This window comes from Thermococcus sp. (assembly GCF_015523185.1).
Taxonomy (GTDB): Archaea; Methanobacteriota_B; Thermococci; order Thermococcales; family Thermococcaceae; genus Thermococcus.
The window spans coordinates 1-41,078 of record NZ_WAKV01000062.1; the positions used below are offsets into that span (position 1 = coordinate 1).

Sequence of the window (41,078 nt, forward strand, 5' to 3'; positions counted from 1 at the left end):
CCCTACGACGGCAAGCTCTTCAGAGAGACACTAAAGCACTTCTACTCCGTTAAAAAGGCCTATGAGAATGGAAAACCTCCTGAGGGCTGGAAAAGTTACGCCTGTAAGTTCTGCCCTTATAGGTACCTCTGCTATCCGGGTGAGGAGTAGCCAGCTCCGATTAATCCTCTGGCCTTTCATCCATAAATCGAAGGATACGACCTGTCGGGCCATTAATGGGCAGAATCGTCAAGCATTACTTAATACCATAATCCAACTGAGGAATTAGAAAGAACCCAGCAAAGGGTGTGAAATCGAGAATTGGAATGGAAGAAAGAGAATCAGACGTGTCTGGCGTAGAGGGTCTTCCTGCCCTCGGCCTTGGCCCTCTTAACTGCCTTCTCGACGAGGGCCTTGATTTCCTCCTCAAGGGCGTCGTAGAACTCAGGGCTAACCCTCATCTCGGGGTCAATACTCTTGACGAGCTCCTTAACCTTGGACTTAACTATCAGCTCGGCCATTTTACACACCTCCTTGTTGGCCTTTGAGGCCGTTCTTAGTTTGCCGTTCCCCTTTATAACCTTTCTCCTCGGAGAGTGTTCCATAGCGGGGAAAAGATTAAATTAACTCGAGGTTACCTACCATGAGGTGAGGGGATGAAAAGGCTCGCCCTAATCGACGGCGAGCACTATCCGCCGGTTACACGCTGGGCCATAAAGAAGCTCGGCAACGTATGCTGTGCAGTCTTTCTCGGGGGTAGTGAAAAGATAGGCTCGCTCGGACGACTTGAGCGAGAGTTAGGGGTTAGGCTCTACCTCGACCGGGATCCGTTGAAGGCCCTTGAACTGGCTCTTCGGGAGAATGATGTTGATGAAGTCGTTGATTTGAGTGACGAGCCCGTTGCTGACTATAAACTGAGGTTTAGGATAGCGTCCCTATGCATAAGATACGGCGTGGTTTACAGGGGAGCGGACTTCGAGTTCAGGCCCGGGGGACTGATAAAGCCATCAAAGCCCACTATAAGCGTTCTCGGCCTCGGAAAGCGCGTCGGAAAGACCACCATAGGGAGCTTTGTTGCGAGGGTTCTAAAGGAGAGATACCGCCCCGTCGTGGTTACGATGGGCAGGGGCGGTCCTGAAAAGCCCGAGCTGGTAGACGGTGAAAGCGAAGAGCTGACACCGGAAAACCTCCTCAGGCTGGCGGAGATGGGCAAGCACGCCGCCTCCGACCACTACGAGGATGCCCTCGTTGCTGGGGTCACGACCATTGGTTGCCGTCGCTGTGGCGGGGGTATGGCCGGCTTTCCCTTCTTCCACGTCTTTCACAGTGGGATAAAACTCGCCGAGAAACTTCCCCACAATATCATAATCGCCGAGGGAAGCGGGGCAACGATTCCACCGGTTTTGGCGGACGGCTACATCACAGTTCTGAGCGCACTCCAGGGGGAGGAAAGCGTTGGGGGCTTTTTCGGGCCCTTCCGGATTGGGTTAGCCGACATAGTGGTAGTCACGATGGCCGACTTAAACCCCGAACAGGCAGAAGTTTTCAGGGACTTAGCTGAAAGAATCAACCCGAAGGCTGACGTGCACCTTGTTGCCTTTAAACCCCGTCCCCTTGGGGAAGTTTCGGGGAAGAGGGTTGCCCTCTTTATGACTTCCAACCGGGCGCTTGACGGTGCTAGGGAGAAAGTTGAGGGTCTGGGAGCAGAGGTGGTATTTACCAGCGGAAACCTCGCCAATAGGATGGTTCTTTCAAAGGAACTCGCGGAGCTCGATGGGGTTTCATTGGATGCAGTCCTCGTTGAGCTCAAGGCGGCGGCCGTTGATACCGTGACGCGGTGGGCCCTCGAAAGGGGGTTGGAGGTAATATACCTCGCCAACGAGCCCGTAAACGTTGATGGAAAGAGCCTGAGGGATGCCGTTTTGAGCCTAGCGGAAAGGGTGATGGGCAAATGATAATAGTCACCGACCCCGAGCGGAGGATTCAGTTGCCCTTCTCAAGGGGAATACTCACGCGCTCGATTACACTGGCCGGAGTTGACGTTGGCATAGCCTACATAATAGCTAGCGAGGTCCAGAGGGAGCTCGTTGAGAGGAGGAAACGCGTTGTAAGCACGGAAGAGATAAGGGAGCTCACATACCGGAAGCTCCTAGAGCACGGGCTCAAAAAGGAGGCAGAGCGCTACCTCTTCTGGCGCGAGTTCAGGAGGAAGAAAATACCCCTAGTCGTGCTCCTTGGAGGAGTTACCGGCGTTGGGAAGTCCACGATAGCGACGGAACTGGCCTTCAGGCTCTCCATAAGAACTATAATCGGAACTGACACTGTCAGGGAGGTGATGAGGAAGATAATAGCGAGAGAGCTCCTCCCGGATTTGCACGCGTCGTCCTTTCTAGCGTGGCGCGAGCTGAAGGCCAACAGTCTCATCGAGGGTTTTGAGAGCCAGGTAAGACACGTCTCGGTGGGTGTCAAGGCCGTTCTCGACAGGGTTCAGCGCGAGGGCATGAACGCGATAATCGAGGGAATCCACCTCGTCCCGGGCTTCGTTGAGACGGGCCAGAACGCATTCATGTATATCCTGACCGTAAGCGACAGAAAAGCCCTCGAGGCCCACTTCTACGAGCGCTCTCGCTACAGTAAGAGGCCGGCCGATTACTACATAGAGCACATCGACGAAATCCTCTGGCTTCAGGATTATATAATCAGAAAAGCCAAAGAACAAGGGGTCAAAGTAATAGAGAACATCGAGCTCGAAAGGACTGTAAACGAGATAATGGAGGACCTCATGAAGCGCCTGCGCGAGGGCCTTTGAACTTCCAGACGCCGAGAAGTCTTCTGCTCCCCCACGTTGCCTGAACCTCGAAAGCTATGACCATGCAGGGGTAGATGTCTATCACGTTGAAGCTGTTGCCGAAGGAGTTCCTGTGGAGCTCCCAGCTGACGGAACCGGCGTTTATAATAACGGTGTTCTCGACCTTAACGGCAAAGGCGTTACCCCCATGACCCGTTAAGACGAGCTCGGTTCCCCTCTCGGTCAGGAGCTTGAGCACGTCTCCAGCGTCCTCAAGAAAACCACGCTCCCTGCTCCTTGGAATCGGGACGACGTTGTGGTGCATGAAGACCACCCTGAACTTCTCGGACTCGTCGAGCTGTTTCGCGAGCTTCCTCTGGCCGAACCTTCCAACCACGCCTATCTCGGTTTCGTACTGTGGCGTCGAGACCGGAATGAATGTGAAGCCGTCGAGGGACATCTCTTCCGGCTCGCCGAAGTACTCCGGGAAGAGCTCGTAGCCAAGGTAGGTCATGTCGCTGTGGCCCGGAACCACGAGCTTGGGAACCTCAATCCTCTCCCAGAAGGTCAAGGCGCGCTCGAAGTTCCTCTCAATTCCCATGTCAACGACGTCTCCGTTGTGGATTACAATATCTGGTCTCAGCTTCTCTTTTATCAGGTTTACCACGTTTTCAAGGACTTTTTTCCTGAAGTAAACCCTATCCGAGACCTTGCTCTCGCTGAGCTGGACTATCCTAAGAAGCCTCTTTCCTCTCGGAACGAAGAGCTTCGGCCTAACCGCTCTGTGCTCCGCTCTAACTTCCTCACCTGTAACGCGCCTTATCGTTACCTCAACCCGTCCGTCGTCATGGATTGTGACGATGTTGTAGCTGTTAACATCACCGCGCCTCGTCTTCCGGCAGGATGCACAGCCCGCGTTGTCAACGACCAAATCTTCAACGCGGTAGACATTGGGAACGTGCTTGTGACCGCAGAGGTACAGCGTCACGTCGTTCCTGAGGAGCAAATCGAGGACGTCTCCAGCGTTAAACAGAACGTTTCTCTCCCTGCCAGTGTTGGGGAGCGGAACGAGGTGGTGATGGGCTGAGACTATCTTTACCTTCCTGTCGGAATACTCCTCAAGCTTTCTCTTCAGCCAGCGGAACTTGTGTTTTCCAATCCTGCCGTCGCTTAAATCCGGAATCGTGGAGTCTACCCAGATGAGAACACCGTCCTTGAACTCGTAAACGCCGTTGAGGGACCCTATGAAGGTCTCGAAGAGGTCGTAACCAACGTTTCTTACGTCGTGGTTGCCGGGAACAACGATGAGGGGCTTCTGAATCTTTCTGAGCTCGTATTCAGCCCTCTCGTACTCCTCCCTGAGGCCGTTGTTGGTCACATCACCTGTGTGCACGACGAAGTCGAAGTTGAGCCTGTTGATTTCGTTCGCTATTAAATCGTAGGCGTAGCCCTTGTAGGCGCTCTCGCCGGTTATGTGGGTGTCGCTTATGTGGGCAATCCTTATCATGGCCATCACTCCGCCGCTATGGCCGTTTCGAGCTTCCTCCTGCTTGCTGTTAATAGGTCACTGAGACTGAATATCCCGACTATCCTCCTATTCTCGCTGACGAGCATGTGCTTTATCCCCTTCTTGGCCATTATGTTGAGGACCTCGCGGAGAGGGGTGTTGGCATCAACTGTCACGAGCTCCCGAGTCATTATCTCCCTGACCGGGGTCGTGTTGGGCTTTCCGGGAATTACGACACGCCTTATGACATCCGTTTTTGTAAAGAAGCCAACGACCTCGTTTTCCTCCACCACGACGAGCGAACCTATGTCGAACTCCATCATTATCTCACAGGCCCTCTTAACGGTGTCCTCCGGTGAGACACCAATCAGCTTCCTCGTCATGTAAACCCTAATCGGGGCGTTCTCGTCCATGTCACCACCCCGGGGAGAGGCGTTCGACTTTATCCGCATCAATCAGGTACGTGCTTCCGTTTGAAATCGTCTTCCAGTCCGCCCTGTGGTAGAGCTCAAGCGTGGAACTCGCAACGGCGAAGACCTCGCCGTCAAGCTCAATAAGCCTCGCGTAGTCCCTGTGAAGGGGATTTTCCCAGTATTCTTCCGTCATGTAAGCCGTCACGAAGGCTTTCCAGCTTCCATCTGGAAGGAGAAAGAGGGTCGCGGTGTTGAAGGTTGTCCTTGTAAGCGATACTCCCCGGGAGTAGTGCCTCAAAAGTTCTTCCCTCTCGGGCCTTTCTAGGGCCCTGCAGAGATAAGCGGAAAAAACGTAGCTGTCCGAGACCTCTCTGAGGTCGTTCTCGTCGAAGCCCGCCAGTTCTATTACCTTTTCCTTGTCGAGGTCACCGTTGTGAAGGAACCAAAAGGAAAAGCCCCTCCTCGTTGAGAAGGCAAAAGGCTGGACGTTGAAGAGACCGAGCGAGCCCTGGGAAGACGCCCTCGCGTGGGCGAGAAGAACTGCTTCCTCACCCCCCTCCAGGAGGCCTAGAAGTTTTGAGAATCCTTCTCCGTCTTCAAAGACGGCCTTTGATGAGCGGTAGTGATAAACCACGCCGTTCCTCAGGAGGACGTAGCCCCAGCCGTCCGCGTGTTGTCTTTTACCGCTTCTTCTGGCCCTGTAGGGGTCGTTCTCGGCGGACTTCCTGAAGGCCTCGGTTAAAGACCCAATCTTCTCCCCTGGCCCCCTCGCAAAGAGTATTCTGCACACGGTTTCCACCTTATGTGTCTAAGCCATCAAACCCCAAAAGCTTTTAGGTGCCCCGACGAAAGAGAGGCGGTGGGTTGATGGAGCGCGCGGTTCTCAACGTCATGTCCCGCATCAGCCAGCACAGGAACCTCTACGAGAGGAACGAGGAGGCGGTAAAGCAACACCTCATAGGCGAGATTATGATTGCTCTCGGATGGGACTGGAGCAACCCTGAGGAGGTAAGGCCTGAAGAGAGGACAGAGGATGGAAGGGCCGACTACGCGCTCCTCCTTAACGGGGAGATTGTCGCTTTTCTTGAGGCAAAAAACCTCTCGGTGAACGTCATAAAGCGGGACGAACCCCTCAGACAGCTCGCCCGCTACTGTTTCAGCAGGGGGGTTAAGTACGGAATCCTCACCAACGGTGCCAAGTGGGTCGTCATCAAGGCCTTCGCTGAGGGAACTTCCCTCAGGGATAGAGTCCTCTTCACGGTAGATTTGGAGGAGGAACCCCTTGAGCGGGTTCTCGTCAAGCTCTCGCTCCTCTCAAAGGAGCGCATAAGGAAGCTGGAGCGACTCGCGACTCTTCTCAGTGCCCTTGAGATTGCCCACAAGAGCCTGCTCAACGAGGGTTTTGATGAAGAGTCCCTGCTGGACTACCTCCGGTCAAGGAGCGGGTCCTCGATAGTGCCCGTGGATAAACTGTCCGGCGTCGAGGTTCCAAGGGCCCTCTACGTTTATGAGAACGGCTGGAAGCCAATCCCCCTCGGCGATAAGAGTCTCAGAGGAGTTCTTATGGCTGTTCTCGACTACCTTGAGGGAAGGTCAAGTGGCGATAAGAGAGATGAAGTTAGAAAGGCCAGAAAACTGCTCTCAAGAATGAAACTGCCCCCCGAAAAGGTGGTTCTACTCCTCAGGGAGATAGAGAGGGGCGAGGGAATAAGGATTGGGGTGGAGATATAGCTCATCCAATGATTTCCTCCGCTATTCTCTCGGCGATTTCCTTCAGGGCTTTGCTTGCCAGACTTTTGGGGAAGGCCTCCACAACAGGCTTGAGCATGGACATGCTCTTTGGAATGGCCCTGTCGTAGGGGACCTCGCCTATTATCGGTATCCCCTCGCCCTCAGCCCACTCCCATAAAGCGGTAAAGCCGGGGTTAAGGTCTGCCTTGTTGATTATCAGGTAGGCCGGCTGTCTGAAGTGCTGGACGACCTTGTAGGCGCGCTGGACGTCGCTTAGGGAAGCGGGCGTCGGTTCTGCAATCAGTATGGTCAAGTCGGCCCCCCCTATGCTCGCTATCACCTGACAGCCGATTCCCGCGGCACTGTCAACAATCATGTGCTCCAGGTTGAGCTCCTCCATGATTTTCTTGGCCCACTCCTTTTCCTCAGTGACAAGCTTACCGCTCTCCGGCCTTCCAACGTCGAGCTGGGCCGAGATAATCGGGAAGCCATACTTGGTGGTTGCCTTTCTAATGACACCTGAGCGTGCCTGTTCAAGGGTTATCGTTCCCGGAACGGGGCAGACTAATCCACAGACGTTGCAACCCTCACAGGTGAGCTCGTTGACGACGTAGTTACCCTCATTGTCTATGTAAATGCTCTCGTACGGACAGCGCTCCATACAGATTCCACAGCGGACGCAGGTTTCGGTGTTTATCCTGGCAACCTTTGCACCTATGTGCTCTTTCTCTTCTTCCCACTCCTCAACACCAAGTAGCAGGCCGAGGTTAGGAGCCTCAGCATCGGCATCAACCGCGATAAGCCTGTATCTGTCCTTCAGGAAGTAGAGGAGGGAAGCCGTTATCGTGCTCTTTCCAACACCGCCCTTACCGCTCGCTATCGCTATCTGCATCACTCACCACCCCCGAGAAAGCCGGCAACCTTCTCGGCCATTTCGCTGAAGATTTTCGCCTCGGGAACGTCTTCAAGGACAACGGGCCTTCCGGAGACGTAGCTCCTGACGATGTTCTCGCTGTAGGGTATCTCAGCTATAACCTCGGCCCCGTATTTTTCCGCTAGCTCCCTGACCCTTCCCGTATCGCCCAAATCAGCCCTATTGATGACCACCCATGTCTTTAGGTTCATCAGTTTTCCGAGCTTGAGAATGAGCTCTGTATCGTGAATTCCGAGGGGGGTCGGTTCGGTAACCGCTATTAAAAGTCCCGAGCCCTCAATGGCCTTCGAGACGGTGTTACCTGTTCCAGCGGCTGTGTCAACCATGAGGAGCTCGTAGTCTAGACCTTTCGCACGTCTCTTTGTTTCAACGACTAGGGGCATCGAGCGTTCCTCTCCTTCCTTTAGCTTTCCGGTAACGAGTGTGAAGCCGTAAGGAGTTTCGGTCACGTATGTGTGGCCTATGACACGGAAAGCCTCTTGAATTGCCCCCGGAACCGGGCAGACTATCTCACAGGCCCGGCAGCCGGAACAGAGGTTAGGCATCAAAAACGGCGTTCCGTCTTTCAGCGTTATTATAGCGTGCTCCTCACAGACCTCGGCACACTTTCGGCACTTGATACACTTGGAGTAGTCGAACTTCGGCATGAACTGATTAACGGGTCTCTCGTTTGAGAGCTCAACGCCAAGGAGCAGGTGGTCGTTTGGAGCTTCAACATCTAAATCTGCTAAAACCATCTTGAAACGCTTTGCCAGCTCAACGGCGAGGTTAATCGCGACGGTTGATTTTCCCGTTCCTCCTTTTCCACCGCTCACTGCTATCTGCACGTTCTCACCCCCGGAAATTAGGGTAGCCGAATTCCTTTTAAACTTTGTGCATAATCACGAAAGTCGCGAAAAGTTTTTATTAACTCAAAGTTATTAAAGCTTGGTGATGAGCATGGAGCTGGCGAAAATCGAAAGAAAGAAAGCCGAACTCTACAGGGCGTTAATACCGCTCGTTCCGAGGGACTTTAAGGACGACCTCAAACTGCTCGCGAGTCACTCCGAGAGGAACGCAAGACTGCTCGAGAAGGTTAAGGTGCCCGAGGAAACGAGGGGATTAAAAGAAGTCGAGGTTGCCCTCGAGTTTCTGAAGAAGGCACTCACGAACCCCGAGTCAAGGGTCGAGGACTACTACAGATACGCCATAGATGCCGAGGAAGCAACCGCTAGGCTTTACTCGGAGCTCAGCATGAAAGCTAAATCGGAGAGAACCAGAAGGCTCTTCCGCTGGCTGGCCGAGATAAACAGGGAACATGCAGAAATACTGAGGAGACACCTTGAGATGTGGGAGTTCATGCAGGAGCAGGTCGAGGAGGAAGAAATCCCCGAGGACCTGCTCGAGCAGTGGTTCGAGGACATAGACCTGTAGTTAGGTTCCCCTAAATCTTTTTAAAATCCCCTTCAGAGGTTTTAACGGTGGTTGGTATGAGATGCCTGAAGGTTGCCTTTGGAATGGAGGACGATGAGCATCTCATAGATGCCCATTACGGTGACTCGGAGTTCTTTGCAATCTATGAGGTTTGTGAAAACGGGAGCGTTAAACTCCTGGAAAAGAGGCCGAACAAAGCCAAAGACTTTGAAGAGGAGCACGATGAAGGCCACGGTGACCCGAGGAAGTTCAAAGCCGTGGTGAGCCAGCTTTTGGATGTTGATGTTCTAGCAGCTTTCAGAATGGGGCCGAACTTTTTGAGAATCCGGGACAAGACCAACAAGGTGGCCTTCTTTACAAGGACAAGAGACCTAAAGCTCGCCCTCCAGCGCGTCCTTGAGAACTTCGATGAACTCTGGGAGCAGGTGCAGGAGAAGAAGAGGGCCATTGAAAAGCCTATCCTTGAGGAGTGAGCATGAAATTTTGGGGAATTGAACCGAAGGTCGGGCTTGTCTCGGGTTCATACGCCCTTCTAGCCTTTTATCTTAACGCGAGGTCTGGCAGGGGCTTATCTTTCCCCCTCTTCGGACTCTCCCTTCTTGTTCTCGGAGTGGTCCTCTGGTTTGTCTGCTACCTTCAGGTTTCAAGGGCTTACTCGCGAGGAGAGCTCTTGACTAAGGGCTGTTACTCGAGAGTTAGACACCCGATATACTCCATCTGGGGCTTTCTAATCATTCCGGGCTTTTCCCTTGTCGTCGGCGGTTTCATGCTCCTACTCCCTGCAATCTACTGGCTCTCGGTTTTAGCTTTTATAGGCGAGGAGGAAAAGGTTCTCGAAAGGAGGTTCGGTGATGAGTGGAGGAGATACGCGGATAGAACGCCCCGTTTCGTCCCAAGGCCTTGAACTCCTTCCGGTTCATCTCTACGTTTTGGCCCATCTCAGAAAGGCGGGCGTTGACTACGCTAAGATGATGGCGAAGATGAGCGAGCTTCCTCTTTCTCTCATCGAGGACACGATAAAGGACCTAATGGAAACTGGGTTGGTAGAGCGGGACTCTGGAAGCGCGATAAAGAGGAGTAAGGCGAGGTTTAAGAAGGCCTTTGAGGTTCACAAGCACCATACCTACTACCGTCTCTCGCGCGAGGGAGAGCTTTTCGTGCGCTCCATTGACGAGAAGTGGCTGGAAAGCTATTTCAACTCGCTTTTTCCAGATGGGTGGAAGGTGGTCTTGGCCCTAACTAAGGCCAAAGGCTTCAACCAGCTTCCGAAGGAGTTAAGAAACGATAGAATCAGGGAGGAACTCGTTCTTCACCGCTTCATAACACCAAACGGGCGAAAGACGACGTTTTTCAAACTGCTGGCTGAATTCTTAGGGATTACAACTCGATGATTGTTCCAGTTTTCACTTCCACAAACTTCCTTGGATAGTTTTTCCGCATGTAAACCTTCGCCTCATCGCCGGAACAGTGCGCTGGGGCTATGAATTCGGTCATTCTGGTGAGTTTATCAAGGGTTCTCCGTGAAGGATAATGGAAGCCGCCGATGACGAGATGGGCTTTCTCATAGCCCGAAACATCTAAGAGGGTCTCGGTGAGCCTGTCAACGCCCGGATGGGAACAGCCCACAATGATTACCAATCCGGAAGGAGTTTCAATCGCAATGGCGTGCTCAAAACCGTTCAGCGCTCCAGAAGTCCAGACCCCCTCGGCTATCTCCCCAGCATCAATGACTTCGAAAACGGTCAGCCCCTCTATCGTTCCACCCGGCGGTGCGTAGAGCCTCAGACCCGGATTAAGCTGGGCAATTAGGGGAAAGCCACCATAGTGGTCATAATGCCAGTGGCTTAAAACTGCAAAGTCTAGGTTTCTCAGTGAAGTCCCCAGAACCTTCGAGTTGTGGGCTAAAACTTCTCCCCTCGTGTCGGCATCGAAGAGGAAGCGGTAGTTTCCTTCGGCAAGGACGCTCCAGCCCCAGTCGTTGATGAGACCCTTTGCCCGGGTGTTGTCGTTGAGGACTGTCAGCCTCATCGAGGGTTCTTGTCCGCAGGGGATATAACCTTTCCGTTAAACGCTTTCGTTTGCTGAAAGGTTATTAAGGTGAGGAGATATTTTACCCCGGTGATAGCATGGGAGCGGAGGAACACAAGAGGAAAGCCCCCAAAAAGTTCAAATTCGCGGTCATAACGGTTAGCGATACCGCAAGCAGGGGAGAAAAGGAAGACAAAAGCGGGAAGTTCCTTGTTGAGGAGCTTGAAAAGGCCGGACACGAGAGGGTTCTTTACAAGATAGTGCCCGACGAGAAGATGGCCATAATTGGAGCAATCGTAGATGCCTTCAATAGGGGAGCTGAGGTTGTTGTTACCTCTGGAGGAACCGGAATAGCTAGCAGGGACGTTACGATAGAGAGCGTTAGGCCACTTTTCGATAAAGAACTGACGGGCTTCGGGGAGATTTTCAGACTAATGAGCTACGAAGAGATAGGGACCTCTGCCATCATGACGAGGGCAACCGCCGGGATAATCAGAAGCTCAGGCAGGGCAATGGCCGTCTTCTGCCTGCCAGGAAGCCTTGGAGCGGCTAAGACCGGGGTGGGGATTATCCTCAACGAGGCTGGCCACGTCCTAAAGCACGGGAGGGAGTGAAATGAAAGAGTTCAAGCGCCTCACGCCTTACAGGGAAGCCCTGAATTTGCTGTTAAAGGATTTGACCGAGATTAGCGAGTTTGAAGAAGTCCCCCTGGATGATGCCCTTGGACGGGTTCTTGCAGAGGACATAGTCTCGCCAATAGACAGCCCGCCCTTCAACAGGTCGGCCGTTGACGGCTACGCCCTTCGCGCGGAGGACACGTTTCCAGCCAGGGAATACAACCCGGTCGAGCTTAAGGTAATAGATGAGATTACTGCCGGTGAAGAGAGTGGCGCTAAGGTCGAGTCCGGAACGGCGGTAAAGCTCATGACGGGCTCGAAGATACCAGAGGGTGCCAACGCCGTTCTCATGCAGGAGATGGCCGAGCGTGAAGGAAACGTTATAAAGGTCCTTCGCCCCATTGCGCCAGGCCAGAATGTTGCCTTCGCCGGAGAAGACGTTAAGAAGGGGGAGGTAATCCTTAGAAGGGGACATGTTCTAAGGCCCCAGGATTTGGCCCTGCTCAAGAGTGTGGGCTTCAGAAGGGTGAAAGTTAAGAGAAAGCCCCGCGTTGGGATAATCATCACAGGAAGTGAGCTCATAGAAGAATTCAACGAAGAGGCGCTGAAGTCGGGCAAAATCCTTGAGAGCAACTCCATAATGCTTAAGGGTCTTGTGAAGCAATACTTCGGCGAACCCCTCCTTTACGGTGTCGTTCCGGACGATGAAGACCCGATACGGGAAGCAATCGAGAGGGCCAAGATGGAAAACGACCTCGTCCTCGTTACGGGCGGTTCCGCCTTCGGCGACAGGGACTTTGCCCACCGCTTTGTCAGGTTGCTCTTCCACGGGACTACCATAAAGCCCGGAAGGCCAATAGGCTACGGTGAGGGAGTCTTCATAATGAGCGGTTACCCCGTGGCCGTCTTCGCCCAGTTCCACCTCTATGTCAAGCACGCTTTGACCAAGCTCGTCGGTGCTAAAAACTATGGGGCTCGCGTTAGGGCGAAGCTAACCGACAGGGTACCGAGCCAGCTTGGGAGATATGAGTTCGTCAAGGTCTGGTACGAGAACGGTGCGGCGAGACCCATTAAGAAAAAGGGAAGCGGAATAATAAGTTCACTTGTGGAGAGCAACGGCTACATAGAAATTCCAGAGGACAGTGAAGGTTACCTTGAGGGAGAAGAGGTTTGGGTGACCCTATACTAAAAGTCTCCTACCAACGCCCCGCTGTCTGGAATCTTTATAATCTCTCTAACATCCTCTGGAAGTTCATCAATAATTTTCAATTCCTTTTGGACAATTTCTTGAATTATCTCCATTGTCTCACGCTTTCTCTGTTCTAACACATCATAGACTGGATTATCTTTAAGCCAAGGTATAATTTCTTTAACATCCTGCTTTGGAGAGTTAATAAGACCACTCTCTGTCATAGCATAGCATTACCCATTATATTCTTTGGGTTAATAATCTTTTCTATTCTCCCGTTGGCACAACCATGGAATGTAACTAAGTGGAACGTTAAGATGAAAATCGAAGAACAATGTCGCCCGCCCGTAACTCCCGCCATCATCTCAGCCAGACGGCAGAATCAGCGGGCTAACCCAGGCGGGCGAGAAGTGTGCCCGGTCTGGGTTTCCCGCGGTCATTGCGCTCCGTAACGCGGAAGGCCCTCCCGCGGGGACCTCGCTGAGACCGGGCTGTAGCCCCCGCATCGCCCCCCGGTTCATTCTCCCCGGGGTCCTCGCGCGGGGGCATTTTTAGTTTGAAACCGCGGTTTATAAAACCTCACTCTAAGAGTTTTCTAAGCTGGTTGAAGAGGCGTTCCTCAATGCTATTTTTGTCTATAACCAATATCAGAGTTCCGCCCTTCACCATGACGATGTCTCTGAGCTTGGATAGAAACTTCATGATAGAGTCCCATGAGTTGTACATGCTCAGGTATTCAAGGCAGTCAATTATTACCACACCTGGAATGCCCCTTCTTGAAGTTTCCTCAAGGTACTGAAAGGCTATCTCCGTCATCTTCGCTAGGTCCGTGGGGTTCAGAGTTCCTGATATGTTCTCCTTCCTGAAAGGAACGGCGGTTACAAAGTACGTTTTCCATCCCTTCCCAGCATACTTCAAATCCCTGAGAAACGCGAGAACAGGGGCATTTTCGAGTTTCTGCAACAGGGACTGGAATTCCTTTGGGCTGACTATAATCGTACCGTGGTGTATTTTGGGCGCTTTGATTTCCCCACTTCCTTCCAAGAACTCCCTTGTGGAAGTCAGTCTGTACATTGAGTAGGCCATTGAAATTGTAAGAATCGTTGAAAGGGTGAATCCTATTGGCAGGTACCATATATAGAGCCCAAAAATGGCTGCAGGTATTAGATGAAGACCAAAAAGGACAATACTCCAGTAGAGAATCCTCGCCGGCCGTTTGTATATTTCCTCAATCGGCCTAAGTAAAAGCCCGCTCGCGAAGACGAATGCCCCGCTCACGCCTAAAGAAACTCCAGCCGTCAGGGCCCAGTCAGGATTTTCTGTGAGTCTGTAAACCAAGTAAACGAAGCAGTAGAATGTTGGAGCTATAATTCCCATGTTCTTCAAGGTGGAATGGGGGATTGGAATTGACTCCTCCTCAAGAAGCTTTGTAGAGCCTACAAATATAAGGGCGGCGAAAACTGTGAGGGAGAGTTCGGCTACTCCGAGAAGGACCTGATTCTGGGAGGCTGATAGAACCACCATGACGAAGTCAGCAAGCCACGCCACTGAAAAGAACAGCGCGGATTTCCGCCTGTGTCTGAGGTAAATCCTCATTATCAGGGCGAAGGCCGTTAAGTCTGCCAGCATAACTAGGCTTCCGCTTACGAGGGGGATTATGTCATGTGGTTCCATGGACAAACCTCCTGGGGTTGGAAAACCCATCCCATCTGAAGAGTCCGCGGGGGGCTACCCTCGTTGCCGTTTCATTTTCAACCTTAATCACCAACACCTCTGGTCGGGCAACTACAACGGCGAGCTTTCCTCTCTCATTGTAGTCAACCACGCGGTAACCTTCCTCGGTCTTCTCAACCGGGAAGATGAGCGTAAAGGGCCAGTTGGGGTAGTAGGCTATCTCCTCACCCTTTGGAACCCCCACAAGGTCCCCAAAGAGATAATAGCCGTAGAGGGGAATCGTCCTGGCGTTTGGGAACTTCTCCTCGACGTTTCTAAGGAAGGCGACGTCTGTTCCCACTCCGCTCAGGATAACAGCCTCGATGTTATTAGATGCACTCTCAAAGAGGTTTACGAGAGGCGGTGCCGTTCTCGCGAGGTTTATGGTGTCTCTTTTCAAAACACGCTCCGTGTACTTGACGAGGGGATTAAGAATGTGGAGAACCTCTTCAACTCCCTTCTCCTTTAGAATCCTCTTCAAACCGTCTGTTTCCATGCCTATGAAGTAAAGGTAACCTTCGTAACTCCAGACGAGCTCGCTTATCTCATCCTGATACCATCCATAGGGTCCATGAGCCAGTGCGCGCATCTTTCCCGGGGGAAACAGCTCATCGAGACCGTATATTTCATCGAGGGAACGCCTGAGATAGGCAACGAGGTAGTCAACGTAATCCTTGTCCCAGTGGCCGATTGCCCTCTCGCGGGTCGTTCCAGACGATTGATAAAACCTTATTTTTCCCTGGTAGCCTTCGGGCAGGAACTCGACCCAGTTAGCACGGAGGTAGTCTTCATCAACGGAAAGTCCAGCGTTGAGGAGGTTTTCTACGGTCTCTGCAACAGTATCCCCAATAAGGTTATTGACATCGTTTGAAAACCTTCTCCAGTAGGGAGTACGCTTGAAGTGAAATCCAATTATCCTGTTGAGGTATTCAAGGACGTCGTCTTCCCCGACTTTAAGGGGTTCTTCAATTAAATCCTCTGGTACATTATCATACGTCATGGTCTGTAATTGTCCGTAAGGGAATATAAGCCTTTCTTAAACTACTTTTTATATCCTGGTTGCATACGAAACCCATAGAGTTAAATAAAATTGTCCCCAATTCCCGTTGGTGAGACCATGAGTGTGGTAATCTACAGGAAGCCCCTGATTAAGGGGTTCAAATACACAGTGGAAAAGGCCGTGGAAACGACACCCTTCTGGGCGGAAAAGTTCGGGGGTGTTGAAATCGAGGGTTTAACTCCCGAAGGGCTGGCAAAATTAACCAGAAAGGTCACAATAAAGCCTCATGACCTGTATAACAGGGAGAAGGTCTGGCCAAATTACATCATGGAGGGGAGGATTTTCCACGCGGTAATGAGAACCAGCGGAACGACGGGCAGGCCAAAGAGAATACCCTTCACAATGGATGACAAGAAACGAACCGCCCGCCAGATGAGGCCATGGATAGAGGAATACTTTGAGAAAGGGGAAAGGGTTGCATCCTTCTTCCCGCCATTGCCGTCATCCTCCGGAAACTTCGCCCTCAGCGGGCTTGAGCTCAACGGCGCGGGGGTTGCCTACTTCCAGGTCCCGATAACCTACCTCCAGAACCGCGAGCTACTCCTGAGGGAGCTCGAAGATATAAAGCCAACCTCAATATGGGCTTTAACCGCTACCGCTTACAACCTTGGGCTTACCCTTCCCGAGAAGCTCAGGGAGGACATAAAGACAATAGTCGTCGGCGGTGAAACCCTCACGCCGGAGCTGGCAAAGGTCACACTTGAGCTCTTCCCGAACGCGGTAATAATAGACAACTTTGGCTCAACTGAAGACGATGTAACTGGATTCCGCATCGTTACTGGAAAGGGTGCCAGCCCTTTCCGCTTTGAGGAGTCCATACTCGTGCTTGAGGAGACGGGTGATGATGACTACCCCGAGTACAAGAGGCTCTACATCACGAAGGTCATGCGCGAGGGAGAACTTACGGGTTTGCCCCTCTTCAACTACGACATAGGCGACCTTGCGAGGCTTGAAAATGGGGAAGTCGTCAGTATAATCCGTGTGAAGGACGTTGTTGTTCTCTCCGGTGCAAAGCTCCACATTGACCAAGTTATGGACATTGTTTACGGACACCCCTCACTTAAGGACTTTGTAATCCTATACTACCCTCTCAGCCCTGAGAATCCAAAGCCAAAGGCAATCATAAGGGTTGCCTACGAGGGAGAAAAACCATCGGGTATAGAGGACGAAGTCAGGGAGCTCATCTACGAGGCCAACAACCCCGTTCGTTACGAGGTGGAGGAGGCCAAAACATCGGAGCTGATAATAGAGGCTGTGCCCCTTGAAAAACTGCGGGAGGGCCTTCCCACAAAACCGGGCAAGACCAAGAGAATATACGTTGCTGGAAGGGACTTCTGATTTTTCCATTTTTAACTCCCTTGTCATAATGCCGAAAAGTTATTTAAGGCTTTTCTCAGATTTCCAGCCGGTGGTGGGTATGGGAAAGGCCAAGATTATCCACGACGGAATCCACGGAAGCATGAAAGTCACCGGCGTAATCCTCGACCTCGTTAAAACCCCTGAGTTCCAGAGGCTTAGGCACATTAGACAGCTCGGCTTGGCGTACCTCGTTTATCCCGGGGCCAACCATTCGCGCTTCGAGCACTCCCTCGGAACGTGGCACATAGCAAAGCGCCTTGCAGATGAAGTTGGCCTGAAAGAAGAGGAAAGCCTTCTCCTTCAGGTTGGTGCCCTTCTCCACGACATCGGCCACGGCCCACTGAGCCACACATTTGAGGGAATCTACCGACACTATGTCAAAGAGCGGGACCACATGCGTCTCGGTCAGGACATCATAATGGGCAGGATAAACATAACAGGTGAGGACGACGGGGGCAGGATTCCGGAGATACTTGAGAGTTACGGCATGGGGCCTGAGGAAGTGGCCAACCTAATCCTCGGAAAATCTGAGAAGCCCTACCTCGGCCAGATGCTCCACGGCGGTGTTGACGTTGACCAGCTTGACTACCTAATCAGGGACGCCCACTACACCGGCGTCGCCCACGGAATAATCGACCTCGAGAGGCTCCTTAAGGTTCTTGAGATACACAAAAACGAGCTCGTAGTTGATGAGAAGGGCGTTGAGGCCGTTGAGGGAATGATGGTGGCGCGCTCTCTGATGTATTCGCGCGTTTACTTCCATCACACTGTCAAGATAGCCGAGGGAATGCTAACGAGGGCCCTTGAGTTCGCACTGGAAGAGGGTCACCTGTGGGACTTCTGGAAGATGACGGACTGCAGGGTTCTAGTTGAGCTTGAGGATCTTGAGGGCCTTCCTGCCGAGCTGACGAGGAAAGTCCTCCACAGGAAGCTCTACAAGGCTGCTGTCCTGGCAAGTGCCGAGGAACTCACCCCCGAGGAAAAGCGGGAACTGCTGAGTGCCTACAAAAACGTAAAGAGAAGGCAGGAACTTGAGAGGGCTTTGGCTGAAAGCGTTGGCGCAAACGAAGGTGAAGTTATCCTAGAGTTCAGCATAGCGGATTTAATGCTTAGCGAGCCGAGGCTCAAGGAAACGGGGATAAAGGTTCTCCTCGAAAACGGCGAAGTTCAGCCTCTCTCAAAAGTGACTCCCCTTGCAAACGCATTGAAGAGGCGTCAGACCCCAAGATGGACCGTTTTAATAGCCTCTCCGGAGAAGTACGTCGAAAAGCTCCGTGAGGGCTGGAAGAAAGTCCTCTTCAGCTGAAAAGCTTTGCCTTTATCTCCTTTTTGAGTTCCTCAATCATCTCTATGAGCTCGTCTGCGTCTTTAACTTCCTTAAGGCTCTCCTTCGGAATGAGGGGCACCTCCTTAACGACCTCAGTCTTGGTCTTTTCGAGGATAAAAACGCCGTCGGAGTTAATTATCTTTCCAACCTCCGCAACCATCTCAACCCTCTTGAGGGTGGAGCGTGTCTTCTTCTCGTCTATGCCGGTGAGGATTCTAAATTCCTCCCCCTTCGAGACCGCGTTGAAGGGCGCTTTCTTAACCTTCACAAGGCCGAGGCCGAGGTGCTTCAACCTCTCAAAAACCTCCTTTTCCAGCGGGCTTTCCGGTTTAACGTCGAGTTTTGCCTCGACATTTGCGTTGAGTACGTCAATCGGCTCCGCGAGGGGTTCGTCAAAGAGCTCTTCAAGTCTAATAGCCACATCGAGGGAAACCGCCTGCTCGCCCCTCTCGTAGTTCAAGAGCGTTTTCCTGGAAACCCCGAGCAGTCCGGCCAGCTCGTTGATTGAATAGCCGTGCCTCTCCCTGAGCTCTTTCAAAAGTTGGCCGTTTATCCTGACGTAGAGTCCCCCGCGCTCCGCAAAGATTGCCGGGAGCTCATTTTTCATGAAAACATCGTAGAGGGTCTCCGGTCTAAGGGCATAGATTCCAAAGCGCTCATAGACAACACCCTCCTCAAGTTCGGCGTTTTTTGAGCGGAGACCAACAATGAGGGGCGAAGCGTTGAAGAACTTGGCGAGCCTCTTTAAATCTTCGGCCTGTTCCTCGGTGACCGTGTCTATGTTAGAGACGACCTTGATGAAGAGAAGGAGGACTAATCTGCTTGCGACTATGTCAAAGCATGAGCCCCTGAACTCAAGGCGGGCCGTTTTGTAACCGGCACTCCTCAGTATTGCCTCGACGGTTTTAATCAGTTTCTCCCTCACCATTGGGTTTAAATACTCATAACCGCTTAATAAAGTTAAGGTGCTTTTTCATGAGGCCCCTCATCCTGAAGGGTACCCTAGTTTCCCTTGCCGTTCCTATAAGGGAGGACCTTAAAAAGGCGTGGCTCTGGTACAACGACCGCCAGGTAAGGCTCTTTCTGACAAACCCGGATGGAATCTTGTTCCTTGAGGATGAAGCTGAGTGGTATGAAAGGCTTAGACGCGAAAAAGAACGCAACAGGGTCTTCGCAATCATTGAAAACGCAACATCATCGCTTGTCGGCTTTCTCGGCCTCCACAAAATAAACCACCTCGATGGAAACGCAGAGTTGGGCTATACTATAGCTAGAGAACATTGGGGAAGAGGTTACGCCACAGAGGCTGTCAGGCTGGCTTTAATCTATGCCTTCGAGTGGCTCAACCTCAGAAAGGTCTACGCAAGGGTTTATGAGCCAAACGTCGCCTCGATTAGGGTCCTCAAAAAGAACGGCTTCGAACCTGTTGGAAGGCTGAGAAAACACCACTACGTCCCGGGATATGGCTTCGTTGACGAGCTGATTTTTGAGAGGTTTAGAGAAGAATAGGGGAAAGAAGCTCACTCGAGCTTCTTGTAGCAGAACCACCAGTCGTAGCACTCGATTTCGCCCTTGGCCTTTGCTTCCTCGCGCTGCTTGACCTCCTCGATAGTGCTGGCCGGTGGGACGATGACTTTGTCACCGATGAGCTCGTTCTCGGGCCACTTGTGTGGCAGAGCGACACCCTTCTCATCACTTATCTTAAGGGCCTTGACGAGCCTGAGTATCTCGTCCCAGTCCCTGCCGACCTCGGCCGGGTAGTAGACGATGGCCCTTATGATACCCTTGTCGTCAACTATGAAGACAGCCCTAGCGGTAATGGTGGCGCCGCTCGGAATCATGCCGAGCTTGTCGGCGAGCTCACCGCGGTCGTCGGCTATAACTGGGAACTCAATCTCGACACCGAGGTTCTCCTTTATCCACTCCATCCACTTGATGTGGCTGAAGACCTGGTCAACGCTCAGTCCAATCGGCTCAACGCCGAGCTCCCTGAACTTGTCAAGCCTCTTCTGCATGGCATAGAACTCGGTTGTACAGACCGGGGTGAAGTCAGCCGGGTGGCTGAAGAGTATGAACCACTTGCCCTTCTCAGCGAAGTAGTCGGGGAGCTTTATCACTCCGTGGGTGGTCTTGACCTCAACCTCTGGGAACTTTTCTCCTATGACGACCATTTTTCATCACCTCTTCTTTTTTTGTGTCGTCTTCACTAAAATATGGTTAGGTTCGAATATATAAACCTTTCGGTTCGTTTTTCACAACAAAACTCGACGAATATGCAATCAAGCTATGGAGTCTTTGACGGGGAATATAAAACCGTGCACAACTGGTCGTCATTGTGGAAAAAGTCCCATTCCAGCTTTGTCAGAAAGTAGACAGAAGAACTATAATTTTGCCTCAAACTTTTTTCACATCAACCCATGTTGAATGATATGCGGAAGCGTTGCCATAGTTTTGGACGGTCTCGTCAGCCGTCAGAAAGTTGACATTCCAGCCGAGCAGGGACACCCAGAATGCCTTGTACAGCAGGACAACTCCTCTGGGCACATCTTCGCTTACTTTTGCTCTCGTCCTGACCTTTCCATGGTCGTTAAAGACTTCCACCTCGTCCCCCTCTTTAATCGCCCTTTCCTTGGCATCGGCCGGGCTGATGTAAAGGTGGGAGTCTATCATTCCATAGGTGTTGTGGTACTGGCTCGTAATCGTCATTCTGTAGGTGGGTGTGAGAAGCCTGAGGGGATATTTTCCGCTGAATCGCCTGTATCTCGGAAACAGACTTAGGCCCCTTTCAACGGCCCTCTGGGAGGAAAACTCGATTTTTCCGCTCGGAGTCTCCCACTTCCTCGGCCTTTTCGACACTTTGATGAAACCTTTCCTCCTTAACTCTTCCCAGCTTAGGCCGTTCAGCTCAAGGATTTTTCTTATAACCTCCTCATCGTTCTCATACAGGTAGGGATTTTTAATGCCCAACGCCCTCGCAAGCAGTCTCGTAACCTCGCTGTTGCTCTTCCCATGAAGCTTTGCGATGGGTTCGTTTAAAGCCACGTAGCGGTGGTAGTAGCTGTCGGCTATGTCCAGCCTCTCAAAGAAAGTGTTGGCAGGAAGAACAATGTCAGAGTATAGTGCCGTATCTGTCAGAAAGATGTCATGTGTGACGACGAAGACGTCGCTTTCAAGCAACGCTCTCCTCAGCCTTCTCTGGTTCGGTAGGCTCGCGAGGGGGTTTGAGTTGTATACATAAAGGAACTTAACCTCTCCCTTTTCGATGTATTCGGCAAGCTTCATCTGGGGGATTCTCTTCGCTGGCTTCGTCCTCAGGAATACCCCTTCCGCGTAGCTCTTGTCTATAGTTTTCATGTCGTAGATGAAACCGAAACGGTGACCGACTATAGCAGGGAGCATCGCTATGGCCCTGACTGCTTCACCCCCAGCTAAAGAACGCTGAAAGCCGTAGCCGATATGTATTACGCCCCTCTTTTCGGCGTATTCCCTGGCAAAGGTCTCTATCTCCTCAACGCTCAGGCCCGTCTCTTTACTTACATAATCAAGCGATAATGTTTTTACATAATTCTTGAATTCCTCAAAACCATAAACGTTCTCGCGGACAAAGGCTCTGTCGTAAAGTTCTTCTTTGATTATCACCTTGGCAACTCCCAAAGCGAGGAGAACGTCAGTATCGGGCCTTATCTGAAAGAACCTGTCGCTTCTCTTTGCGGTCTCGGTTCTAACCACGTCAACGGTCCATATTTCAAGACCTTTTCTCCTGGCCAGCATGAAACCGTGAAGGTTCGTCCAGAAGGCGTTTATCCCCCAGTAGACGATTAGCCTCTGATTTTTGAGCTCCTCTGGGTCGAGACCAACCGCCGTCCCGTAAACGTCCTTCAGCGCCTCCTGTCCGGCCCTGTCGCAGATTCCGTAATCAAGCATGGACGCGTTTAGATAGTGGAAGAGCCTGAGCGGAAAGGCGTAGTTCACAACACCCCTGTCGCCTGCGTATTGATAAACGAGAACGCTCTCGCTCCCATGCCTTTCAATTACATCCCTCAGCTTCCTAGCAACGAGGTCTATCGCCTCTTTCCAGCTTGCTTTTTTGAACTTTCCGCTTCCCCTCTCACCGGTTCGGATTAACGGTTTCCTTAGTCTGTCTTTTGAGTGGAACCACTTCGGGAGAAGGGCGCCCTTTGGACAAAGGAAGCCCGCGGTTATAGGGTGTTCGGGGTTACCCCTAACAATAAGCTTGCCGTTCTTCAGCTCGCTCACCATCGAGCAGGTATCGTAACAGTCGCGCATGCAGACGGAGAACATGGGCATCACAGTGAGAGTTTGACCCTGAGGGCAACCTCCCTCTCAATGAGAACCCTTCCTATCTCCTCTGGGAGAACGGCCATGTCCCACGCCTTAAAGGGCCCGTATTCTCTCATGTCCGGCCCGAGAATCGTAGGTAAATCGATGGTTATTATGTATGCTTCCTTGGGGGTTATCACATCCCGTGTCTTCTCCCCGGTATTCTCGGTTGCCGTGAGTTCTTTTTCGACTTCGATTTCGTCAACTTCCGGCAGTTCCTCCCTCTCAACGAAGGCCCTGAGGATTTTGAAAATCCTGAACTCCTCGGCGGTCATCTCGGTTGGCCTTCCTTCAACGGCGAGGTCTACTATCTTATGGAGGCGGAGCTTGATTATCTCCTTCACAAGCTCCTCGGCAATCCGGAGCTGGGCTAAGTAAAGTCTCTCCTCAACGTTTTCCCCCCTCTCACGGGAGCTTTCGGCGCTCAGTTTGAGGGCCTTGATTAGGCTATCGAACTCGCGGTAGAAGTCGCCGTCAAGTTCCGTTAACTCCACGCTGGAGAGCTCCTGCTCAAGCAACTCCCTGAGCTTGACGATGTCCATGGAACCACCTCGTAGAAAAGAAAAGGGAAATCATTCCTCAACGCGAGGTGCGAGCAGGAATACGAGCTTTCCTTCGTCCCTAATAAGGTACTCCATCTGGAGGGGCATCTCGTTTCCGAAGCGGAGGATGACCTCATCGGCCTTGCCTATGCCCTTAATCATGTCGCTGAGGTAACTGATGCCGTAGGCACTTCTGGTCTCCTCCTCGACCTCAAGGTCGAGTAAGCCCTCGTCCTCAAGGGTGAGCTTAATCTCCACCTCTTGAGTTTCGCCCTCAGCCTTCATTATGAACTCGTTCTCTGTTGCGATGAACTTTATAGCGTCGCTAACGAGTGAGGCATCTTTAACGGCCTCCTTGAGAACCTCTCCAAGGACGACGACCTTGGCCGTGAACGGAAGCTCCGGGAGTTCGAGCTCGAGCTCCTCAACGTCTATGAGCGGAAGGCGGAAGGTTCTCTTGGCTGTACCCTCGAAGGTTATTTCGAGGAAGTTCTCGTCGCCCTTCCTGAGGATGAGTGTGTCCTTGGCCTTTCCGCGCTTGAGTATCTTCTTGAACTGGTCCATGTTGATTCCAACGGTTTCTGGTTCCTCGACCTCGTACTTTGAGAATATGCTTTCCGGCAGGTTGAGGTCTATTAGGACAACCCTGCTTGGGTCCATGGCGCGCATGCTTATTCCTTCCTCTGTAAACTTGAAGGCGGCCTCGTCAATAAGGTTGCTAGCGGTCGCGATGAGGTCGGCAAACTCCTTGGCACCGTCAAAAACGACTTCAAACGGCATTTTCATCCCTCCAGTATTTTAAGCATGAGCCTAACCCTTTCTTTCCCACGGAATAAATAAGCTTTTCCGTTGTCGGTATCTGGTATTCTAAGGTATGCCTCCTCAAGCTCCCTAAGGGCCTTTTTTGCGAGTCTGATTAAGGTTTCTCTCTCAAGCTCGTTCACTCGTAGGCCCTCCACACGTAGCCACACTTGGTGCATTTATAGAATATCGTGCTCGGCTCATCTCCAGCCCTCGTCTGCATCTCCCACCAGTAGGCGGTATCGTTACCACACTTCGGACAGGTTACCTTCGTTGTCGGCAACGTCTTGACGTCCTGCTCAATAACGACTATTTCCTCATCAGGCTTGTGCTCGACTTTCTGGGTTATTCTTGTTTTAGCTCTGTCTTTTTCCTCATCAAAGGGCTCTTCATAGCCACAAACCCTACAAACCCAAACCTTTCTCTTCCTATCAGGGAGCATAAGGTTACCGCATTTGGGACAGAACTTCATAGACACCACCTCTCCAGCCGGGGGTTGGGTATGTGGGAGGAGAATAAAAAGTTTTGCCAGCATCCAAAAGAATTCTCGGATTTATTCCTTAATGTAAAATTCGACACTGACCGAAAGTGTCCTGTCCCTTGTTGATATACTCTTTACTATTTTATAGTGCCCGGGCGAAAGTCTGAGTTTGGTCAAATCTATCTTCTGGCTCCAGCTCTTTCCCGGCTCGAGCTGGACAGCTGACTGTATGAACATGATGTCGAGTTTTACCTTAACCCACTTACCGTTTTCCTCCCGGTAGAGCTCGAAGGGGTAGCCAACGGTCACGGTTTCGTTGCCATTGTTGACAACCGTTAATGTCATAGTATCTGTTGGGGAGTAGCTTTCCCTGTTGAGCTTCAGCTGGATAGGGGCATTTTTATCAAGGGAAGCCTCAGCCGAACCACTCGGCCCGAGAAACACATAACCCCCGACCAGGACTGCGATTATTAAAACCGCAAGCGCGACCCTTTTCATGGATACCACCAAAACAACTAATTGTCTAAGTAATTAACGCTTTCGTTCACTTCAACGTGATTTGAAGGGTTGATTTAAGATGAATGATTTGAGTTTCTTATTCCAGCCCCCTGATTTAACCCGCTTATTTTACGCGCACGGCTACGGTGCCCGGCGGGGGTGCGCGGTGAATGAAGGCCAGGCACCGCTGGAAACGGCTACAGAAGCCAGCTTATAACCTTTTCTTCAAAAAAATCCAACAAAAAAACTTCAGTCTTGCAAAGTGCACAACGTAGAAGGGGTAAAAAGTGGAGAGAAACCAATCACTCCCTGAGCGGGAGCCCATGGTCGAAGGAGTAGTAGACCTTCTGGAACTCGGCGCGGAAGCCATAGACGTCGCGCCTGACCTTGGCAGGATCCTCCCTGTCGATGAGGACGCGCCTGATGAAGTGGGCAATCTCCTTCATGTCATCCTCAAACATTCCAACGCGGGTCATCTCCTGGACGCCTATCCTGAGACCGCTTGGCTCGTTGACCTTCTCAAGCGGGTCCCACGGCAGGAGGTTCTTGTTGAGGATTATGCCCGCTTCCTCCAAGAGGGGAGCCGCCCAGCCACCGGCCGCTGGATGGAGGTCTGAGACATCAACTATTACCTGGTGGCTCTCGGTGTAGCCCTTGTCCTCGCCTATGACTTTAAAGCCCTCCTCAGCGAGAGCCTCGGCGAGGGCCTTTGCGTTCTTGACTATCTGTTCTGCATACTTCTCACCGTATTCGAGCATCTCGGCCGCGGTGAGGGTCTTTCCTGCCATGTGGTGGAGGTGGTGGTTGCTTAAAACGCCAGGGAAGATGGCCCACTGGAGCTTGGCTATCTCCTCCGTCTCGCCGAAGCGCTTGTAGATAATCACACCGCCCTGCGGTCCCGGGAAGGTCTTGTGGGTTGAGGCCGTGATTATGTCTGCTCCTTCCCTGAGCGGGTCCTGGAACTGCTTGCCGGCTATAAGGCCAAGGACGTGGGCGCCGTCGTACATGACGTAGGCACCAACCTCCTTCGCAACGGGCGCGAGCTCCTTGACCGGGTGCGGGAACGGGAAGAGAGAACCACCGAAGACGACTATCTTTGGCTCAAGCTCGCGGATGAGCTTCTCGGCCTTGTCAACGTCAATGTTGAACTCTTCGTTATCGAAGGGCCAGGTGTGAACCTCCAAACCGCGCATTCCAGCGGCACCGAAGGGCATGTGGCTTATATGACCACCGTGGCTAGTGTGCAGAACGATTGCCTTGTCCCCTGGCTGGGTTAGGCCGAAGAAGACTGCCTGGTTGGCGTTGGTTCCGGAAATCGGCCTGAGGTCGGCGAAATCGCTCTGGAAGAGCTTGGTGAAGAGTTCGACACCAATAAGCTCAACCTCGTCAACGTACTTACAGCCCTGATAATAGCGTTGCTTCGGCCAGCCTTCAGCGTATTTGTGCATGAATCCGCTCGCTACAGCTCTGGTGACGGTCGGAGAAGTCACGTTTTCGCTCGCTATGAGGTTTATCGTGTGGGCCCTCCAGTGCTCGTGGTCCTCAATAAAGTTCAGAACCTTGTCGCGGTATTCACGGTAGCTCATCGTGGACACCTCGGTTGTGCTTCGAACGATGGGGATATAAACCTTACCACACCTGTGCACACGTGCAGAGTTGTGCATTATCGTATTCGATGGGTTCTTAAACCGAGACCAAGAGGTACCCCTCATGATTGCCGGCAGGGTCGAAGGACTCAGTGATGACGGACTGGGAATCGTAAGGGCCAAAAAGAAGCCAGTTTTCATTCCATTCACTTATCCCGGGGATTATGTGGAAGTTCACGGCACAAAGAGGCGCTTTGGAAGGTTACTAGCGAGGGACTTCGCCCTGCTTGAACACTCGCCGTTACGGCAGAGGCCAAGGTGCCTGCACTTCGGGAAGTGCGGGGGCTGTCTCTGGCAGGGGCTTAAATACGGGGCTCAGCTTAAACTTAAGGGCGAACTTTTCGAGCGAATCACGGGGATAAACGCACCTATTAAAGGCTCACCAAAAATCTGGGGCTTCCGCAACGTGAGCAACTTCATAGTCACAACCGAAGGAATCGGACTCAAGGAGTACGGAAACCCTCTCGGAGTCGTTGATTTAAAGGAGTGCCCGGTCTTCTCGAAGAGAACGCCGGAATACCTCCGCTCCCTCACGGGTTTTCTAAGGGAAACTGGCCTGAGCCCGTGGAACCTGAGAGCAAAAAGCGGTGAAGTCCACTACATCCAGGTGAGAGAGGGCAAGTTCACGGGCGAGGTTATGGTGAACCTTATTGCCCATGTCGAACCTTCGAGAGAAGTTAGGGAGGCTTTCAAGGACTACTTTTCCTTCGCTACCTCCCTCTACTGGAGCCTGAAGGCAGATGAGAGGGATGACCCCCGCGGTGAGGCGACGCTAGTGAAAGGAAAGCCCTACATACGCGAGCACATCCGGGACGTCACTTACCTGATACATCTCAATTCCTTCTTCCAGACTAACAGCTACGCCTTACCTCTCCTCCTTAAGGCCGTTGAAGGCTTTACCGGTGGGGAGAAGGTCCTTGACCTTTACTCTGGCGTTGGGACGTTTGGGGTCTACTTGGCGAAGAGGGGCTTTAGAGTTGAGGGGATAGAAATCAACCCCTTCGCCGTTGAGATGGCCAACGAAAACGCCCGAATTAACGATGTCAGTGCAACCTTTAAGGTCGGAAGGGCCGAGGAGACACCAATAGGGGACTATGATACTGTAATCGTTGACCCACCGAGAAAAGGACTCAAAGAGGTTGCAGAACTCCTCGTAAAGAGCGGGATTGAGAAAATCGTTTACGTCTCCTGCAACCCGAAAGCCTTCAAACTCGACTACGGGAGGCATCTGAAAAAGGCCTACCGCATTGAAAACGCCCTCCTCATTGACATGTTCCCCCATACGCCACACGTTGAGGCAGTGGTTGAGCTCCGCAGACGGTTAGGTTTTTAAAATCCTCACTACTACTCACGCTGGTAGAATTTCGCGGTCTTTGGCAGGAAGAAGAAGTTAAAATTCATAGATGGAATCCATCACGGAAGTCATCTAGATACCGTCTGCGTATCCCAGAAGAGAGGACTAGAACTCATTGAGGACGCCATCATCGGAAAGTATCCGACTAAAAGTGTCGAATTCGAAAAGAAAAAGCTCTTTGGAAGGGAGAGAGTTGCCTACGAGGTCGTAGACATCCCCCTTGTCTGCGGATTGGTTCTAAGGGTTGTGAAGCGTGAGACGAGCCGGTGACGGCGTTTCCCGTTCTGAAGGGAACGGAGGTCGAGTTCGCAGTTGAGAACGTCCTGGAGTGGAGAAAGTGGCCCGAGGCCGACGTCTCCGAGATAGTTCTAAACGAGCACTCCCCGGCGGTCGTTTTCTACGCAATGGACTACATAGAGCGGAAGGAGGCATACCTCAACTCCGAAAAACTCCACGTCAAGCTGGCGTTTTTTGCCTATACCGGAGCGGCGGAGGAGTTAAAGCAGGAGACGGCGAAACTACCCGATGGCAAGGACGTCGTCATTGACCTCAACGAGGCCGAAATACTTCTCCCTGCATCCGTAAGCGTTCAGGGCGCGTTCATAGACGATTACGTGATGACCGTCCATGTCCTTGAGCTTGAGGAAGTCGAAACGCCCTGTGGCGATGGCTACGTGATGCTCCTAAGCAACGAGCCCATCGGGAAGCTTAGGGCCTTCGCGCTGAAGGAAAACCTAAAGGGAGAAATCGAAAAAGGAACGAGTCTAAAGCTCGCCGGATGGCTCCAGGGCGGGCTTTAACTTTATCATCAATCAAAGTCCCATATTGTTCTTCCCTTGTAGAACAGCATCACGTAGCCACAGTTTTTGCAAATCACAATCTTGACTTTATGGGCGGTGAAGCCCCACTTGCTGTCGAGCTTACCCTCTTCAACTTGAAACTCCGTTCCACCGCAGAGGGGACAGACCAACCGGCGCCTTTCCACAATTCTCACCACTCAAAGTTAGAAAAAAGAGTATAAAAATCTATCGGAATCAAACCGCCCTCCAGAACGGGTCTTCTTTCGCCTTGACCTTTGCCGTCATCTTCAGGGCCTTTATATCCGTCTCCTCCAGCTCGTCCCTGAGCTGTTTGAGGAGCACTATGACGTCGTTCTTGCTGAGGTCAACGTAGAGGGTCTCACCGGGGTGGATGTGCCTGCCGACGATTGCCCCTTCAATCGCTATCGCAACCGCGTCGCCCTTCTTGGCCTCCTGAACGAAGTCGTTCTTGTTCTTGATTGACTTAATCACGCCGACTTTTTCACCAGTTTCTTTGATGAGTGTAACTCCCGGCCTTATCCTGCCCTCAAGGACTTCAACACCAACTATCGCTGGCTTGCTCCTCCTGAAGACATAGCGCTCGTCGGGGTAGAGCCTGATAACTCCGGGGAATGTAACGTTCTTCAAAAGCTCGCGCTTCCGCTTTTCTTCCTCGGCTTTAACCCATGCCTCATAATCCTCGATGAGCTTGTAGATGACGTTGCCGACGAAGATTGGAACGCCCTTGGCCTTCGCTACTTCCTCGGCGTCTTCGTTAACCTTCACGTTAAAGCCCAGAACGACACCGTACTTCGGTTCTTCCTCCCTAACGCTCAAGGCCTCCATCACGTCGGTCTTGCTTATGTTTCCAACGTCTGCCTTCCTTATCGGAATCCCCTTCTCCTGCAGTTCCTTGCTCAGGGCCTCAAGGCTTCCAAGCGTGTCGGCCTTGACGATGACGCCGACTTTTCCGGTGTTTATGACGACGCTCTGTATCTGGTTAAGGATTTCTTGCTTGGCCTTCTTTATCTCCTCCTCGCTCCTCGCGGCTATGACGGGTGAACCGGCTAAGGCCTCCTCAAGGTCGGGGGCAGCTATCTTGACACCGGCAGCGGCTGTGACCTCATCAACTTGGTCGAAGCGGAACCTCGGGTCCCTAATCTCGTCAAGGGGCTTCGGCTTAAGGAGTGCGCGGATTTTCGTTACTATGGCCTTGTCTTTTCCACCGACAACTATAGTGTCATCCTTTCTCAGCGTTCCGTCGTAGATGATAACATCTATCGTCGTTCCAAGGCCGAGCTCCTCTCTCACTTCGAGTATTGTACCCCTCGCAGGGCCGTCAACTTCTATCTTGAGCTTCTCCTCAAGGTATTTCTGGCTCAGTCCCGCAATGAGCACGAGAAGTTCCGGGATTCCAATACCGTACTTTGCCGAAATCGGGACTATGGCGAGTTCCCTCGTAAAGTTCTGAACTCTGTCAAAGCGGTTCGCCTGAAAGCCTAGCTCGTAGAACTTTCCTATCAGCTCCCAGAGCTTGGTTTCGAGCTCTTGAACTGCCCTCTGGTCCTGCTTCTTGATGTTCACCAAAAACGGCTCGTCTTCCTCAACGACCCAGCCCTTAATCCTGTCTATCTTGTTGGCGGCAACTATGAATGGGGTTTTGTAGCGCCTGAGTATTTCTATGCTCTCTATCGTCTGGGGCTGGAAGCCCTCGTTGATATCAACTACCAGAACAGCTAAATCCGCCAGGCTTCCTCCCCTAGCCCTCAAACTCGTGAATGCCTCGTGACCGGGGGTGTCTATGAAGAGCAAACCGGGGAGCTTTATCTCGCCCTTCCAGAGCTTTATGAGGGGACCAGCGAGTTGCTTGACGACGTCAATCGGGACCTCTGTCGCGCCTATATGTTGCGTTATTCCCCCGGCTTCCTTGCTAGCCACGTTAGTTTTTCTTATTCTGTCGAGCAATGTCGTCTTACCGTGGTCAACGTGACCGAGAACCGCTATAATAGGCTGTCTAATCCTCTTGGCCATTTCCATCACCTAAGCTTTAGCTCAAGCCAGGCCTTTTAAAGGGTTCGTCTACTAACCCCTGGGGAAATCGGGAAGAAACAGGAAGAAAAGCCTAACGTTCCATACAATCCATGCTGTCCAGATACTCCTTTCTGGCCCTGGAGTGGGTGTGGTAGAACCAGTCTGAAGCTTTACAGTACTCAAAGAGTTCCTCGGGCTTGAAGTAGAGACTTATCTCCCTCTCAGCGCTTTCCGGACTGTCGGAGGCGTGGATAACGTTGTATATTGCATCACCGACGTCGAGGCCGTAGTCGCCCCTTATGCTCCCTGGTTCGGCATCCTTGGGGTCAGTCGCCCCCGCCATCTTCCTGACGACGCTTATCGCATAACGTCCTTCAACGACCATGACCACGCTCGGAGCCTTGGTTATGTAATCTATCAGAGCCTCGAAGAAGGGCTTGCCCCTGTGCTCCTCGTAGTGCTTTTCAGCCAACTCGCGGTCAATCCATATCATCTTCATTCCCACAATTTTGAGGCCTCTTTTTTCAAAACGGCTTATGATTTCGCCCATCAGTCCACGGACAACCGCGTCGGGCTTCAGAATAACGAGGGTTCTCTCTATCTGTTTGTCCGCCATCGGCAACACCAGTTGTAGAATGGGGAATGTAGTTAATAGGTTTTTTGGAGTCCATGAGAAGAGGCACAAACGAAGGGAAAAGAAAGAAATATCAGCCAACTTTTACGTACCATGTAACTCCGCCCCAGGTCTCGTGAGTATCCCAACCACTGTAATATTGGAACATTGCTTGGAACTTTACGTTTACTATAGCATGCCATTGTCCATTGTGAAGCACGTTCTGGCTCACGCTCCCTTCCGATGCAACGTTTGTCTTGAAGGAATACTTAGCATCATCAGAGTCTGTATTAAACTTCAAGAGCCACGTGGCTTTTTTAGTGTATCTATCAATTGCAGGGAGCATTTTAGAGTCAGGTATCGTCACGGTAAACGTGACGGCAGGAGGGTATCCTATAGTAACCTGAATGGTACTGTGTCCACCTAAGGATTCCACCGGGTCAGCTTCTCCTAGCTTGGGATTAAGATTATGTTCAAGGTTCCAGTTGTGAATTATTTTGGCGGATTTAGTTACATAATATTTGTAGTTCTCATCCTCCCCAACTTCCCATAGACCATATCCAGGGTCTATTTCGTATCTTCCTCCCCCACTTTTGTCTGGGGCAACCAAAAAGTACTCCCTGTTGGGATCGTTGTCATTCCAGAGACCATACATATAGAACTTTGCATAGATGTTTCCATAGGGCGGGTCGTTGACTTCAATCTTTACTGGGCCGAAATTGTGCCAGTATGGGGAGCTTTCTCCTGTGTATGTCCTAACGTTTCCATTGCTATCAACGCTTTTCGCTTCCCAGCTCGGAGGAAGGCCAGCATCCTTGCCGAGGGGGATGTTCTCCCCAAAGGTGGGCCTTTTCACTGCCCATTTTGAGAGTTTCTCCCTGAGCATCAATGAGGTTAGTGGATACCCCTTCCTTGAGGCTATTATATATACGCTAACCCTCCCGTCCTTTGCCACCTTTATTCCGTATCCATAGAGAGCGAAGCTAGGTGGAATATCTGGAACAGCATAGACGTGCCACTTCGCCTTTGGAGCGCTCTTCAAAACGAACTCCTGAACAGCTTTCTGAACATTCTTAACGTCCAGCGGAAGGCCATTCGGGGTGTAGAGGAGAAGGGTTGTGTAGTTGTTGCCCGGAATCCTCTGAACCGCTGGGGTTACGTACTGAACGTTGCCCCCGGTTGGATAAGCAGATGCCAAAAACAGACTTCCAACCAAGACTCCGAGTACAAACCATACCACTTTCTGTCGCATCCGACCCCCCCAACGGGGTTGTCAAGTGAAACTAACTGGCTTTTAGTATTTAAGTATTTCGTTCTCTCAAAATTAAGGATTCACAAAAGTACTCATTGAATTAAAATTACTAAGAAAAGAAAGAAATCACTTTTTCTTAGCCCTCTGAAGTCTGGCCTCCTGAAAGGCCTTGGTCCACTTGAGCTTTCTTGGATTTCTGCCCATGAAGTAGAGCTTCTCGCACTTGCTGGAGCAGAAGAACAGGACTCTTCCGTCGTTTCTGACGAACATTTTTCCTGTCCCTGGCTCGAACTCCCTTCCACAGTAGGAGCAGACGTTCCAGCGGGCCATCTTCAACGCCTCCTCCTGATTTCTCTCGCCTCTCTTTCGGTCTCCCTGAGGATGACTATATCACCAACGCGAACGGGGCCCTTAACGTTCCTCCTGATAACGCGCCCCTTATCGCGCCCCTCGAGGATTCTGACCTTAACCTGAGTAACGCCACCGGTGACACCTGTCCTGCCAACGATTTCAATAACCTCGGCGGGGTAACCTTCGTCGCTCATACCTCACACCTCGTAAAGACTCGCGGGATGAACCTTAAACCTTTCGTGATAAGGAAGGAAAAGGAGCTCACTTCATGAGCTCCTTAACCTTTGTGGCAATCTCCTCAACGAGCTCGCGGGCCTTGCCGGGCTCGATGATGGCGACGCTGGCGGCCGGGACCTCTATACCAGCCGCGGCGCCGAGTTCCTTCTTGCTCGGAACGTAGATGTACGGAATCTCCTTCTCCTCACAGAGCGGGGGAAGGTGGGCAACTATCTCCTCGGGGTCAACGTCCTCAGCAATTATAACGAGCTTGGCCTGGCCCCTCTCAACGGCCTTCGTTGTTTCGTTGGTTCCCTTCCTTATCCTTCCGGTGTCCCTGGCTATCTCAACGGCTTCGAGAGCCTTTTCGGCAAGCTCCTGAGGAACTTCAAACTTCACGTAGCTCGGCTTCGCCATCTTTCATCCCTCCGAAACCTCATCGTTCATCCGGTTTTGCGAGGGGAGTTTGGGGGAGAATTTAAAAGGGTTTCGCTACTTTACCTTTCGCAACACGAACTCGCAGTGTTCGGCACCCATCGCCTCGCATTTGGTCTCTTCGCCCTCCCAGTGCTCGCCCGTGAATTCTGTGAGGAATTGAGCCAGGGCTCCTGCATAGTTAGGATGGAGCGGGTAGGGATACCCCCTTCCGCTCGGGAAGAGGTCGATGCCCCGGATTATAACGACTGAGTCCGAAAGCTCAACGAGTTCGAGTTTTCCGCCACCGCTTGCCATCGTAAACTTAAACAGGTCTTCAAGGGCTTCTTTAATGTCTGTGCTGTGTCTCTTGGAGTATTCGCCATATCCGATGAATTGCTTTTTACCCCATACATAAAGGAGTTCCTTACCCTTTTCAAACTCAAGGAAGTCGTAAACGGTCTCAATTAAGCTTCTCTCTGTCTCTTCCTCTCTTATTTGAATTCTATGTGTTTTTAGGTCCTTTATCCATATTGTTCCGTTTTTCCCTGCTTGAAGTTGGGCTTTAAGCCCTTCTAGGCTCTGATAGAGTTCCTTTTTTAGCCTTATTCCCCTGTTCGTTCTTATGTATGAAAACCTCGGTTCTATAACCCTAAGTGGTTTAGGTGAGCGTTTAATCTCAACTACCTCACGGGATACCTCGATGACGTAATCAAAGGGAATCAGAATCGTGGCAAGGCTTGATTTGTCAAATACATCCGCATAAAGGGCAACAAAGGTAAACTTTCCAAGAGATTTAACTGAATTTGTTAGTCTAACAATAGCTTTTATGTAACTTTTCGGGTTAGATTGTAGAGTGTACTGTGAAGTTAAATCGTCGATTACTAAAATGTCGTAATTGCCTTTCTGGAGTTTTTCTTTTATGATGGCCGTTGTTATACCAAGGTCGAGGGGATTAGGGAGTATGTTCTCCCCGCTCTGGACGGTTTGCCCGTAGAGGTTAGAGTAGCCGTCGAGTATAGTGAGCGAATCATTAAGAAACGGTCTGTAGTCTATGCCGTGGTTTTTGAGTTCCTTGAGAAGGGTTGGAGGTGGTTGCCTGAAATCAACTATCAACACCTTTTTACCAGCCTTGAGGGCCTCCATGACTGCCTGATGCATGAGGATGATGTTGTCGTATTCGATTGAGCCAACGAATGCAATGCTCGAACCTTCCTCAACACCACCCCCGAGAACCTCGTCGAGTTGTCTCACTCCCAGTGATAGCATTTTATCACCATCTACTCCTTTACACGTCGTTTTTATAACCTTTGCGTGTAGTACGACGTGCATTAAAAAATGAACATAAAGGTTCAAAATAATTACCATGAGAAAGCAGGCGGAGCGGTATCAGTAGCGGCCAAGCTCATCATCCCGTCGGTCAGGAAAGTAAAAAGCTCATCACTTGGAAATTAGGTGGTCTCCTTTCCATAGCCCCTGTAAAGCTCAAGGCTCCTCCTCGCTCTGGCGCGCGGTATGTGGTGCCCCATGATGGCAACTATCCTGTCGGCTTTGGCTTTCCCGTGGTGGAGCATCTTGTTCTCCGTCTTAATCTTCTCGATTTTGAATGTGTAACCACCAACTTCAACGACCTCCCCAATCGCGAACTCCTCGTCCCGCGGAACCTTAACGCGGAAGGACTGGGTGATTCCCCTCGGGAGGTAGATTGACACCTTGATGACCCTCGGGTAGGTTAGACTCTCGCCCCAGAGGGTTTTTATCTCCTCAACTCTGGCCTTGTTGGCTCTCTTTCCGCCTTCAAGCTCAATCCCGGTAATCCTGACTTCATCGTCTTCAGTCTCAACGATGTCACCAACCCTGATTTCTTCCCTCTCAGGCAGTTCCGTCTCGCTCTTGAAGCTCACCTCGTGCTTGCTCACTATTAGCGGGACCTTAACGAGCTTTGGAAGGGTCACGTGCCAGACGTTACCGCATTCGTTACAGCGTAGGGTTAGCTCCCTTCCGCGCTCTTTAATGACCTCAACGTCATCACTACCGCACTCAGGACAGATGAAGTACTCCTCCATTTTCCTCACCGATGGGAGAAAAGGAAGGGAGTTTATAAAGGTGCCCTACGATGCTAAAGCTGGCTTCCCTCCTCTGGGTTTTTAATCTTCAACAGCGGGCAGACCTCCATGCACTCCCTACAGTGAACGCAGGAATCCCAGTCCACCACTATCTTCTTGCTCCTCCCGTCTATGCTCAGCGCGTTTTCGGGGCATTTTCCAACGCAGACGCCACAGCCGACGCACTCGTAGGCCCTCTTAACCAGATAGTAGGCGCTCCATGCCTCCTCCTCGTTCGGCGCTCTGGCTTTCCTCGTCCCGGTGAGGAACTCGACCGCTCCAGCTTTAACGACGTCTCCCTCAACGGTAACTTCGCCGAGGATTGGGGCGACCTCAAGGAGGCGTTTTTTGTTGAGGATTGTGTTGAACTCCAGCTCGTAACCCTCTGGCGTTTCCCTTATCTCAACTCTAACCGGCTCCCATGAGCGCTCCTCCAGAATCTCAACGCCGAGTTTTCTAGCTATGGCCTTTTCGCCCTTGCTGAGCTTCTTCCAGCGCCAGAATCCGTGGGTAATCCACTCCTTCGGAAGGTTAAAGCGCTTTCTCCAGTAGTCCAGGGCTTCAAACCACTTCTCCCACAGTTCGGGCTTTTCTCTCTTGAGCCTCTCGAATTCCGCCAGAGAAGCGCTTGGACAGAGGAAACAGCCTATCCTGTCAAAACCCCTCTCGTAGAGCGGGTTGTAGGGGAGCTTCCTGCTGAAGATGTAGAGCCACACCTCTATCGCTCTCCAGTGGAATATAGGGGATGCCCCAATCTCGTTGGGCACCCACTCATTCCTCCAGACCCTCGGTTGCTTGAAACGCTTTATGCTCTCGTACTTCCTCTGGCCAACGAACATTAAGACGCCTTTGGGGTAGTTCTCCTTTATGGCGAGGGTTATCGGGCCGAGCTTTGTAACCTTACAGCACCAGCGGTAGTCCCTTCCCGGTGGCGAGAAAACGTACAAAGCCCTCCAGAAGGCATCTCCTGCATCCGCAACGACGAACTTTATCCCCTTTGGCTCTAGCTCCTTTTTCAGCTCTTCCACGTACTCAACAGTCTCAGGAAACTCTATTCCCGTGTTGTTAAAAAAGACGGTAAAGCCATTTCCAAATTCCTCCAAGGCGAGCCCTAGAACTGCTAGGCTGTCCTTTCCGCCGGAGAATGCAACCGCCACCGGAAGGTCGGAGTATTTTTCAGAAACGCGCCTCATGAACTCCCTAGCCTTTACAACTTTCTCCTCGAGGGCTATGCTGTTTGCCCTCAGGACATCCTCCATGCTCGCTTTTCTTCCTTCGCGGTACCTAACGGTCTTCTGTCTCTTCGGCTTAACCCCAGTCCCACGCTCGCCCTTAATTAGAGCTTTGTAGTCCTTCTTTGCTATTCCTGTGGCGAAGACCTCGCCGTCCTCAGAAACGAGGATTACCTCGTCGTTTATCCTTATGCTGGAATCAGCTTCGAGAACGCCAACTGCCAGAAGGTTTGCTCCCCTTTTTATCGGCTCCACCGCGCCTTTGTCAACGATAACCCACTTTTTCATTTTCTTCCCGTAGAGCTTCCAAAGGGCAATGGCGCCTTCGACCTTCAAACCGGCCCTCCATTTAAGTTCAACGGGGTCGAACTTAACGTAGCCGAAGATATAACCGTCTACGATTATCTCATAGGCCTCATCCTCGCTTGGAAGCTTGTTGAGGAGGACGACCTTTCCGTCGAGGACTTTCCCGATATCAACGCCGAAGTGCTCCCTGAAAACCTCCCTGATAAACCCCAAATCCCTCTCGAAGGCGAACCTCAAATCACCTGGTGGCGTTACATCGAGACGGAATATGCTCTCTTTCCCGTGTATTGCGCAGGAATCCCCGATAAGCGGGACGTTGCACTTCTCGCACCAGTTTATGTAAGCCTTACCGAGGAACACCGGCCTTCCCATGTTCTCACCAGAGGCGACATGAGGTTATTCATTTATAAACTCGGCGATGTTTCGATACCCATTTAAGGGCCGACACTTTCAATTCTATGGTGGGTCTAAATGACACGCAAGCTCTACTACGAAGATGCCTACCTGAAGGAGGCAAAGGCAAAGGTCGCAGAAATCCGGAAGGGTGCCTTGCTCCTCGATCAGACGATATTCTATCCCACTGGGGGTGGCCAGCCCCACGACAAGGGCTGGATAAACGGCGTCGAGGTTCTCGACGTTTATAAGGACGATACCGGAAATGTGTGGCACGTGGTAGCTGAACCCGAGAAGTTCAAGGTTGGGGACGAGGTTGAGCTCAAGATTGACTGGGACTACAGGTACAGGCTCATGAGAATCCACAGTGCCCTTCACCTCCTTGAGCATGTCCTCAACGAGGTTCTGCCCGGGAAGTGGGAACTCTACGGTAGTGGAATGAGTGCCGAGAAAGGTCGGTACGACATCCTCTACCCGGAGAACGTTAACCAGTGGAAGGAGCAGATTATAGAAACCTTCAACCGCTACGTTGACGAGGGCGGTGAGATGAAGATATGGTGGGAAGGAGAGACGCGCTATACCCAGATAAGAGACTTTGAGGTAATCCCCTGCGGTGGAACCCACGTGAAGGACATAAGGGAGATAGGGCACATCAAAAAGTTCAAGCGCTCCAGCCTCGGAAGGGGAAAGCAGAGGCTTGAAATCTGGCTGGAATGAAATCATTTCACTCTGAACCTTAGGAGTGCCGCGAGACCGCCCAGAGCCTTTAGTTTTTCTCCCCCCTCATGCTCTGAACTTACGACGACAACTTCGCCCCTTGAATACCTGACCGCGTCCATTAGTTCCTCGATTTTCTCCCTGTGGTCACCTTTGAGAAGTTCATCGAGAACCAGAAGAGTCTCAACGGCACCGTAGTTAATGGCCTCCTCCACCTCCCTGAGACCGTACGTTGCCAGACCGTTGTTTTTTGCAACGCTTTCAAGAACCTTCTCGACGAGCTGGACCTCCTTCGCAACGCGGTTCTCGTGGTAAACCTTGTCCACGGTCCCGCGTTTTATGACCTCGTAGATACCGGTTCTTCCGGTTACGCTGGTGTCTTCAACGACGACTTTCTTCGCCAAATCCGGGTAGTTCTCGCTAAGGAACTTGTAGAAGTCCTCCTTAACGAAGCCGGGACCTGCGACAATTGCCTTCTCGACCCTTTCCCTCTCGATGAGCTCCTCCATCTTCCTCGCCAGGTCGTGGAAAAACCTCTTCTCCTCGCTTTCCCTGTCGGTGTTGTAGCGCTTCCCCCCGAGGTTCCGCCTTATGCTCGCCACCATCTCGACGCCGTATTCCCTTACGAGGGCTATGTCTGCCTCGCCATCGTCAACGACAACTATCATTACCTTGGCCCTCTTGGAGGCTTCTACTGCTTCCTTAAGCCTCTCGATGTGGTGCTCCTTCCAGCGGGGCTTTTGGATTGTTACAACCGTGCCCTCTTCGATTGTTATGGTGTGGTACTTGCCAAGGGGAACGTCGTCCCTGCTGGCGTAGACAATCGGTCCGGTTACGCGGACCTGATTGGCGAACTTGTGGAAGTTTATCTTCTCAGCCTTAACCCCGAGGTAAACGGGGACAACCTCCACTTTTTCGGCCCTTAGAGAGTCAGTTCGCTGGGCCTTCTTTCTCAGGGTCTTGGCGTAGACGACATCACCCGGGTCTATGATGTGGTAGAGGTGCCACAGGTCGTCCAGTGTTTCGGCCTTTACCTTGACGATGCCCTCCTTGGGCTTCTCCTCAATTATCTGCACCTTCTCACCCCTGACTGACTTGGGGAGAAGAATTTAAAGGTTACCAGCCCTCTTCAAAGCGGATTCCCAGGCTTTCCATGAACGCTTTCGCGCGCTCTATCTCCTCTTCGCTTTCGCCGAATATTATCAGTCCGATGTACTTCCCGAAGCCCTTCGGCGAGGAGTGAATCCTGACCTTAAAGCGCTTCAGCGTTTCGTTAAGTATCGGGGCGAGCTTGCTCTCGTCGGTTATCTCCGCCAGAAGCTTCCTCTGTATGAACTTCCTCTCGCCGAGCCTCGGGAGAACTTCCTTTTCAAGCATTGCCTTCATCTCCCTTGGCATTCCGGGGAGAACGAATATTTTGACACCCTCATGCTCGATGTAAGCCCCGGGAGCGGCCCCTTCGGTGTTCTCCAACGGCTGGGCCCCCTCAGGAAGGTATGCCATCTTTTTGCGGGCCTCGTTGAGTTCGGGGTCATCTATGAGACCCTTTTCGTAAAGCTCGCGGTAGAAACTCTTAATCCTCTCAAGACACTTCTCGCAAAGGGCGAGCTCCCTTCCAAGGGCTTCGGCGACGGCCAGCATAGTAACGTCGTCGTGTGTTGGTCCGAGTCCACCGTTTATCACAAGGACTTCGGGTTTTCTGCTTAGGATTTCCCTGACGACGGTTTTAATTTCCCCAACGTCGTCTCCAACGGTTGTTTTCCTCCTCACCCAGTAGCCCTTCTCAGTAAGTTTCTTCGCTATAACAGCGGAATTGCTGTCAACTGTGTTTCCAGTAAGGAGTTCGTCGCCTATTGTCAGTACCTCGGCGAACATGTCCACCACCGATTGAAGTTTAGCGGTGAACGTTATAACTCCAGCGGTAGAAGGTTTGCAGGAGAGTGTTAAAATTCACTCAGCTAAAACCACTTTTCACCACGAGTGAAAACAACGCTTAAGTATTTTACAGCTATAAAACTCCTGGTGGTTGCCATGGCGAAGGTAAAGGTGGGAATCAACGGGTACGGAACGATAGGAAAGCGAGTCGCTTACGCCGTAACCCGGCAGGACGATATGGAGCTCATCGGTGTAACCAAAACCAAGCCGGACTTTGAGGCTTACCGCGCAAGAGAGCTTGGAATTCCAGTTTACACCGCGAGCGAAGACTTTCTCCCGCGCTTTGAAAAGGCCGGCTTCGAAGTTGCCGGAACCCTAAACGACCTCCTTGAGAAGGTGGACGTGATAGTTGATGCCACCCCAGGCGGAATGGGAGAGAAGAACAAGTCCCTCTACGAGAAGGCGGGCGTTAAGGCCGTTTTCCAGGGCGGTGAGAAGGCGAGCGTTGCAGAGGTTTCCTTCGTGGCCCAGGCCAACTACGAGAAGGCCCTCGGTAAGGACTACGTCAGGGTCGTTTCGTGCAACACGACCGGTTTAACCAGAACACTCAGCGCGATTCAGGAGTACGTAGACTACGTTTACGCCGTGATGATAAGAAGAGCCGCCGACCCGAACGACACGAAGCGCGGGCCGATAAACGCCATAACGCCGAGCGTTACCGTTCCGTCTCACCACGGACCCGATGTCCAGACGGTAATCCCGATAAACATTGAGACTTCCGCGTTCGTTGTCCCCACCACGCTCATGCACGTTCACAGCATCATGGTGGAACTTAAGAAGCCGATAACCGAGAAAGATGTAATTGATATCTTTGAGAACACTACGCGCGTTCTTCTTTTCGAGAAGGAGAAGGGCTTCGACAGCACGGCACAGCTCATAGAGTTCGCCAGGGATTTACACCGTGAGTGGAACAACCTCTACGAGATAGCGGTCTGGAAGGAGAGCGTAAGTGTGAGAGGAAACAGGCTCTTCTACATTCAAGCAGTGCACCA

47 protein-coding genes and 1 pseudogene are annotated in these 41,078 nt (G+C 51.8%); 17 read left to right on the forward strand and 31 right to left on the reverse strand.

The features are described 5' to 3' along the window. Positions 1-150, forward strand: a pseudogene (locus F7B33_RS06930) (CRISPR-associated protein Cas4); the annotation flags it as partial. Between the two features lie 170 nt (positions 151-320). Here F7B33_RS06930 and F7B33_RS06935 read toward each other — a convergent pair. Beyond that, entirely contained in the window at positions 321-500 is a 180-nt protein-coding gene (locus F7B33_RS06935) for a histone-like protein (protein WP_297064127.1), read from the reverse strand. 135 nt (positions 501-635) lie between these two features. Here F7B33_RS06935 and F7B33_RS06940 point away from each other — a divergent pair, with 135 nt between their 5' ends. Both F7B33_RS06940 and F7B33_RS06945 read left to right on the forward strand, forming a co-directional pair. Beyond that, positions 636-1,934, forward strand: coding sequence for a 2,3-diphosphoglycerate synthetase (locus F7B33_RS06940; RefSeq protein WP_297073934.1), 1,299 nt, complete (start codon positions 636-638; stop codon positions 1,932-1,934). Continuing rightward, positions 1,931-2,788 carry a 2-phosphoglycerate kinase gene (locus tag F7B33_RS06945; RefSeq protein ID WP_297064122.1) on the forward strand — a complete coding sequence of 286 codons (858 nt, stop codon included), beginning with the start codon at positions 1,931-1,933 and terminating at the stop codon, positions 2,786-2,788. Before F7B33_RS06940 ends, F7B33_RS06945 begins: the two co-directional genes overlap by 4 nt. Here F7B33_RS06945 and F7B33_RS06950 read toward each other — a convergent pair. The 3 genes from F7B33_RS06950 to F7B33_RS06960 are packed head-to-tail and all read right to left on the reverse strand — an operon-like array spanning position 2,760 to position 5,477. Beyond that, a complete protein-coding gene (locus F7B33_RS06950; RefSeq protein WP_297064135.1) occupies positions 2,760-4,274 on the reverse strand; it encodes a metallophosphoesterase in 1,515 nt (504 codons plus the stop codon). The genes F7B33_RS06945 and F7B33_RS06950 overlap by 29 nt on opposite strands. 5 nt (positions 4,275-4,279) lie before the next feature. Next, entirely contained in the window at positions 4,280-4,687 is a 408-nt protein-coding gene (locus F7B33_RS06955) for a CBS domain-containing protein (RefSeq protein ID WP_297073936.1), read from the reverse strand. 1 nt (position 4,688) lies between these two features. Next, positions 4,689-5,477 (reverse strand): class II glutamine amidotransferase, encoded by a 789-nt coding sequence (locus F7B33_RS06960; protein ID WP_297063127.1) that lies wholly within the window; start codon positions 5,475-5,477, stop codon positions 4,689-4,691. A gap of 77 nt (positions 5,478-5,554) precedes the next feature. Between F7B33_RS06960 and F7B33_RS06965 the strand changes: the two genes are divergently transcribed. Next, positions 5,555-6,418 (forward strand): type I restriction endonuclease, encoded by an 864-nt coding sequence (locus F7B33_RS06965; RefSeq protein ID WP_297073937.1) that lies wholly within the window; start codon positions 5,555-5,557, stop codon positions 6,416-6,418. A 1-nt stretch (position 6,419) separates the two neighbouring features. On the opposite strand, the gene F7B33_RS06970 is transcribed toward F7B33_RS06965, so the two are convergent. Both F7B33_RS06970 and F7B33_RS06975 read right to left on the reverse strand, forming a co-directional pair. Beyond that, positions 6,420-7,310, reverse strand: a complete 891-nt coding sequence (locus F7B33_RS06970; RefSeq protein WP_297073938.1) for an ATP-binding protein — start codon at positions 7,308-7,310, stop codon at positions 6,420-6,422. Beyond that, positions 7,310-8,179: an ATP-binding protein gene (locus F7B33_RS06975; RefSeq protein WP_297063121.1), complete on the reverse strand. Its 870-nt coding sequence runs from the start codon at positions 8,177-8,179 to the stop codon at positions 7,310-7,312. Before F7B33_RS06975 ends, F7B33_RS06970 begins: the two co-directional genes overlap by 1 nt. A 106-nt stretch (positions 8,180-8,285) precedes the next feature. Here F7B33_RS06975 and F7B33_RS06980 point away from each other — a divergent pair, with 106 nt between their 5' ends. From F7B33_RS06980 to F7B33_RS06995, 4 genes are read left to right on the forward strand one after another with little or no spacing between them, the layout of a single operon-like run. Next, complete coding sequence (locus F7B33_RS06980) at positions 8,286-8,765, forward strand: ferritin family protein (RefSeq protein WP_297063134.1); 480 nt, start codon at positions 8,286-8,288, stop codon at positions 8,763-8,765. Between the two features lie 56 nt (positions 8,766-8,821). Continuing rightward, complete coding sequence (locus tag F7B33_RS06985) at positions 8,822-9,238, forward strand: NifB/NifX family molybdenum-iron cluster-binding protein (protein ID WP_297063132.1); 417 nt, start codon at positions 8,822-8,824, stop codon at positions 9,236-9,238. Between the two features lie 2 nt (positions 9,239-9,240). Next, a complete protein-coding gene (locus tag F7B33_RS06990) occupies positions 9,241-9,669 on the forward strand; it encodes an isoprenylcysteine carboxylmethyltransferase family protein (protein ID WP_297063119.1) in 429 nt (142 codons plus the stop codon). Next, positions 9,617-10,156 (forward strand): DUF2250 domain-containing protein, encoded by a 540-nt coding sequence (locus F7B33_RS06995; RefSeq protein WP_297063117.1) that lies wholly within the window; start codon positions 9,617-9,619, stop codon positions 10,154-10,156. The genes F7B33_RS06990 and F7B33_RS06995 overlap by 53 nt, the downstream gene beginning before the upstream one ends. Here the strand turns inward: F7B33_RS06995 and F7B33_RS07000 are convergent. Next, a complete protein-coding gene (locus F7B33_RS07000; RefSeq protein ID WP_297073939.1) occupies positions 10,143-10,793 on the reverse strand; it encodes an MBL fold metallo-hydrolase in 651 nt (216 codons plus the stop codon). The two genes, F7B33_RS06995 and F7B33_RS07000, sit on opposite strands and share 14 nt — an antisense overlap. Positions 10,794-10,891: 98 nt before the next feature. Between F7B33_RS07000 and F7B33_RS07005 the strand changes: the two genes are divergently transcribed. Together F7B33_RS07005 and glp are read left to right on the forward strand one after the other, a co-directional pair. Beyond that, complete coding sequence (locus F7B33_RS07005; RefSeq protein WP_297063113.1) at positions 10,892-11,407, forward strand: MogA/MoaB family molybdenum cofactor biosynthesis protein; 516 nt, start codon at positions 10,892-10,894, stop codon at positions 11,405-11,407. 1 nt (position 11,408) lies between these two features. Beyond that, positions 11,409-12,599, forward strand: a complete 1,191-nt coding sequence (gene glp, locus F7B33_RS07010) for a gephyrin-like molybdotransferase Glp (RefSeq protein ID WP_297073940.1) — start codon at positions 11,409-11,411, stop codon at positions 12,597-12,599. Here glp and F7B33_RS07015 read toward each other — a convergent pair. The 3 genes from F7B33_RS07015 to F7B33_RS07025 all read right to left on the reverse strand — a co-directional run bounded on the left by F7B33_RS07015 (position 12,596) and on the right by F7B33_RS07025 (position 15,312). Next, positions 12,596-12,823: a hypothetical protein gene (locus F7B33_RS07015; RefSeq protein ID WP_297063108.1), complete on the reverse strand. Its 228-nt coding sequence runs from the start codon at positions 12,821-12,823 to the stop codon at positions 12,596-12,598. The genes glp and F7B33_RS07015 overlap by 4 nt on opposite strands. Before the next feature lie 355 nt (positions 12,824-13,178). After that, positions 13,179-14,273: a DUF835 domain-containing protein gene (locus F7B33_RS07020; RefSeq protein WP_297073941.1), complete on the reverse strand. Its 1,095-nt coding sequence runs from the start codon at positions 14,271-14,273 to the stop codon at positions 13,179-13,181. Continuing rightward, on the reverse strand, positions 14,260-15,312 hold the full coding sequence (locus F7B33_RS07025) for a hypothetical protein (protein WP_297073943.1): 1,053 nt from the start codon (positions 15,310-15,312) through the stop codon (positions 14,260-14,262). Before F7B33_RS07025 ends, F7B33_RS07020 begins: the two co-directional genes overlap by 14 nt. A 117-nt stretch (positions 15,313-15,429) precedes the next feature. On the opposite strand from F7B33_RS07025, the gene F7B33_RS07030 reads away from it, so the two are divergent. Both F7B33_RS07030 and F7B33_RS07035 read left to right on the forward strand, forming a co-directional pair. Then, on the forward strand, positions 15,430-16,710 hold the full coding sequence (locus F7B33_RS07030; RefSeq protein ID WP_297073944.1) for an AMP-binding protein: 1,281 nt from the start codon (positions 15,430-15,432) through the stop codon (positions 16,708-16,710). Between the two features lie 79 nt (positions 16,711-16,789). Beyond that, the gene (locus F7B33_RS07035) at positions 16,790-18,037 is read left to right on the forward strand and encodes an HD domain-containing protein (protein ID WP_297063130.1); all 1,248 of its coding nucleotides are present in this window, start codon (positions 16,790-16,792) and stop codon (positions 18,035-18,037) included. Here the strand turns inward: F7B33_RS07035 and F7B33_RS07040 are convergent. Continuing rightward, positions 18,030-18,986, reverse strand: a complete 957-nt coding sequence (locus F7B33_RS07040) for a transcriptional regulator (protein WP_297063100.1) — start codon at positions 18,984-18,986, stop codon at positions 18,030-18,032. The genes F7B33_RS07035 and F7B33_RS07040 overlap by 8 nt on opposite strands. 47 nt (positions 18,987-19,033) lie before the next feature. Here F7B33_RS07040 and F7B33_RS07045 point away from each other — a divergent pair, with 47 nt between their 5' ends. Then, positions 19,034-19,567, forward strand: a complete 534-nt coding sequence (locus F7B33_RS07045; RefSeq protein WP_297063097.1) for a GNAT family protein — start codon at positions 19,034-19,036, stop codon at positions 19,565-19,567. Between the two features lie 11 nt (positions 19,568-19,578). Here F7B33_RS07045 and F7B33_RS07050 read toward each other — a convergent pair whose 3' ends face one another. From F7B33_RS07050 to glyA, 8 genes are all read right to left on the reverse strand, one after another. After that, on the reverse strand, positions 19,579-20,229 hold the full coding sequence (locus F7B33_RS07050) for a peroxiredoxin (RefSeq protein ID WP_297063095.1): 651 nt from the start codon (positions 20,227-20,229) through the stop codon (positions 19,579-19,581). Positions 20,230-20,452: 223 nt separating this feature from the next. Beyond that, the gene (locus F7B33_RS07055; RefSeq protein WP_297073945.1) at positions 20,453-22,366 is read right to left on the reverse strand and encodes a molybdopterin-dependent oxidoreductase; all 1,914 of its coding nucleotides are present in this window, start codon (positions 22,364-22,366) and stop codon (positions 20,453-20,455) included. Beyond that, on the reverse strand, positions 22,366-22,941 hold the full coding sequence (locus tag F7B33_RS07060) for a hypothetical protein (protein WP_297073947.1): 576 nt from the start codon (positions 22,939-22,941) through the stop codon (positions 22,366-22,368). Before F7B33_RS07060 ends, F7B33_RS07055 begins: the two co-directional genes overlap by 1 nt. Positions 22,942-22,971: 30 nt before the next feature. Beyond that, on the reverse strand, positions 22,972-23,721 hold the full coding sequence (locus F7B33_RS07065; RefSeq protein WP_297062996.1) for a DNA polymerase sliding clamp: 750 nt from the start codon (positions 23,719-23,721) through the stop codon (positions 22,972-22,974). 2 nt (positions 23,722-23,723) lie between these two features. Beyond that, positions 23,724-23,885 (reverse strand): hypothetical protein, encoded by a 162-nt coding sequence (locus tag F7B33_RS07070; protein ID WP_297062998.1) that lies wholly within the window; start codon positions 23,883-23,885, stop codon positions 23,724-23,726. Then, the gene (locus F7B33_RS07075) at positions 23,882-24,214 is read right to left on the reverse strand and encodes a transcription factor S (protein WP_297063009.1); all 333 of its coding nucleotides are present in this window, start codon (positions 24,212-24,214) and stop codon (positions 23,882-23,884) included. Before F7B33_RS07075 ends, F7B33_RS07070 begins: the two co-directional genes overlap by 4 nt. Before the next feature lie 81 nt (positions 24,215-24,295). After that, positions 24,296-24,721: an immunoglobulin-like domain-containing protein gene (locus F7B33_RS07080; RefSeq protein ID WP_297073957.1), complete on the reverse strand. Its 426-nt coding sequence runs from the start codon at positions 24,719-24,721 to the stop codon at positions 24,296-24,298. Positions 24,722-25,023: 302 nt separating this feature from the next. After that, positions 25,024-26,307 (reverse strand): serine hydroxymethyltransferase, encoded by a 1,284-nt coding sequence (gene glyA, locus F7B33_RS07085; protein ID WP_297063000.1) that lies wholly within the window; start codon positions 26,305-26,307, stop codon positions 25,024-25,026. A 124-nt stretch (positions 26,308-26,431) separates the two neighbouring features. Between glyA and rlmD the strand changes: the two genes are divergently transcribed. Continuing rightward, positions 26,432-27,700: a 23S rRNA (uracil(1939)-C(5))-methyltransferase RlmD gene (rlmD, locus tag F7B33_RS07090; RefSeq protein WP_297073948.1), complete on the forward strand. Its 1,269-nt coding sequence runs from the start codon at positions 26,432-26,434 to the stop codon at positions 27,698-27,700. Between the two features lie 287 nt (positions 27,701-27,987). Continuing rightward, positions 27,988-28,521, forward strand: a complete 534-nt coding sequence (locus tag F7B33_RS07095) for a hypothetical protein (RefSeq protein WP_297073949.1) — start codon at positions 27,988-27,990, stop codon at positions 28,519-28,521. Positions 28,522-28,529: 8 nt separating this feature from the next. Here the strand turns inward: F7B33_RS07095 and F7B33_RS07100 are convergent, their stop codons facing one another. The 10 genes from F7B33_RS07100 to F7B33_RS07145 all read right to left on the reverse strand — a co-directional run bounded on the left by F7B33_RS07100 (position 28,530) and on the right by F7B33_RS07145 (position 37,413). Further along, positions 28,530-28,715, reverse strand: a complete 186-nt coding sequence (locus F7B33_RS07100; protein WP_297063013.1) for a hypothetical protein — start codon at positions 28,713-28,715, stop codon at positions 28,530-28,532. A 40-nt stretch (positions 28,716-28,755) separates the two neighbouring features. After that, positions 28,756-30,558, reverse strand: coding sequence for a translation initiation factor IF-2 (gene infB / locus F7B33_RS07105; protein ID WP_297063006.1), 1,803 nt, complete (start codon positions 30,556-30,558; stop codon positions 28,756-28,758). An 85-nt stretch (positions 30,559-30,643) separates the two neighbouring features. Continuing rightward, the gene (ndk, locus tag F7B33_RS07110) at positions 30,644-31,168 is read right to left on the reverse strand and encodes a nucleoside-diphosphate kinase (protein WP_297063012.1); all 525 of its coding nucleotides are present in this window, start codon (positions 31,166-31,168) and stop codon (positions 30,644-30,646) included. 91 nt (positions 31,169-31,259) lie between these two features. Further along, on the reverse strand, positions 31,260-32,417 hold the full coding sequence (locus tag F7B33_RS07115) for a hypothetical protein (protein WP_297063008.1): 1,158 nt from the start codon (positions 32,415-32,417) through the stop codon (positions 31,260-31,262). Positions 32,418-32,543: 126 nt separating this feature from the next. Continuing rightward, positions 32,544-32,747 (reverse strand): 50S ribosomal protein L24e, encoded by a 204-nt coding sequence (locus F7B33_RS07120; protein ID WP_297073950.1) that lies wholly within the window; start codon positions 32,745-32,747, stop codon positions 32,544-32,546. A 2-nt stretch (positions 32,748-32,749) separates the two neighbouring features. Continuing rightward, a complete protein-coding gene (locus F7B33_RS07125; protein WP_011250261.1) occupies positions 32,750-32,962 on the reverse strand; it encodes a 30S ribosomal protein S28e in 213 nt (70 codons plus the stop codon). Positions 32,963-33,029: 67 nt separating this feature from the next. Continuing rightward, complete coding sequence (rpl7ae, locus tag F7B33_RS07130) at positions 33,030-33,401, reverse strand: 50S ribosomal protein L7Ae (protein WP_297064341.1); 372 nt, start codon at positions 33,399-33,401, stop codon at positions 33,030-33,032. A gap of 75 nt (positions 33,402-33,476) precedes the next feature. Next, complete coding sequence (locus tag F7B33_RS07135) at positions 33,477-34,667, reverse strand: V4R domain-containing protein (protein ID WP_297073951.1); 1,191 nt, start codon at positions 34,665-34,667, stop codon at positions 33,477-33,479. 182 nt (positions 34,668-34,849) lie between these two features. Continuing rightward, entirely contained in the window at positions 34,850-35,464 is a 615-nt protein-coding gene (locus F7B33_RS07140; RefSeq protein WP_297073958.1) for an HVO_0476 family zinc finger protein, read from the reverse strand. Between the two features lie 53 nt (positions 35,465-35,517). Continuing rightward, positions 35,518-37,413, reverse strand: coding sequence for a phosphoadenosine phosphosulfate reductase family protein (locus tag F7B33_RS07145; protein ID WP_297073952.1), 1,896 nt, complete (start codon positions 37,411-37,413; stop codon positions 35,518-35,520). A gap of 99 nt (positions 37,414-37,512) precedes the next feature. Here F7B33_RS07145 and F7B33_RS07150 point away from each other — a divergent pair, with 99 nt between their 5' ends. Next, a complete protein-coding gene (locus F7B33_RS07150; RefSeq protein ID WP_297073953.1) occupies positions 37,513-38,151 on the forward strand; it encodes an alanyl-tRNA editing protein in 639 nt (212 codons plus the stop codon). Between the two features lie 2 nt (positions 38,152-38,153). On the opposite strand, the gene F7B33_RS07155 is transcribed toward F7B33_RS07150, so the two are convergent. Together F7B33_RS07155 and F7B33_RS07160 are read right to left on the reverse strand one after the other, a co-directional pair. Then, on the reverse strand, positions 38,154-39,227 hold the full coding sequence (locus tag F7B33_RS07155; protein ID WP_297073954.1) for an mRNA surveillance protein pelota: 1,074 nt from the start codon (positions 39,225-39,227) through the stop codon (positions 38,154-38,156). Positions 39,228-39,267: 40 nt separating this feature from the next. Then, positions 39,268-40,026 (reverse strand): molybdopterin-binding protein, encoded by a 759-nt coding sequence (locus tag F7B33_RS07160; protein WP_297073956.1) that lies wholly within the window; start codon positions 40,024-40,026, stop codon positions 39,268-39,270. 156 nt (positions 40,027-40,182) lie between these two features. Here F7B33_RS07160 and F7B33_RS07165 point away from each other — a divergent pair. Further along, on the forward strand, positions 40,183-41,078 hold an 896-nt coding region (locus F7B33_RS07165; RefSeq protein WP_297073960.1), incomplete at its 3' end, for a phosphorylating glyceraldehyde-3-phosphate dehydrogenase.

Excerpts from the sequence above, each read along its gene's own strand:
- F7B33_RS07065 (WP_297062996.1), bottom strand. The coding sequence starts at position 23,721 with ATGCCGTTTGAAGTCGTTTTTGACGGTGCCAAGGAGTTTGCCGACCTC.
- F7B33_RS06970 (WP_297073938.1), bottom strand. The coding sequence starts at position 7,310 with ATGCAGATAGCGATAGCGAGCGGTAAGGGCGGTGTTGGAAAGAGCACG.
- F7B33_RS06995 (WP_297063117.1), top strand. The coding sequence starts at position 9,617 with ATGAGTGGAGGAGATACGCGGATAGAACGCCCCGTTTCGTCCCAAGGC.
- ndk (WP_297063012.1), bottom strand. The coding sequence starts at position 31,168 with ATGGCGGACAAACAGATAGAGAGAACCCTCGTTATTCTGAAGCCCGAC.
- F7B33_RS06990 (WP_297063119.1), top strand. The coding sequence starts at position 9,241 with ATGAAATTTTGGGGAATTGAACCGAAGGTCGGGCTTGTCTCGGGTTCA.
- F7B33_RS07135 (WP_297073951.1), bottom strand. The coding sequence starts at position 34,667 with ATGCTATCACTGGGAGTGAGACAACTCGACGAGGTTCTCGGGGGTGGT.
- F7B33_RS07115 (WP_297063008.1), bottom strand. The coding sequence starts at position 32,417 with ATGCGACAGAAAGTGGTATGGTTTGTACTCGGAGTCTTGGTTGGAAGT.
- F7B33_RS07150 (WP_297073953.1), top strand. The coding sequence starts at position 37,513 with ATGACACGCAAGCTCTACTACGAAGATGCCTACCTGAAGGAGGCAAAG.
- F7B33_RS07125 (WP_011250261.1), bottom strand. The coding sequence starts at position 32,962 with ATGAGCGACGAAGGTTACCCCGCCGAGGTTATTGAAATCGTTGGCAGG.
- F7B33_RS07080 (WP_297073957.1), bottom strand. The coding sequence starts at position 24,721 with ATGAAAAGGGTCGCGCTTGCGGTTTTAATAATCGCAGTCCTGGTCGGG.
- infB (WP_297063006.1), bottom strand. The coding sequence starts at position 30,558 with ATGGAAATGGCCAAGAGGATTAGACAGCCTATTATAGCGGTTCTCGGT.
- F7B33_RS07040 (WP_297063100.1), bottom strand. The coding sequence starts at position 18,986 with ATGGTGAGGGAGAAACTGATTAAAACCGTCGAGGCAATACTGAGGAGT.
- F7B33_RS07045 (WP_297063097.1), top strand. The coding sequence starts at position 19,034 with ATGAGGCCCCTCATCCTGAAGGGTACCCTAGTTTCCCTTGCCGTTCCT.
- F7B33_RS07145 (WP_297073952.1), bottom strand. The coding sequence starts at position 37,413 with ATGGGAAGGCCGGTGTTCCTCGGTAAGGCTTACATAAACTGGTGCGAG.
- F7B33_RS07015 (WP_297063108.1), bottom strand. The coding sequence starts at position 12,823 with ATGACAGAGAGTGGTCTTATTAACTCTCCAAAGCAGGATGTTAAAGAA.
- F7B33_RS07030 (WP_297073944.1), top strand. The coding sequence starts at position 15,430 with ATGAGTGTGGTAATCTACAGGAAGCCCCTGATTAAGGGGTTCAAATAC.
- F7B33_RS07035 (WP_297063130.1), top strand. The coding sequence starts at position 16,790 with ATGGGAAAGGCCAAGATTATCCACGACGGAATCCACGGAAGCATGAAA.
- F7B33_RS07055 (WP_297073945.1), bottom strand. The coding sequence starts at position 22,366 with ATGCCCATGTTCTCCGTCTGCATGCGCGACTGTTACGATACCTGCTCG.
- F7B33_RS07140 (WP_297073958.1), bottom strand. The coding sequence starts at position 35,464 with ATGGAGGAGTACTTCATCTGTCCTGAGTGCGGTAGTGATGACGTTGAG.
- F7B33_RS07025 (WP_297073943.1), bottom strand. The coding sequence starts at position 15,312 with ATGACGTATGATAATGTACCAGAGGATTTAATTGAAGAACCCCTTAAA.
- F7B33_RS06945 (WP_297064122.1), top strand. The coding sequence starts at position 1,931 with ATGATAATAGTCACCGACCCCGAGCGGAGGATTCAGTTGCCCTTCTCA.
- F7B33_RS07075 (WP_297063009.1), bottom strand. The coding sequence starts at position 24,214 with ATGAAGTTCTGTCCCAAATGCGGTAACCTTATGCTCCCTGATAGGAAG.
- F7B33_RS07120 (WP_297073950.1), bottom strand. The coding sequence starts at position 32,747 with ATGGCCCGCTGGAACGTCTGCTCCTACTGTGGAAGGGAGTTCGAGCCA.
- rpl7ae (WP_297064341.1), bottom strand. The coding sequence starts at position 33,401 with ATGGCGAAGCCGAGCTACGTGAAGTTTGAAGTTCCTCAGGAGCTTGCC.
- F7B33_RS06950 (WP_297064135.1), bottom strand. The coding sequence starts at position 4,274 with ATGATAAGGATTGCCCACATAAGCGACACCCACATAACCGGCGAGAGC.
- F7B33_RS07000 (WP_297073939.1), bottom strand. The coding sequence starts at position 10,793 with ATGAGGCTGACAGTCCTCAACGACAACACCCGGGCAAAGGGTCTCATC.
- F7B33_RS06935 (WP_297064127.1), bottom strand. The coding sequence starts at position 500 with ATGGCCGAGCTGATAGTTAAGTCCAAGGTTAAGGAGCTCGTCAAGAGT.
- F7B33_RS07060 (WP_297073947.1), bottom strand. The coding sequence starts at position 22,941 with ATGGACATCGTCAAGCTCAGGGAGTTGCTTGAGCAGGAGCTCTCCAGC.
- F7B33_RS06980 (WP_297063134.1), top strand. The coding sequence starts at position 8,286 with ATGAGCATGGAGCTGGCGAAAATCGAAAGAAAGAAAGCCGAACTCTAC.
- F7B33_RS06965 (WP_297073937.1), top strand. The coding sequence starts at position 5,555 with ATGGAGCGCGCGGTTCTCAACGTCATGTCCCGCATCAGCCAGCACAGG.
- F7B33_RS07160 (WP_297073956.1), bottom strand. The coding sequence starts at position 40,026 with ATGTTCGCCGAGGTACTGACAATAGGCGACGAACTCCTTACTGGAAAC.
- glyA (WP_297063000.1), bottom strand. The coding sequence starts at position 26,307 with ATGAGCTACCGTGAATACCGCGACAAGGTTCTGAACTTTATTGAGGAC.
- F7B33_RS06940 (WP_297073934.1), top strand. The coding sequence starts at position 636 with ATGAAAAGGCTCGCCCTAATCGACGGCGAGCACTATCCGCCGGTTACA.
- F7B33_RS06955 (WP_297073936.1), bottom strand. The coding sequence starts at position 4,687 with ATGGACGAGAACGCCCCGATTAGGGTTTACATGACGAGGAAGCTGATT.
- F7B33_RS07050 (WP_297063095.1), bottom strand. The coding sequence starts at position 20,229 with ATGGTCGTCATAGGAGAAAAGTTCCCAGAGGTTGAGGTCAAGACCACC.
- glp (WP_297073940.1), top strand. The coding sequence starts at position 11,409 with ATGAAAGAGTTCAAGCGCCTCACGCCTTACAGGGAAGCCCTGAATTTG.
- F7B33_RS06985 (WP_297063132.1), top strand. The coding sequence starts at position 8,822 with ATGAGATGCCTGAAGGTTGCCTTTGGAATGGAGGACGATGAGCATCTC.
- F7B33_RS07005 (WP_297063113.1), top strand. The coding sequence starts at position 10,892 with ATGGGAGCGGAGGAACACAAGAGGAAAGCCCCCAAAAAGTTCAAATTC.
- F7B33_RS07020 (WP_297073941.1), bottom strand. The coding sequence starts at position 14,273 with ATGGAACCACATGACATAATCCCCCTCGTAAGCGGAAGCCTAGTTATG.
- rlmD (WP_297073948.1), top strand. The coding sequence starts at position 26,432 with ATGATTGCCGGCAGGGTCGAAGGACTCAGTGATGACGGACTGGGAATC.